This is a genomic window from Rhizobium sp. R339, assembly GCF_002211395.1.
In the GTDB taxonomy this organism is placed as follows: domain Bacteria; phylum Pseudomonadota; class Alphaproteobacteria; order Rhizobiales; family Rhizobiaceae; genus Rhizobium.
Genome location: NZ_LOKV01000004.1, coordinates 57,393 through 113,616 on the forward strand (window position 1 = coordinate 57,393; position 56,224 = coordinate 113,616).

A 56,224-nucleotide genomic window follows, 5' to 3' on the forward strand; every position below is an offset into this window, starting at 1 on the left:
TCGCGGCCGACGACCGATATTCTGGCGGAGCTGTCGCGCTCGACGCCGGCGACATCTCCGGCGCCGGTCGAGGCGAGGGCGAGCCAGCCGGAGATTTCCGCCGAGGAACGGGAAGAGCGGCTTGCCGGCGTGCTTGCCGAAATACTCGACGATCCCACGTCCGCCTTCCGCACCGATTCCGTGCTCTATCAAGACTTCCTCGTGCGGCTGCGCATGCGCCGCGTGCCGGGGCCGCCGATCGCGCTGCCGGATTTCCGCCGGCGCGTGGCGATTTCCCGCTCGGGCGTCGATGCGGCAACCGCCGCGACCGACGCGTGGGCAACGGCGCTGTCGCTGTCGGCAGGTGTGACCGACGATCTGCAGGGCGTCTTCCTGATGCTCGCCAAAGCCGCCGTCTGTGGTGAGCCCTGCCCATCCGACGCCCGCATCGCGCGGGCCTACGGCACCCATTCGGCGCGGCGCGCCCGCCGCCTGCTCGGTTATTTCGAGGAGCAAGGGATTGTCGTCGTGCACACGGATTTCTCGGGCAAGCGCATCGTGGCTTTCCCCGACATGAATTGCCAGACTGCGCCGGGTGACGCGAACGCGCCCGATACGGGCGATCAGCCTTTGGCTGCGGAATAGTGGCGCTTTCGGGCTTTGGCGCAGTTGACATTTTCATGACGGGCCTCTAAAGACCGCGCCAAGCACCGGGCAGCAATGTCCGGTGTTTCATTTGACATGTCCCGTGGATCGTTTCTGTTCGCTAACCGAAACATCCTGTCAGGTCTCCCAAAGAGATCAGAGGAGGGCGTGTTTCCTTCGCACGGTTTGGCAACAAACCGTCATAAACCTTTGAAAGGAAATGCGATGAGCAAGCGCGAATCGTCCAAGTACAAAATCGACCGCCGTATGGGCGAAAACATCTGGGGCCGTCCGAAGTCCCCGGTGAACCGCCGCGAATACGGCCCGGGCCAGCACGGCCAGCGCCGCAAGGGCAAGCTTTCGGACTTCGGTGTGCAGCTGCGCGCCAAGCAGAAGCTCAAGGGCTACTACGGTGACCTGCGCGAAAAGCAGTTCCGCGCGATCTTCGCCGAAGCCGACCGCCGCAAGGGCGACACCTCGGAAAACCTCATCGGTCTTCTGGAATCCCGCCTCGACGCGATCGTCTACCGCGCCAAGTTCGTTCCGACGGTCTTTGCTGCCCGTCAGTTCGTCAACCACGGCCACGTGACCGTCAACGGCGTTCGCGTCAACATCGGTTCCTACCGCTGCAAGGTCGGCGACGTCATCGAAGTTCGCGAAAAGTCGAAGCAGCTCGTGACCGTTCTGGAAGCCGTCAGCCTCGCCGAGCGCGACGTTCCGGATTATATCGAAGTCGATCACAACAAGATGGTTGCTACCTTCGGCCGCGTCCCGACGCTCAGCGACGTTCCCTTCCCGGTTGTCATGGAACCGCATCTGGTCGTCGAATTCTATTCGCGTTAAGAAAAACCAGGCGTTTTCGCTTATGGAAAAGCCGCTCTTTCGGGCGGCTTTTTTGTTATCCGGAGAGAAGCGATGGCGGATTTGCAGGCGACCCTCGACAGCATTTACACCGATATTCTGCCGCGCATCGGCGAGGGCAAGGTCGCCGATTATATTCCCGAACTTGCCAAGGTCGATCCGCGGCAGTTCGGCATGGCGATCGTCACCGTCGACGGCAAGGTCTATCGCGTCGGCGATGCCGATATCTCCTTCTCGATCCAGAGCATCTCCAAGGTTTTCATGCTGACGCTGGCGCTCGGCAAGGTCGGCGAGAGCCTGTGGAAGCGCGTCGGGCGCGAACCTTCCGGGTCGGCCTTCAACTCGATCGTCCAGCTCGAGCATGAGAGCGGAATCCCGCGCAATCCCTTCATCAATGCCGGTGCGATCGCCGTCACCGACGTCGTCATGGCCGGTCACGCGCCGCGTGAGGCGATCGGCGAGCTGCTGCGCTTCGTACGGTATCTCGCAGATGACGAATCGATCACCATCGACGACAAGGTGGCGCGTTCGGAAACGCAGACAGGCTACCGCAATGCCGCGCTCGCCAACTTCATGCGCGCCTACCGCAATCTCGACCATCCCGTCGATCATGTGCTCGGTGTCTATTTCCATCAATGCGCGCTGTCGATGAGCTGCGAGCAGCTGGCTCGCGCCGGGCTGTTCCTGGCGGCGCGCGGCAGCAATCCGATGACCGGCCATTCCGTGGTGTCGCCGAAGCGGGCGCGGCGCATCAATGCGCTGATGCTGACCTGCGGCCATTACGACGGTTCGGGCGATTTCGCCTATCACGTCGGCCTTCCCGGCAAGAGCGGCGTCGGCGGCGGCATCTTCGCCGTGGCGCCTGGTATCGCCTCGATCGCGGTCTGGTCGCCCGGGTTGAACAAGGTCGGCAATTCGCAGCTCGGCGCCGTGGCGCTGGAAATGCTTGCGGCCCGCACCGGCTGGTCGGTTTTCGGCGATTGAGGCTGTGTGGGCGAAGGTCTTTCTGCTAAGGCAAGATGAAGCTTCGATGGGACCAAGCAATGAATATCGCAGCCAACATTGACGACCTGGAAACCGGCGAGGCCGACAGCGCTATCGGCCATGCGCTGTTTGCCGATGCGCCGCGCTCGGTCTCTTTCAACAAGCTGCGCAAGCGGCTGCTGAGACAGGTGCGCCAGGCCTTCGACGATTTCGGCATGCTGAAGGGGCAGAAGCGCTGGCTGGTCGGTCTTTCCGGCGGCAAGGATTCCTACGGATTGCTGGCGCTGCTGCTCGATCTGCAATGGCGCGGGCTGTTGCCGGTGGAGCTCATCGCCTGCAATCTCGATCAGGGCCAGCCGAACTTTCCCAAGCATGTGCTGCCGGATTATCTGACGAAGATCGGCGTGCGGCATCGGATCGAATATCGCGATACCTACTCCATCGTGAAAGAGAAGGTGCAGGAGGGCGCGACCTATTGCTCGCTCTGTTCACGGCTGCGCCGCGGCAATCTTTACCGCATTGCGCGGGAGGAGGGCTGCGATGCGCTGGTTCTCGGCCACCACCGTGAGGACATTCTCGAAACCTTCTTCATGAATTTCTTCCACGGCGGACGCCTCGCCTCGATGCCGGCGAAGCTTCTGAACGACGAAGGCGACCTGATGCTGCTGCGGCCGCTTGCCTATGCCGCCGAGGACGACCTCGCCAAATTCGCCGCCGCCATGCAGTTCCCGATCATTCCCTGCGATCTCTGCGGCTCTCAGGATGGGCTGCAGCGCAATGCGATGAAGGACATGCTCGCCGATATCGAGCGGCGCATGCCAGGCCGCAAGGACACGATGCTGCGCGCGCTTTCGCATGTTAACCCGTCGCACCTGCTCGATCCGAAACTCTTCGACTTTTCCAGCCTTGGCGTCACCGATCCTTCATGAAGGGCCGGCTATGCAGGCTGTTCATTGCATGAAGGACAGATTTCGCATGACCATTTCTGATCAGGATATTCTCTTTCTCGGCGAGTGCGTGAAGGAGGCGGCGCGCGCGGAGATCGTGCCGCGTTTCCGCAATCTCGGCACTGCCGACGTTTCGGAAAAGACCTCGGCAATCGACCTGGTGACGCAGGCGGATCTGCTCGCCGAACACCGGATTACCGCGGCGCTGAAAGAGCGCTTTCCCTCAGCCCTCATCGTCGGTGAGGAAGCTTATGACGCCGACCGGTCCGTCGTGCCGGCGCTTGCCGACGCCGAACTTGCCTTTGTCATCGATCCTGTCGATGGCACCTTCAATTTCGCCGCCGGGTTTCCCGTCTTCGGGACGATACTGGCGGTCACCGTCAGGGGTGAGACGGTCGCCGGCATCATTCACGATCCCGTTCTCGGCGACACCGTCACGGCGATCAAGGGAGCGGGCGCCTTCCTGACGCGGCAGGATGGGCAATCGAGCAAGCTTGCTGTGGCCGAGCCTGCCGCCTTGAACCAGATGGTCGGCGGCATCTCGTGGGGCCATATGGAGGACCCGGATCGCTCGCGCATTTCAGCCAACATGGCGAAGATCAAAATGACCTTCGCTTTCAATTGCTCGGCCTACGAATATTGGATGGTCGCCTCGGGCAAGCTGCATTTCATCGGCCATGCGAAGCTGATGCCTTGGGATCATCTGGCCGGCGTGCTCGCGCATCAGGAGGCGGGCGGTCATACGGCCAAGTTCGACGGCACGCCCTATCGTCCGGGCGAAACGACTGGCGGCATCATTTCCGCGCCCGACAGGGAAAGCTGGCAGCTTATCCAGCGCGAGATCGTCGGCATCTGATTTGAGGCCTTTCCGGAAAGGTCGAACCGAAAGGATTTGGACATGACTGCGACTGTCGACGTGACCGCTCTTGCCGATCTCTTGCGCCGAGCGGCGCAGGCGGAGATCCTGCCGCGCTTTCGCCGGCTCGGCGGTGAGGATGTGCGGGCCAAGAGCGAAGCGACGGATCTCGTCACCGAGGCGGACGAACAGGCCGAGCGCATGATTAAGGCGGAAGCCGCGCAGCTCTGGCCGCAAGCGCTGTTTCTCGGCGAAGAGTCGGTCGCGGCCGAACCGGCTCTGCTCACCGGGCTCGCGGATGTCGATCTTGCAATTGTTATCGACCCTGTCGATGGTACATTCAATTTCGCTTCGGGCATTCCCGCCTTCGGCGTCATGGCCTCCGTCGTTTCCGGCGGCGAGACCGTCGCCGGGATCATCTACGATCCGATGGGCGACGATTGGGTGATGGCGGAGAAGGGCGGCGGTGCGTGGCTGCGGCGCCCGGATGGCGAAGCGCAGCGGCTGCAGACGGCCGAGCCCGTCGCGCTCGATCAGATGGTCGGCATGGCCTCGACCGGATATCTGCCGCAGGAGAAGCGCGCCGAGATCCTCGGCAATCTCGCCAAGGTGCGCTTCCTCACCAACTACCGCTGCGCGGCCCATGAATACCGCGCATTTGCCGGCGGGCATGTGCATTACCTGATGTACAACAAGCTGATGCCCTGGGACCATCTGGCCGGCACCTTGATCTCACAGGAGGCCGGCGCCCATGCGGCGCGGCTCGACGGATCGCCCTACCTGCCGCATCACCTCGACGGCGGGCTGCTCGTCGCGCCCGACAAGGCTTCGTGGGAACTGCTGCGGCGTGAGGTGTTTACGGTCTGACAAACCGATCGTTGCAAGGGCCGGTGGGGGCGGCCGAATTTGCGGCGGGCTCCCGCGCGCTCAAGCGCAGAACTTTTCCATCAGGAAGTTTTCCAAGCTTTGGCCGCGCTTCTCGACGATTTGCCTGGCGACCATCCGGAAGCGATGACGCTCGAAGAATGGCCGGGCGGTTCTGCTGGCTTCCGTATAAATTCGGCCGTACCCCAACCTGAGAGCCTCTTCCTCAACCCTGCGCAACAGGCGGGTTGCCACTCCAACTCCCTGAAATTCGGGGTGAACGAACATCATATCCAGGCATCCATCGCCGGTCAGATCGGAAAATCCTACCGGTTCTCCGCCGATTTCCGCGATCCAGGCAGGCCTGCTCGTCCTTCGTTCCGCCCATAGGCTGCGATCTTCCACCTTTGCCCAGGCATCGATCTGAGCGGCGGAATAGTCTTTCGAGGAGACTTCCCGGATCGAGCGCAGGAAAATCTCGATCGTCGCGTCCACGTCGTCTGGCGCGTAAGGCCTGATCAGCATTCGCTCGTTCATCGAGATACCCTGGATTGATCCGGCGCGCCTACCTCAGAAGTGAGCCGCGCCCGGATCGAGCTGCGGGCTGTCTCCCGGATGCGTGAAGAGCTTGCCGTTCTCCGCCCAGAGGGTGGCGGCGATCGTCACCAGGCCGAACAGCGCGAAGCCGCCGAAGAGAGGCTGCACGGTGCCATTGAACATCTGGCCGACCAGGCCGCCGAGGATCGCGCCGAAGGTGGTCGAGACGAAGCCGGTAACGGCAGTCGCCGTCCCGGCGAGATTGCCCATCGGCTCGAGGCTGATGGCGGTGAAATTGGTGGCGATCACGGCAAACATCATCAGCACGATGGTGAAAATGCCGTAGGCGACGGCGAAATCGGGCTTGCCTGCCAGCGAATAGAAGAAGCCGGCGGCCGAGAGCGCCGTGAAGATCAGCAAAGCCGCGTGTGAGATGCGCCGCATGCCGAATGTGCGCACGAAGAAGCCGTTGGCGAAATTGGCGACCGCTATGCCGCCGGCGGTGGCCGCAAAAGCGATCGGCAGCCAGTCGCCGAGGCCGTAGACCTCGCCGAAGACCTGCTGCACCGAAATGACATAGGCGCTGATGACGCCGGTGAACATGGTGAGGCCGATCATGTAGCCGCAGGTGATGCGGTTGGTGAGTACGGTCTTGAAACCATCCGCGACGGAACCGACCGACAGCGGCAGGCGCTCTTCCGGAGGCAGCGATTCCTTCAGGCGCAAAAGCGCCCAGACGAACAGGATGGAGGCGACGATGCCGAGCAGGATGAAGATCCAATGCCAGTTGGCGTACATGATGATCAGTTGGCCGACGGAGGGAGCAACGATCGGCACGATCATGAAGACGATCATGACATAGGACATGACGCGGGCCATCTCGCGGCCGCCGAAGCAGTCGCGCACGATGGCCATGGTGGTGATGCGCACCGCCGCACCGCCCACGCCCTGGATGAAGCGCATGACCAGCAGCATTTCGAAGCTGCCGGTTGCCGCGGCGGCAAACATGGCGAAGAGGTAGCAGACAAGGCCGCCAAGCAGGATGTTGCGGCGGCCGAACGTATCCGAAAGGCTGCCGAAGAATATCTGCGAGACGCCGAAGCCGAGGAAGAAGACGCCAATGATGAGCTGCGCATCGTTGGTATTGGTGACGCCGAGGGAATGGCCGATATTCGGCAATGCCGGCAGCATGCTATCGATCGCCATGGCGATGCTGGCGGTCATGATGGCAATGGTGACGACGAATTCGCCGAAACCCATGCCGATGCGGCGGGAACCCTGGTTTTCCTGATGGGGTTTATGCGGCGGCGTCATGTGGAGATATCCCGAATGCGAATGGCCCGGTCGTTCAGACGGCCGGGTTCTGCTGGTGGAAGAGGCGGCCTTTCTCGGCGATCAGCACAAAGACCAGCCCGACGACCGACACGGCAAAGTAACCGGCGACCATCGGCAAGGCAGTGCCGTCGAAGGCCTGGCCGATGCCGGCGCCGATCATGGCGCCGCCGACCGTGCTCATGAAACCGAGGACGGAGGAGGCGGTGCCGGCGACGTGGCCGAGAGGCTCCATGGCGAGCGAATTGAAATTCGAGCCGATCCAGCCGAATTGGAACATGGCCAGGCCGAAGAAGGTGATGAACAGCGCGAAAGGCATCGGCTCCGAACTCGCCATCTGGACGATCAGCCAGATGGTGTTGATGGCGATGAAGCCGAGGAGCGAGCCGTGCGACAGCCGGCGCATGCCGATCTTGCCGACGAAGCGCGAATTGAAGAAGGACGACAGCGACATGAAGATCGCGACGCCGGCGAAGGCGACAGGGAAATAGACGCCGAGGCCGTAGATGCCGACATAGATCTGCTGGGCGGAATTGATGAAACCGAACAACGCCCCGAAGATGAAGGTGCTGGCGATGGTGTAACAGAGCGCCACCCTATTGGTCAGCACCAGCTTGAAGGCGCCGAAGATCGAACGGGCGGTGAAGGGCCTGACATTGGCGGGGTGCAGGGTTTCCGGCAGGCGCAGATAGGCCCAGACGGCGATCGCAGTCGCCATGGTGGCGATGAAGAGGAAGATCAGGTGCCAGTTGCCGAAGAACATCACCACTTGGCCGGCGCCCGGCGCAATCACCGGCACAATCATGAAGACCATCATGATCAGCGACATGACCTCGGCCATCTGCCGGCCGCCATAGATATCGCGGACGATGGAGATGGTGATGACGCGGGTGGCAGCCGAACCGACGCCCTGGATGAAGCGTAGCACGAGCAGTCCGGCGAAGGTCGGAACGAAGACGCTGCCGATGGCGGAAAGGATATAGATAGCGAGGCCGATCAACAGCGGCAGGCGGCGGCCGAAACGATCCGAAAGCGGGCCGTAGAAAAGTTGGGCGCAGCCGAAGCCGAGCAGATAGGAAGAGATGACGAACTGGCGGTGATTCTCGCTTTCGACGCTGAGGCTGGCGCCGATCTGTTGCAGGGCCGGGAGCATGATGTCGATCGCGAGCGAGTTGATAGCCATCAGGAAGGCTGCAAGCGCGATGAACTCACGCTTGCCCATGGGCAGGCGGCCCGCGGACACGGCTTGTGATGAATCTGTCACAATGAAATTCCCATAAACAGGCCAAGGCGCTGCTCAGCGCAGCGCCTCGGACTCGAGAAACAGATTTGGAAACCGGACGGACGCCCGGTGACCGGTCAGGCGGCGCCGCGAACGGTGACGCCGTTTTCCTGGAGGTGCTGCTGCAGCTCACCGGCCTGGAACATCTCCCGGACGATGTCGCAGCCGCCGATGAACTCGCCCTTTACGTAAAGCTGGGGGATCGTCGGCCAGTTGGAATAATCCTTGATGCCCTGGCGGATTTCAGAATCGGCGAGCACATTGATGCCCTTGTAATCGACGCCGATGTAATCGAGAATCTGCACGACTTGGCCGGAGAAACCGCACTGCGGAAACTGCGGCGTGCCCTTCATGAAGAGGACGACGTCGTTGCTCTTGATTTCGTTGTCGATGAATTCGTGAATTCCGCTCATGGGATCTGATCCTTTCAACAGGCGAGTTAAAGGCCCGCCGTTTCAATCGTTTCCCTTAGATAGCATGCGACGGCAGGAATTCCAGCCGCCCGAACCAAAAAAAGACCAATCTGGTCAGACCACTTTGGGATTGTTGCCGTCGCGTTACGGTGGGGGAGCGCGGCGAGATTCGCGCGGTCTCAACTGCGGCGCTGACGGCTGCGTCCGGCGGATGTGCGGCGCCTGCTCACCTGTTTGCGGGCGGGTTTGCGTTTGGCTGTGGTCGTCTTGCGCGCTGCGGTGGTCGCGGCGGGGCGTGTTTTCCGTCTGCCGCGCTTCGTCGTGGTGCGGCCGGTGGTTTTCTTGAGGATTTCCTTCAAGACGCTGTCTACGACGCCTGAAATCAATTCTTTGACGAGATCGGCCACAAAACCCTCCGTTCGTGATGGAAACGACATCGCTGCTATTGAATTCCTGATGACTTCGGTTAGCAAGGCGGCTTCGAGACCATCCCTGCTTTTTCGCCGATATCGGCCGCTAAGCAGCCGGATCGCAACAACATGCCAGGCAGCCGCCCGGCCGAAAGAGCGGAATGAAATTCATCGAGAAGCGCGTCGTCCTGCATTTTCCGGGCTTCGAGCCGCTTGACGGCCTTGCCCACAGGGCGCGCTACGAACGCTCTGCCAGGCAGAGTTCCGCGGTCTGGGGCTACTCGATCAAGACGGGAACGCCGGATGACGGCAGCGATCCCCTCAGTTTCGAGGTCACGACGAGCGAAGCGGCACCTGGGAACGCCGACGAGGGGGCAACGGCCGATTCTGCCGGCTGGCAGACGAGGAGCCGGATCCACATGGTCGAGCACGATGCGCTCGTGCGCCGGCTGCGCAGCGGCAATACGCTCAGTCAGATTCTTGCGGGCTTCCGAAGCTTCGCCCAGATCATCCTCGAAGGCGGCATGCGGGGATATTTCCGTCATGCCTGGCGCTTCGGATTGTTCTTTCTCTTCCCCTTCCTGCTGACGGCGCTCGCGCTCGCGCTGACGGTGCAGATCGCTATCCTTCCAAACGAGGTCGGCTTTTCGGCTTGGCACATGCTCTGGAGTGCGCCGCTGGCGCTCTGTTTCTTCATCTTCGCCTTCCTGCCGTTTTCCGAACGTTTCCATACGTTGCATCTCTTCGCCGATTGGGAAATGGCAGTGGCGCTCGGCCGTATGGACCGGGCCGATTTCAACGAATGGCTGGAGAACCGGGCCGATTCCGTGCGCAAGGCGCTCATGGAAGAGGCGGATGAATATGTGATCTCGTCGCACAGCATGGGATCGAGCGTCGCTGCCCATGTGATCGGCATTCTGCTCGAAAGGGAGCCGGAGATATTCAAGGGCAAGCGCGTGGTGTTCGCGACGCTCGGCAGCGCCATCCTGCAATGCGCGCTCTTATCGTCGGCGACGCTGCTTCGCGCCCGCGTCGGGCTGATTGCCCGCTGTCGCGAGATTTCCTGGCTCGACGTGCAGTGCCTGACGGATTCGATCAATTTCTATAAGGTGCCGGTCGTCGCCGTCTGCGGCCATGGCGATGCGCCGCCGGCGAAGATCCTTCGTATCCGCGTCAAGCAGATGCTGACGGGCGAGCATTACCGCAAGATCCGCAAGGACCAGCTGCGGGTGCACCGGCAATATGTGCTCGGGCCCGATCTCCAGGCACCATTCGATTTTACGCTGATGACATCAGGACCGATGCCGGCCTCGGTTTTTGCTGATCCGGACGAAAAGAGAATGCCTGGCTGAGGGGTGTGCTTTCCGGGTAGCAAGATGCTGTTAGGCACGCCGAGCCCTTTAGATAAGAGCAGTTCTCAGTGAAGTGCTCGATTTAGGGTAGGCCGCTACCCCGCACTCCTCATTCCTTTGCTCGTCACAGGAATCCAGTACGCCCAAGTCCTTGGGCGCGAAAGACTTTTTCCTTCGAAACAGGTGAGTCATTCACCGCGCAGACGCGCGGTAGCTGGATGCCTGTGACAAGCAGAGGAATGAGGGAGGTTGGAATTGAGCGCACTGTTAAATCTGGACTTCTTTGGCGATCACCGCGCGTCCACGAAAAACAAAGGGCCCGGCAGGAAAAGTCCTCCTGCCTGGTCGGTTCATCGCAAACTTTGAACCGACCAGGGGCAGCCGGTCAATCCGGTGCCGAGGTCTGCAATGCGAGCGCGTGCAGGACGCCGCCCATGTTGCCCTTCAACGCCTCGTAGACCATCTGGTGCTGCTGCACACGGCTCTTGCCGCGGAAAGCTTCGGCGACGACTTCGGCGGCGTAGTGATCGCCATCGCCTGCCAGATCGCGGATCGTCACCTTGGCACCGGGAATCCCAGCCTTGATCATATCTTCGATATCGCCGGGTTTCATGGCCATGATCGTTACTCCTTGCGCATCATTCCGCAGCCAGTTCGCCGCGGCCTTCCATGTAATCAGGGAACCACGATTCATGGGCATCGCGCAATTGCTGAATCGGCAGCGAGATGAGATCGCCGACGGTGAGCGCCGTGCCCCCGACCGTGCCGAGGCGGCGGAAGGGAACGCCGGCGCCTTCCGCATTCGAGCAGACGAAATTCGCCACATCGGCGGGCACCGTCAGCACGTAGCGGGCCTGGTCCTCGCCGAAGAGCAGCGCATGCGGGGCGCCCTTGCTTTCACTGAGATCGATGGTCAGGCCCTTGTCTGACGCCATGGCCATTTCTGCGAGCGCGACGGCAAGACCGCCGGAGGAAATGTCGTGGCAGGCAGTCGCCTGACCGTTGCGGATGACGGAACGCACGAAATCGCCATTGCGGCGCTCGGCGAACAAATCCACCTCGGGCGCCGGGCCTTCGCGGCTGGAGAGCACGTCCCTGAGATAGACGGACTGGCCGAGATGACTGCCGTCGACGCCGATCATGATCACCTTGTCGCCGTCATTGGCGCTGCCGATGCGGGCCATCTTGCGCCAGTCCGGCAAAAGGCCGACACCTGCGATCGTCGGCGTCGGCAGGATGGCGACGCCGTTGGTCTCGTTGTAGAGCGAGACGTTGCCCGATACGATCGGGAAGTCGAGCGCGCGGCAGGCTTCGCCGATGCCCTTCACCGCCTGAACGAACTGGCCCATGATCTCGGGCTTTTCCGGATTGCCGAAATTGAGATTGTCGGTGGCGGCGAGCGGCTCGGCGCCGGTCGCGGTGATGTTGCGCCAGCATTCGGCGACCGCCTGCTTGCCGCCTTCGAAGGGATCGGCCTCGACATAGCGCGGCGTGACGTCGGAGGAGAAGGCGAGCGCCTTGCTCGGATGGCCATCGACACGCACGACGCCGGCGTCGCCGCCCGGAAGCTGCAGCGAATTGCCCTGGATCAGCGTATCATACTGCTCATAGACCCAGCGGCGGCTCGACTGGTTGGCGGAGCCAACGAGCTGGAGCAGCGCCTGGCCATAATTTTCGGGTGCTGCGACGAGATTGGCGGGCAGGGGCGCCTGCTTGCCGGATTCGCGCCAGGGGCGGTCATATTCCGGCGCCTGATCGCCGAGATCCTTGATCGGCAGGTTGGCGACTTCCTCGCCCTGATGCACGACGCGGAAACGCAGATCGTCTGTCGTCTTGCCGACGATGGCGAAATCGAGGCCCCACTTGACGAAGATCGCCTTGGCTTGCTCTTCCTTATCCGGCTGCAGCACCATGAGCATGCGCTCCTGGCTTTCCGACAGCATCATCTCATAGGCCGTCATCCGCTCTTCGCGCACCGGCACCTTGTCGAGTTCGAGCAGAATGCCGAGATCACCCTTGGCGCCCATTTCGACGGCCGAGCAGGTGAGGCCGGCCGCACCCATGTCCTGGATGGCGATGACGGCGCCGGTCTGCATGAGCTCGAGGCAGGCTTCGAGCAGGCACTTTTCGGTGAAGGGGTCGCCGACCTGCACGGTCGGGCGCTTCTCCTCGATCGATTCGTCGAATTCTGCCGACGCCATGGTGGCGCCGCCGACCCCGTCGCGGCCGGTCTTGGCGCCGAGATAGACGACCGGAAGGCCGACACCCTTGGCTTCGGACAGGAAGATGGCGTTGGATCTCGCGATACCGGCGGCAAAAGCGTTGACCAGGATATTGCCGTTGTAGCGGGCATCGAACTCTACTTCACCGCCGACCGTCGGCACGCCGAAGGAATTGCCGTAGCCGCCGACGCCGGAGACGACGCCGGAGACGAGATGGCGGGTCTTCGGATGATCCGGCTCGCCGAAGCGCAGCGCGTTCATCGCGGCGATCGGGCGCGCGCCCATGGTGAAGACGTCACGCAGGATGCCGCCGACGCCGGTCGCAGCCCCCTGATAGGGTTCGATGTAGGAGGGGTGGTTGTGGCTCTCCATCTTGAAGACGACGCAGTCGCCGTCATCGATATCGACCACGCCGGCATTTTCGCCCGGGCCCTGAATGACGCGCGGTCCTTTGGTCGGCAGCGTGCGCAGCCACTTCTTCGAGGATTTGTAGGAGCAGTGCTCGTTCCACATGGCCGAGAAGATGCCGAGCTCGGTGAAGGTGGGTTCGCGGCCGATCAGATCCAGAATGCGCTGGTACTCGTCCGGCTTCAGGCCGTGGCTTGCGATGAGTTCCGGCGTGATCGGGATGGTGTTTGGAATGGTCATGAGCGGAAAGTCCCTGGCGCGTTTTGCGCTGTCTTTAGCTTATGTAGCGGCGCCGCGCGACAGGAAAATGCCCGCCGTCAACAGAGCGCGGGCAGAGTTTTCCGATAAAAGAGCTGAGCGATCAGAACTTGTAGCCGATCTGCAGGCCGGCGCGCGTCATGCCGTCGTTCGGGCCGTCGCAGAGATTGGCATGGGAGGAGTGGGCGATCTGGGCCATCACGTTCCAATTGCGGGTGAAACGATAACCGGCGCCGACATATTCGTGGAAGAGGACGCGACAGCCGAGTCCCGGGCCGTCATCGTCATCATCGAGATCGCCGGTATGGACGACGCCGCCGAAACCGGCTTCGGCAAACAGTTTCTCGTTGAAATCGACGGTCCAGGTAAAGCCGGTGAAGAATTGCGTGGCTTCTCCCGATGTGCCGATCGAGGTGCCGACGTGGACGCGCGGGCGCAACAATTGCTGCCAGCCGATCGTGTCATCATAGCCGAAGGGATCGAAGAGGGCGGTAACTTCGGGAAAGACGCCGTTTTCCCTGGAGTGCCCCGACTGTACCGAGGCCGAAACGCCGAAGCGCAATTCGTCGAATATTTGCTCGCCTGCACTTGCGGAGCCGGTCATGGCAAGAAAGCCGATTACCGCTGCCGCCGACGCTGTACTCAAGAAGGGCAGAGCGACTTTGCCGAAGTCGATCTTCATCTGCTGTCCTTTGATTCCCCGACTCGCGGGATGACCAAGGGGTAGCATGGCGGTCGGGGCGGCACAGCTTCGCAGTTCCGCCCTGATATTTTTTTGGAACTATGACGTGTATTTGCAACAGGTCATATTTCACCATCATAGGTGGAGCCGCCATTTTCCAGCAGACGGCGCAGGATCATCAGACCCGCGACCAGCTCCTGTCCCGTCTTCGGCGAGGAAAAGCCGACGCGAACGCGGTGATAGGTCTTCTCACCACGCGCCGTCTTGAACTCGTCCTCGTCGTCGACGAGCACGCCGTCGCGGAAGGCGGCGTTCTTGAAGGTGCCGGACATCCAGGGCTCCGGCAGCTTCAACCAGAGGAAGGGCGCGTGCGGATGCGATTCGAAATCGAAACCCTGCAAATGCTCTCTGGCAAGCTGGGTACGACGGGAAAGCTCTTCAACGCTCGCCTTGCGGATATCATGGGCGGCGCCGCTTTCGACGAGCCGCGCGCAGGTCTCCGCCAGAATGAAGGGCAGGCCGCCGGTGATCATCCTGTGCGTTACCTTGATGCGCTGAGCAAAATGCGGCGGGCAGGCGACCCAGCCGCCGCGTACGCCGGCGGCAACCGATTTGGACAGGCCGTTGACCAGGAAGGTGCGGTCGGGCGCCAGTGCGGCAAGCAGCGGCGTATCGTCATCGGCCATACCGCCGTAGAGATCGTCCTCGATCAGCCAGACCCCATGCTTCCTGGCGATGCCGGCGATTGCCGCGCGCCGCTCTTCCGGCATGATGGCGACCGTCGGATTGTGAACGGTAGGCATCAGGAAGGCGAGCTTCGGATGCTGCTGCTGGCAAAGCCGCTCGAAATCATCGGGGATCACGCCGAATTCGTCGGAATCGACCGTCACCGTACGGCGCCCAAGAAGGCGCGCGCTGCGGCTGACCTGCGTATAGCTGAGATTTTCGAAGACGATCTTGTCGCCCGGCGCCGAGACGGCGGCGATCACGGCGACGGCCGCCGCATGGGCACCAAGTGTCGGGGCGATATTTTCGACGTCCGGCGTCCAGCCGCTCCGGGCAAGCCAGCGGCGTCCGGCTTCGAACCAATTCGCCGGGAAACTTCTGGAATAGGAGGAGATTTCCGCGAGATGCTGTTCGCCGATCTCCGCCAGAACGCCGGCGATGATCTTGCCCTGGCCGAGATCGGGCGCGGCAGTGGTATCGAAGCGGATCTTGTTCGCAGGCGCATCCTGGAAACGGGTGCCGCCAAGCGAGACGGTCAAGGGATCGCTCTGTTCGCTGGGCGGCGTCTCTGAGCGGTTCAGCACATAGGTGCCGCGCCCCACTTCGCCTGCGACCAGGCCGCGTTCGTGCACCAGCGCATAGGCGCGGCCGATCGTGCCGATCGTTACGCCGATGTCGTAGGCAAGGTTGCGCTGCGGCGGCAACTTGCTGCCCGCGGGCAGGGCGCCGCTCGCGATGGCGGATTCAATGCTGTCGGCAAGCCGCAGATAGACCGGTCCGGAGCCGCGGGAGAGATCAGGGAGCCAATTTGTCATGGTGACAATTACTTATATTGTCACATTGTCCCTGTCAAGATTAGGAGTCAATTCCAACGGATAACCGAAAGGATTCTTGGAATGTCCGCCTTACCTGAAATCAAAATGCCGATTGTATCGATTGTCTCCCTTGATGATAGGAGACAGGTTGCCTTGCCGGCCGCGCCCACCGAGGCGACGACGCGTCTAGGCCGGATCTGGGCGGCCGTTCTTCTCTGGCATCAGAAGCGGGAAGGCCGCCGGGCGCTACGAGGCCTGACGGCGAGCGAGCTCAAGGATATCGGCGTGTCGCAATCCGACGCGGCGCGCGAAGTCGGCAAGTCGTTTTTCTGGGATTGATCCCCAGAACAGGATAATTTTAGGCCCGTTCGGCCTAACTCTGAATTCTGGTCTTAAAGAGTTAGAGAATGATGTTGTCCGAAAACCGCTCACACTTTTCGGCATCTGCTCTAGCGGATCGGTCACAGCAATCAGCTGCAGGCCTTGTTGCCTGCCGACCAGCGATTGACGTCGCCGGCAATACGCCCGGCCACCGGCTCCTGCATCATCGGCCCGAAGGCCTGGAGACGCGCCGGGCTTCCCTCGGCCTGCACGACGAGCAGCGGCCGGCTTTCCGGGCTGCCCTTGTGAACAAGCAGGATGCGGGGGCGGCCGGTGAAGGAATTGAGTTCCGGTGCGAGCTTGTAGGCAGCAAAAGCGGGATCGCCTGATTTGAACCAGCAGGCGTTGGCGCCGAGCGCCACGCGCTCCATCGTCGGCAGGGCGGCGCGGTTCGGGCTTGTTGCCGGCGCCGTCGATTGGCAGGCCGCCAGCATGGCTGCGAGAACAGTCGACAAGGCAGCGTTTGCGACGGAGAGGCGAGGGCGCATTTGTCTTGCTCCAGGGATGAAGGCTTTGCATGCCGTTGCCCGCGGTAGGCCCGCGGGCGGCATGCGTTCAGGCGGGCTCAGGCGGCGATGACGTCGAGCGCCGAAGCGAAGAGGCCGCGGCCGTCCGAACCGCCATGAGCGGCTTCGATCAGGTTCTCGGGATGCGGCATCATACCGAGCACATTGCCCTTTTCGTTCATCACGCCGGCAATGTCGTTGATCGAGCCGTTCGGATTGCTGCCTTCGGCATAGCGGAACACGACCTGGCCATTGCCTTCGAGCTTTGCCAGCGTCGCTTCGTCGGCGAAATAATTGCCGTCGTGATGGGCGACCGGGCTGCGGATGACCTGGCCCTGCGCGTAAGCGCGGGTGAAATCCGTATCGGCATTGACGACTTCGAGCTTGACTTCGCGGCAGACGAATTTCAGCGAGGCGTTGCGCATCAGCGCGCCGGGCAGCAGGCCGGCCTCGACGAGGATCTGGAAGCCGTTGCAGACGCCGAGCACCTTCACGCCCTTTTCAGCCTTGTCGATGATCGCCTGCATGACCGGCATGCGGGCGGCGATCGCGCCGCAGCGCAGATAATCCCCATAGGAGAAGCCGCCGGGAATGACGATCAGATCGACATCGGGGATCTCGGTTTCCGTCTGCCAGATCGTCACGGGCTTTTGGCCGGAGATCTTGGTCAAGGCGGCGATCATGTCGCGGTCGCGGTTGAGACCCGGAAGTTGAACGACGGCTGATTTCATGGGGTCCCTGCGCTTAGCGAAAGAAATTGAACGGGAACGCTTTCCGCGAGCCATACTCCATTGTCGGAGACAAAGAAAGAATAGCCTTTTGAAAACATGGCGGCTGCGTCGACGCGCAGAATGATATAATCGCCCTTGCGGCGCGTGGCGACGATTTTCGCGGTTTCGATATCTGCCGACAGATGGACGTGATGCCGCTCCATCTTCTTCAGGCCTTCACGCTCGATCGAAGCCCAATTCGCCTGTGACGTACCGTGAAACAGGATTGCCGGCGGTTCAACCGCCTTCAATGCCAGGTCAACCTCGACACTGTGACCCTGATTTGCGCGGATCCTGTTGTCGGCGAGCGTGAAGCGCTTCTTCGGATTGTTGTCGATGATCTCGATGATATCCGCGCGGGAAACGTTATATTTCGACGTCAGCGCCTTTTCGAGCTCATCGAACTCTACCCAACCCTCGGCGTCGAGCGTCAGGCCTGCGGCCTCGGGCGCATGGCGCAGAACATAGCTCATATATTTCGAGACTTCCGTCTCCAGCTTTGTCTTCGTCATGACGCCTAATCCTCAAGGCCTGCCAGCCGGCAGCCTGTGATCGTCAATCGATCGCGATCGCGTAGTTTTCGATCACCGTATTGGCGAGCAGCTTTTCGCACATGGCCTTGAGGTCGGCTTCGGCCTTGGCCTTGTCGGCGCCCTCAAGCTCAAGGTCGAAGACCTTGCCCTGTCTGATATGGCCGACGCCCGAGAAGCCGAGGGTGCCGAGCGCGCCTTCGATGGCCTTGCCCTGCGGATCGAGAACGCCGTTTTTCAGCGTGACGGTGACACGAGCCTTGATCACTTTGTCTTTCCTGCCTTACTTGACGAGAACCGGGCCGGTGCCGCGCACAGGCTCGTTTTCATTGATGATGCCGAGACGGCGCGCGACTTCGGAATAGGCTTCGAGCAAGCCGCCGAGATCGCGGCGGAAGCGGTCCTTGTCCATCTTCTCGCGGGTTTCGATATCCCACAGCCGGCAGCTGTCCGGCGAGATCTCGTCGGCGAGGATGATGCGCATCAGATCGCCTTCGAAGAGGCGGCCGCATTCGATCTTGAAATCGACGAGCTGGATGCCGACACCGAGGAAAAGGCCGGTCATGAAATCGTTGACGCGGATGGCGAGCGCCATGATGTCATCGAGTTCGGCCGGATTGGCCCAGCCGAACGCGGTGATGTGCTCCTCGGAGACCATCGGATCGTCGAGCGCGTCGGACTTGTAATAGAATTCGATGATCGAGCGCGGCAGGACGACGCCTTCCTCGATGCCGAGGCGCTTGGCGAGAGAACCGGCGGCGACATTACGCACGACGATCTCCAGCGGGATCATCTCCACTTCCTTGATCAGCTGCTCGCGCATGTTGAGGCGGCGGATGAAATGGGTGGGGATGCCGATCTTGTTCAGATGGCTGAAGATATATTCGGAAATGCGGTTGTTGAGGACGCCCTTGCCGTCGATGACTTCGTGTTTCTTCTTGTTGAAGGCAGTGGCATCGTCCTTGAAAAACTGAATCAAAGTGCCCGGTTCCGGGCCTTCATACAGAATCTTTGCCTTGCCCTCGTAGATACGGCGGCGACGGTTCATCGTGGTTATTCTCTGTTGTTGGCGCTCTTGGGATAGCGCGAGTGGATCGATCTCGTGGCGTCCCCATAAAGGAAAAGAGAGTGTTTCACAATCCGCCTGTCGCTCCTTCCCCCGTTTCGGGATTTCTGGCCCCGGATTCCGGATTTTACGGAATGCCGCCAAGAGAATCGAATGAATTCGCCGGATTAATTTAGCGCCTTTTCCTCTACGGTGGAATGAAGGCGAAATGGCGGGCTGCTTATGCAGGTTTTTATTTGGCGGTCCTGCCGCCAAGCGCGCGGCCAAACTGCGGCTGCGAAGCCCGAGCGGCGGTTTGCCCGTGGCGCCAGCTTCCGGAGCGGATGAAGGAGGGGATCTGCATGGCCGGCATCGGCCTGGCCAGCGCATAGCCCTGCAGCATGTCGCAATCGAGTTCTTCGAGGATGCGGATATGATCCGCCGTCTCGACACCTTCGGCAATGACGAGGATATCAAGCGAGCGGCCGATATCGATGATCGAGCCCACGAGTTTGCGTTGCTCGGCCGATTGCGGCAGCATGCGGATCAGCTCGCGGTCGATCTTCAGCGTGCCGGGGCTCAGCCGCAGCAGGCTGACGATCGAGGCATGGCCGGTGCCGAAATCATCGATCTGGATGTCGATGCCGAGCTTGCGCAGCTTTTTCAGATTGGCGGTCATCGTCTCATCGCAATCGTCGAGCGAGATCGATTCCAAGAGCTCGAAGCAGACCGTCCCGGGCTCGATCTTGAGCGCGCGGAGCTTCTTGCCGAGATCGGGATCGGCGAGCCGCCTGGCCGATACGTTCACCGATATTTTCGGGACCGGCAGCCCATCCTTGATCCAGGCCTTTCTATCGGCGAGAGCACGCTCGAGGATCAGAGCGTCGATGGTCGAGACGACATCGAGATCCTCGGCGATATCGAGGAAGCGGTCGGGCGCCAGCAGCCCGTGCACCGGATGCTGCCAGCGGGCAAGCGTTTCGATGCCGGTCACATCGAGGGTGCGGGCATCGAATTGCAGCTGATAGAAAGGCACGAATTCATTGCGTTCGAGACCGATCAGGATCTCGTCGGCGAGCTGCTTGGCGGAGACGATGTCGAGGCGGTCGGAGGCCGAGAAGAATTCGAAGCGGTTGCGGCCGAGGCCCTTGGCTCGATAAAGCGCGATATCGGCGTCGAGCAGCATCTGCTTGCCGTCGAGCTCCGGACCGCTGTCGACGGCGATGCCGATGCTGGCGCCGAAACGGCAATCGTGCCCCTCATATCTGACCGGCTTGCGCAATTCGCGGATGACGCGTTCGGCAAGGCCGACGACCTTCTTCGACGCGGCATCGACGGCGCAGAGGATGACGAATTCGTCACCCCCGATGCGGGCGACGAAATCGGCGGCGCGGACGCAATTCCGCAAGACGCCCGCGGCATGTTTCAGCATGGCGTCGCCGGCGCGGTGGCCGAGCGTATCGTTGATCTGCTTGAAACGGTCGAGATCGATATGCAGGATTGCCAGCGCCTGGCCCTTGGCACGGCATTCGGCCGCGCGCTTTTCCAGCATCTTGTCGAGATAGCGGCGGTTCGGCAGGCCGGTGAGGTAATCGTGCAAGGCGAGGTGCTCGATGCTTTCTTTGGCGGCCTCGAGTTCGCCGTTGCGGGCTTCGGCCAGATCCTTGGCACGCCGCAGCTCGTCGCGAAGCTTGACCTCCTCGGTAACATCCCAATTGGCGCCGATCACCTTGCGCTTGCCGACGCCGTCGACGAAATAGGCCGCACGCGAGCGGATGACGCGCTCCGTGCCGTCGCCGCGAATGATACGGTATTCCTGCTGGAAATCACTGCCGCTTGCGACGCTGCGGTCGACCAGGCCGAGCACACGGTCGCGATCGTCAGGGTGCAGGCTTCTCGCCCAGACCTCGCCGGCGTTCTGACGCGAAATGCCCTGCAGCCCATAAATGGCCATGAGGCGGTCGTCCCACTCGACCATGTCCTGCTCGATATCGGCCTCGAAGACGCCGATGCGGGAGATTTCCAGAGCAAGATCGAGCCGGCGCGACAGACGCGACAGCGTCTCCTCGGCCTCCTTGCGGGCGGTTATATCGGTATCGGTGCCGACGATGCGCGTTGGAACGCCGGCCTCGTCCCATTCCACGCAGGCGCCGCGGCATTCGATCCAGATCCAGCGGCCGTCCCGGTGGCGCTCGCGATATTCGAAGATCTGATAGTCGGGATCGCCGGCATTCTGACGATCGATGGCGTGGACGACGAAATCGCGATCATCGGGATGGACGAGCTGCAGCCAGGCATCGTAATCGCCGGCGGCTTCCTCGTCCGGCGCCATGCCGCGCATGGTCTTCCATGTCTCCGAGTAATATTTCCGGCCGAGACGGTAATTGTGATCCCACACGCCGAGGTTCGAACCGACGAGCGCATAGTTCCAGCGGCTCTCCCTTTCGGCGAGGTCGGAATCGTCGGCCGCCGTCCCGTTGCCGAGGCCTGCCTCAGCCGCTGCGGCATCGCCATGCGGATCTTCGGCCTCTGGATGGGCTTTCTTCACGGGCATTCTCGCTTATTTCGTCCGACTCAGTCTGCGGTCTTTCCATTAAGAAAGACTTAGAAAGTAATCGCTCAATTAGCGATATGGCAAGTTTTACTCAATCAGGTGGAGAGCCGGCTGAGGAACTGGGCAAAGACCATGGTGCCTTCGGGCCAGGGGCCATGACCGGAATCAGCGTTGATATGACCGGCCTCGCCGGCATCGACGAGGAAAGACCCCCACGTGTTGGCGATATCGTCGGCATGGTCGTAGCTGCCGAACGGATCGTTGCGGCTTGCCACCGTGATCGACGGGAAGGGCAGCGGATCGCGCGGATAAGGGCCGAAGGTCATCAGGTGCTTCGGGCGAATGTCGGGATTGGCGACATCGGGCGGGGCGACGAGGAAGGCGCCCGCCACGCGCTTGCGGAAATGCGGGATGGCATGGATCGCCGAGGGAACGCCGAGCGAATGGGCGACGAGGACGACAGGGCGTGTGGAAGCATTCACTTCCTCGGCGATGCGGGCGATCCAATCCTCGCGGACCGGCTTCGTCCATTCGGCCTGTTCGACGCGCCGCGCCGTGCTGAGCTTTGCCTCCCAACGGCTCTGCCAATGGCCGGGGCCTGAATTGGTATAGCCGGGGATGATTAGAATATCTGCGTCTGAGGCTTTCATAGTGCCGCCGATGTGAGAAGGCGTGGCGGAGATGTCAAGAGGCGGTGCAAGGGAGAGAGCGACACGGGCGCTAAAACTTGCTATATAAGTCGAGTGCCGGTTGCGGGTTTCGTATCGGCTTATCGCCGATGCTTTCCCCGTCGACCAATCTCGGCTGAGGAGGAGAAAGCCATGGCGGCATTTCATGTCATGACGGGTGCCAGCGAAAACATCGCGCGGCCCGTGGTCAATCGCATCAGCATCGCCGACGTCTTCGATGCGCTTAAGCGCGGGCTGGATGATTTCAGCGAGAAGCCTTCCCATTACGTGTTCCTGTGCCTGATGTATCCGATCGCCGGTGTCTTCCTGACGCTGTGGACCTCCGGCGCCAACCTTCTGCCGATGGTCTTTCCGCTGATGTCCGGTTTCGTGCTGATCGGCCCGATCGCGGCGATTGGCCTCTATGAGATCAGCCGCCGGCGCGAAGAGGGTCTCGACACATCCTGGACGCATGCGCTGGAGGTGCGCCATTCGCCGGCTTTGCCGTCGATCGCCGCAGTCGGATTGATGCTCTTTGGCCTCTTCGTCGTCTGGCTGGTAACGGCGCAGACGCTCTATACCGGCCTGCTTGGCGATGTCTTCCCGCGCACCATGACGGATTTCACCCGCCAGGTCTTCGGCACGCCTCAGGGCGTGCAGTTGATCATCTGGGGCAATCTCATCGGCTTCGTCTTCGCGCTTGTCGTGCTGGCAATATCGGTCATCACCTTTCCGATTCTGCTCGACCGCGACGTCGGGGCGGTTGCCGCCGTCGTGACCTCGATCCGGGCGACGATCGCCAATCCGGTGCCGGTGCTGCTCTGGGGTCTCATCGTCGCAGCACTCCTCGTCATCGGCACGATCCCGGTCTTTGCCGGCCTTGCGGTCGTCATCCCGATCCTCGGCCACGCGACCTGGCATCTCTATCGCAAGCTGATTGCGCGCGAAGCCATGTAATCGCAGCCGGCCTCCCGGACTTCCGTCCGATCTGACTTCCTCAACGGGAACCTTCGAACCTTCCTCGGCGTTTTTGAACAGACTCCGAGGAAGGATTTCAGAGGTGACGATGAAGCATTTGTTCGCCCGCTTCGCGACCAAAATATCGGAATGGGCGGGCAAGCCCATCATATTCATACTGGCGCTGACGGTCGTCATCATTTGGGCTCTGCTCGGCCCCGTCTTCGGCTATTCCGAAACCTGGCAGCTGATCATCAATACCGGCACAACGATCATCACCTTCCTGATGGTCTTCGTGCTGCAGAACGCGCAAACGCGCGACACCAGGGCGATCCAGGCGAAGCTCAACGAAATCATCCTGACGAGCCACGCCGAAAACCGCTTTATCGGCATCGAACATCTCGACGAAGAGGAGCTGAAACGTCTCGACCAGCTGGTGGCCAAGGCGGCCGAGGGCAGGGCGGGGACGGAGGCTTGCAGGACGAGGAAGGTGGAGAAAATGGAGACGCCGAAAAAGAAGGAGGCGAGGAAACGGCCAGCTGCTGCCAAAGCGGCAAGGCAGACATAAACGGTCCGTGTTGCGCCGCCAAGAATGACGGCGCCCACGGGCGGCGATTTTGTCGGCTCACGCCGCCCCAAACACCCGCCGGAAAATCGTATCAACGTGCTTGGTATGATAGCCGAGGTCGAACTTCTCGCGAATATCCTCCTCGGATAGCGCAGCGCGGACCTCCGCATCCGCCAACAGCTCTTCCAAAAAGTCCTTGCCCTGTTCCCAGACCTTCATGGCGTTGCGCTGTACCAGGCGGTAGGCATCCTCGCGGGAGGTGCCGGCTTGGGTCAGCGCCAGCAGGACGCGCTGGGAGTGCACGAGGCCGCGGAACTTGTTGAGGTTCTTCTCCATGTTCTCGGGGTAGACCAAGAGCTTTTCGATGACGCCCGCCAGCCGCGAGAGGGCGAAGTCGAGGGTGACGGTGGCGTCGGGGCCGATCATGCGTTCGACGGAGGAGTGGGAGATATCGCGCTCGTGCCAGAGGGCGACGTTTTCCATGGCCGGCAGGGCGTAGGAGCGGACCATGCGGGCGAGGCCGGTGAGGTTTTCGGTCAGCACCGGGTTGCGCTTGTGGGGCATGGCCGAGGAGCCCTTCTGGCCGGGGGAGAAATATTCCTCCGCTTCCAGAACTTCGGTGCGCTGCAGGTGGCGGATCTCGGTCGCCAGCCGTTCGATCGACGAGGCGACGACGCCGAGGGTGGCGAAATACATGGCGTGGCGGTCGCGCGGGATGACCTGGGTCGAGACCGGCTCGGCCTTCAGGCCGAGGGCTTCGGCGACATGTTCCTCGACGCGGGGATCGATGTTGGCGAAGGTGCCGACGGCGCCCGAGATGGCGCAGGTCGCGACTTCCTCGCGGGCGGCGACGAGGCGCTGGCGGCAGCGCTCGAATTCGGCATAGGCGAGCGCCAGCTTGACGCCGAAGGTTGTGGGCTCGGCATGGATGCCGTGCGAGCGGCCGATGGTGACCGTGTCCTTGTGTTCGAAGGCGCGGGTTTTCAGCGCCGCCAGCAGCCGGTCGAGATCGGCGATAAGGATATCGGTGGCGCGCACCAGCTGGACGTTGAAGCAGGTGTCGAGCACGTCCGATGAGGTCATGCCCTGATGGACGAAGCGCGCATCCGGGCCGACGATTTCGGCGAGATGGGTGAGGAAGGCGATCACGTCATGCTTGGTGACGGCCTCGATCTCGTCGATGCGGGCAACGTCGAAGGTGGCGGCTCCGCCCTTTTCCCAGATGGTCTTGGCCGCCGATTTCGGGATGACGCCGAGCTCGGCCAGCGCGTCGCAGGCATGCGCCTCGATCTCGAACCAGATGCGGAACTTGGTTTCGGGAGACCAGATGGCGACCATTTCGGGCCGGGAGTAACGCGGGATCATGGGCGGCTGCCTTCACTTCAAGAGATTTGAGCGTTTCGTTTTCACGCAATTCAGGACGGAATACCGGTGGGCACTTTTTCCGAGAACTGCTTCAGCGCCCCTGTAGCAAAGACGGGCGGCAATCTCAACGCATGCGTTTGGCAAGATGATAGCTGCTGGCGACAAGACAGACCAGGCCGAGCGGCAGGAAGAGGCGAAGGCCGATCACCAGGAACTGGTAGACGGCGCTGATGCTGGTGAATACGAACTGGAAGGCCCAGACGATGCTGCCGAAGGGGGCGTGCCAGCGCGAATAGAAGAGCCGGTATTCCATGGCGAAGAGGAAGGCGGTCATCAGGACCGTTGCCGCCGTCAGCGTCACGAAGAAAGCTGCGAACCGGGCTTCCGGCGGCCTGTCATAGGCAAAGAACCGGGCGACCGGCAGTGCGAAGGGCCAGGAGAGCAGGCCGCCGAGGAAATAGAGTGCGGCGACCTCGGCAAGCCGGCTCGTCTGCAGGCCGTTGCGGAGGTAGAGGCCGAGCATGGATGAAGCCAGCATCTGCGTGCCCCACAGCAATGCGCCGGCTATCAGATCGGGGTAGGGCGGCTTTGCGGCCCGCAGGCGGTTCCCCCGGCTATCCATCCCTCCATCCGCGCTCAGGGATGAACCGGGACGGCGATCCAGCGTCCGTTCCTCTCCGCATCGAAGGCCAGGACGAGGGCGACGTGAACCTGGTTTCCGCCTTCCGGCTGATAAACCATCGCGCCGCCGATCCGGTATTCCACCGAACATGCGCGCTCGGCCGGAACTGCCGTTGCCTGGCGCGCTGCCTGGCGGTTCGGAGCGCCCTCCTTTTCGATCATCTGCAGGCTGAAACCGATGACGCGCTTGTCGATCGCGGCGCAATCCTTCGGCGTCGGCACCGGCATTTCGCCGAGCGAAAGCGTGTAGGGCGATTTCGGCGGGCCGTCGGCCGCGAGCGTGGTGTAGCGCAGCGTCTTCGAGGGAGAGCCGAGCTCGGTCGGCGGATTGAAGGCGGCAATCAGGCCGGGATTGGTCAGCAGATCGTACTTATCCATCTGGCTGCGCGCCGCCGTGAGATTCTGCCGCCGCGCCTTGGAAAGATTGGCGTCCTTTTCGGTAAGCTCAGTGCGGAAGGGCGTGCCCTCAAGATACCGACCGTTTTCGGTATCGATGAAGTAGGTGTTGGAGTAGGGGGTGTTGGCACCCTCCTCGATGCCGAATTCCTGAAATGCGAAGACCTTGCCGTCGGCCGAAAAGCCGATCGGCTGGATGCTGGCGATGTCTCCGGCAAGTGATGTGCCGGGCAGGCCGGCAAGCGCGGCGGCAATTATGCCGCCGAAGATCAGACCCTTCTTCATGCTCGTGCCCCTTCGGCTGCCTGACGCAGACCGGCGACGGTGTTGCGATAATCCTCAACCGTATCGCCCTTGAAAATCGCCGAGCCGGCAACGAGGACGTTGGCGCCGGCCCGTGCGATTGCCGGCGCCGTTTCCACCGTGACGCCGCCATCGACCTCGAGTTCGATCGGACGATCACCGATCAGTGACTTTGCCGCGGCGATCTTGGCCGTCATCGCCGGAATGAATTTCTGTCCACCGAAGCCGGGATTGACCGACATGATGAGGATGAGGTCGACATCGTCGAGCACGTTTTCGATGGCGCTGAGCGGGGTAGCCGGATTGATCGTTACCCCGACCTTCTTGCCAAGATTGCGGATGGTCTGCAGCGAACGGTGCAGATGCGGTCCGGATTCGGCATGAACGGTGATGCGGTCGCAGCCTGCCTTGGCGAAAGCTTCGAGATAGTCGTCGACCGGCGCAATCATCAGATGGCAGTCGAAAGTAGCTGATGTATAGGAGCGCAGCGACTTGATGACATCGGGGCCGAAAGAGATGTTCGGCACGAAATGGCCGTCCATGACGTCGAGATGGATCCAGTCGGCGCCGGCGGCCGTCACGTCGCGCACCTCCTCGCCGAGCCTGGCGAAATCCGCCGCGAGGATCGAGGGGGCAATACGAATGGGCAGCGTCATCAGGTCTCACTCCGTAGGAGGGCGCCAGAACCGCGGCGCCCGAATTCAGGGCTCGCGGCGCGCTTATTGCGTCGGCGCGGCAGGTGGAAAAAAGCCGCTGCCTCGCCATTCGAGCAGTCGGTAGGGATTGTGCGAAAGCTCATGCGTGCCGGTGAAGCCGATGGCGCCGACCGGCGTCTGGAATGTCGTGCCGATAAGCGTCTCCTGCAGCGGCTTGCCGGCGGCAGCGGCTGCTTCCGCCGCCTGCCCGGCGATGAGGGCGGCCGCCAGCGACGGCAGGACGTAACCTTCGGGTTCGACGCCCTTGGCACGCAGAGCCTCGGCCGCGGCCGCGCCTTCCGGCAGTGCCGCATATTCCGGCAGCGTGACGGCGCGCACGCCGTCCGCAAGGGGCAGCGGCTGGTTGGCGGCGCGCATGGCGTCACCACCGAGAATGGAGAGCGGGATGTTCTCGGCCTTGGCGTCCCGAGCGATGACGGAGATGTCGTTGCGGTCGCCGCCGACGAAGACCCTGGTGGCGCCGGCCCGTTTCAGGCGGCGGACAAGAGCGATCTGCTGCTCCTGGCCCGGGCGATATGTATCGGTGAAGACAGGCTTCAGGCCGTTCTGCTCCAGCGCGTTGCGCACTGCTTCCGTCAACTCGCGGCCATGGATGGTGCCGTCCTCGATGAGCGCGATCGGATCGGCCGCCCAGTCCTTCAGAATCACCTCAATGATCTTCTCAGCTTCTGCGCCGTCGGCGGGCGCAAGACGGAAGAGCGGCCAGCCGTTTTTCAGCGCATCCTCCATCAGGATGCGGGAGCGCAGGGAGACGGTGATCGCCGGAATATTGGCGTCCTTCAGCTTCGGCAGCGCGCCTTCCAGCGTTTCGCTGCAGAGAAAGCCGACAGCAACCTGCACCTTGGCATTGACCAGCGCATCGGCAACCGCTGCACCGCTATTGTCCTCGCAGGGTTCGTTGATGGCGACGAGGGTATTTCCGGATTGCTGGATCTCGAAACCGGCGCCGGCGGCGATCTGTGCGCCGAGCAGAGCAAGCGGTCCGCCCTGAGGCGCGACGACACCAATCGTTACGCCGGCCGCATGGCCTTGCGCCGCCGCTACCAGCAGCGTCAGAAAGGCTGCTATGCCACGCAGGTTGATCATGAAAGGCGGAGATCCCTAGCCATCGTCCATGCCCTTTTATCCGCAAGGCCGCGATCGTCAAAGAAAAACAAGCGTAACTCCATGCTTTTCACCGGTCCTATTGTAGAAAAGGTAACCCATGCTCGCCATATTGGCGCGATGGAAAGTCGAACTGCAGCGCAGGGCGTCCTTTCGGTGACGCAAAGGACGCTGCAGCACTTTGCACTGCTGTGTAATTGTATGCAGTCGGCAGAAGAGCGCACGGAGAAGCAGGTGTTGAACAGGCAGCATATCGACCCCGGCCTTTATCGGGATGCCATGAGCCGTTATGCCGGCCATGTGCAGCTCGTGACGACGGCGATGGAAGGCATGCGCCGGGGCGTCACCATCACCGCCGCCTGCTCGGTCTCGGACAATCCGGCCTCCGTGCTGATCTGCCTCAATAATACCAATCCGAAGAACGAGATCTTTTTTCGCAGCGGCATTTTCGTGCTGAACACGCTCGGCGCCCATCACCAGGGCGTCGCCGATGCGTTTTCCGGACGCACGGCGCTTGCCGAAGACGACCGTTTCACCAGTGCCCGTTTCGACACGCTCGTCACCGGCGCACCAGTCCTTGCGGATGCGCTTGCCGCCTTCGACTGCCGGGTGACCGACATCAAGGAAATGCCGACGCACAATGTCATCTTCGGCGAAGTCGCGGCCGTCCGCTTCAGCGAGAAGCATCCGGCGCTCATTTACATGAACCGGGACTATCACACGCTGTGATCGGCGTAGACTGATTTTCGAGAGGGTAGAGAATGGACAGTGCCGGGATCGAGGAAATGTTTCAGGGGCTCGGGCCGGTCACGATCAAGCGCATGTTCGGCGGCAAGGGCATCTATCATCTCGGGCGCATCATCGCGCTCGAAGTGCGCGATGAGATGCTGCTGAAGGCGGACGAGAAGAGTGCCCCGGAATTTGCCGCCGCCGGCGCCACGCAATGGACCTACGAGGGCAAGAAGGGTAAGCCAGTGAAAATGCCCTACTGGTCGATCCCCGAAGAGGCCTATGACGATCCCGATCTGATGGCGAAATGGGTGCGGCTGGCCTACGAGGCGTCGCTTCGCGCCGATAGCTAGGCGCGTTCAGCTGAGGGCAGGGCCGATATCGCCGCCTTGGTGAAGGCGGACAGCGGCTCGGGCAAATCGCTCAGCGGAAACCAGCCGAAATCCGAAAGCTTCTCCGGCTCGGTCAATTGCGGCTCGCCTTCGATGTCGCGAGCGAGATAAAGGATGGAAACCCAGTGCTGGCGGTCGGCATCGATGATCTGTTCGGTCATGCCGATGCGCTCGATCCGGCCGATCGTCAGGCCGGTTTCTTCTTCCGCCTCGCGACGAGCGGCCTTTTCAGCCGGCTCCATGTGATCGACCTTGCCGCCGACGATGTTCCAATAGCCGGCTTCAGGCGCGTTCACGCGTTTGTAGAGAAGTATCCTGTCGTCTCTGATAATCACCAGACCGACGCCGAGGCCCGGGAAATCGACACCGGGCCTGCCCATGGCTGTTGTCAGACCTTGGCGCTGCCGGCAATCAGCATGAAGGCGGGGATATCGTCGCCGAATCCGACCGGGGTCGGGCCGTCGTCGTGATCGCGATGACGGCGGCGGTCGCGGCTGTCGTCGTTTGCCGGATAGGGCCGATTGTTGCGCGCATTGTTTTGCGGCTTCTGCTCTGCTTTGCGCTCGTTTTTCACGACTTCGGCCTTTGCTGGTGCTGCTGCGATCACTTGGATGTCATTATCCTGTATGTCGTTGTCAGATTTATGACTCGCAGCACCGTGCTTGCCGCGCCCGCGTCCGCGATCCCTGTCGCCGCGTTCGCGTCCGTTGCGGCGCGGACGGTCGCTGTCCTTGCCTTCTTCCACCGGCGGCAGCGCGCTCAGGTCGCCATTCAGCCATTCGACATTTTCGCCGATCAGCTTCTCGATCGCGTCGACGAATTTCGTGTCGCGCTTGGTGACGAGGGTGAAGGCGGCACCCGACCGGCCGGCGCGGCCGGTGCGGCCGATACGGTGGACGTAATCTTCGGAGTGGATCGGCACGTCGAAATTGAAGACGTGGCTGACGTCGGGAATGTCGAGGCCGCGGGCGGCGACATCGGAGGCGACCAGAAGCTGCAGATTGCCGTCGCGGAAGTTCTGCAGCATCGTGGTGCGCGAACGCTGGTCCATGTCGCCGTGCAGGGCGCCGACCGAGAAGCCGTGGCGCTCGAGCGACCGGAACAGATCGGCGACATCCTTCTTGCGGTTGCAGAAGATGATGGCGTTCTTGAGTTCGGTCTGGGCGCGGACGAGTTCACGCAGAACGGCGCGCTTCTCATAATCCTTGCTGTGCGAGGCGACGAAGCGCTGTGTCACGGTCTTTGCGGCCGAAGCGGGCTTTGCCACTTCGATGCGCTCCGGGTTCTGCAGGAAGCGATCGGCAAGCTTCTGGATTTCCGGCGGCATGGTGGCCGAGAAAAACAGCGTCTGGCGGGTGAAGGGGATGAGCTTGGCGATGCGCTCGATATCGGGAATGAAGCCCATGTCGAGCATGCGGTCGGCCTCGTCGATGACGAGGATCTCGACGCCGCTCATCAGGAGCTTGCCGCGCTCGAAATGATCGAGCAGGCGGCCCGGCGTGCAGATCAGCACGTCGGCGCCGCGCTCGAGCTTGCGATCCTGGTCCTCGAAGGAAACGCCGCCGATCAGCAGGGCAACGTTGAGGCGGTGGTTCTTGCCGTATTTCTCGAAATTCTCGGCGACCTGGGCGGCGAGTTCGCGCGTCGGCTCGAGAATCAGCGTACGGGGCATGCGCGCGCGGGCGCGGCCCTTCTCCAGAAGCGACAGCATCGGCAGAACGAAGGATGCCGTCTTGCCGGTGCCGGTCTGCGCGATGCCGCAAATATCACGGCGCTCGAGCGCAAAAGGAATGGCGCCCGCCTGAATAGGCGTGGGGATCGAATAGCCCGCGTCGGCAACAGCCGATAGCACTTTTTGGCTCAAGCCAAGGTCAGCAAATGTCGTCAAAGGGAAAACTGTTTCCGTTCCGGTTCGGCCGAACTCTGAACGAGTCGGCGGGATTGCATGCCGCAATGCAGCGCGACATAGCCCCGAATGGCCGGCAAGTCAAGAAATAGAGAGGCCGCACCCCGTGCAGAGTGAAGCTTTGGTTACCAGGCGGGTATTACTTGATATAGGTGGCGAGTTTGAGGCCGGCATTCATGAAATATACTGGATCGACAGCACGGCCATTCTGGCGCACTTCATAATGCAAATGCGTGCCGGTCGAACGGCCGGTGCTGCCGGCAAGGCCGATGACGTCGCTGCGATCGACCGTCTCGCCGACCCTGACCAGCACCTCGGACATATGCCCATAGCGCGTCGATATGCCGTTGCCGTGGTCGATCTCAACCATGTTGCCGTAACCGCCGGTCCAGCCGGCGGAGATCACCTTGCCGGGTGCCGTCGGACGGATCTTTTCGCCCGGGGAAAAGCGGAAATCGACGCCGGAATGGAGCGCCAGCCGGCCGAGGAAGGGATCGCGCCGGTTGCCGAAGGGGCTGGTCACTTCCTTGCCGATGGCGGGATTGCGGAAGGGCAGGGATTCGGCCGTACTGCGCACGGCTTCGAGCCTTGTCAAGGCGCCATCGAGAGCGGCCAGCGAATTGTTGAAGTCGTCATTGCTCTCCGGCTCGATATAGGGGCCGCCGACAGCGCTGTCGTCGTCGTCCCGCTTGGCGGCGGCTTCTTCCGGAACCGGGATCTTGAAGCGGGTCAGCACGCCCTCGATGGCATTTGCGGCAGTGCCGGCGTCGCTCGTCAGCTGCTCGACGCGGTTGCGCTGATCCTGTTCGACATCCTTCAGCGACAGCGTCACTTTGGAGAAGACGCGGTCGGCGCGATCCCCCACAGTCTCGGTGGCCGGCACGTAGGCAAGCGTCGTATTGTCGGGCGTGGCGTCGGCCGGTGCGCCGCTTGCCAGTTGCTTCTCGATCGCCTCGATGCCGCCGCGGTCAAGCGAAGCGCGTTTGTCCTTGATGGCGGGGGCATAGGACTGGACGGGCGAAGACGGCGCGGATGGGGCGACGTCCTTATCCGTCAGGCCCGAGCTTTCAGCGCGGTCGAGCAGGTTGTCGAGCTTGCCGTGGCGCGAGGTGAGCGCCATCTGCTGCTCCATCAGTTTGTCCACCTTGTCTTCCACCACCTGCTGGTCGAGAAGCTGGCGGGAGGTGATGCGGTCGACCTGGGCGCGAAGGGCGGCGATGCGGTCTTCATAATCGTGCTGCATACGGGCCTGGCGGGCCATGGTTGCGCCGATCAGGTCGTCGCGCAGCACGAGATAGGAGGTCGCCAGGAGATAGCCGATCGAAAAGACCCCGACGAAGCAGAAGGCCAGCGCGCCCATCCAGGGCTTGACCGTCATGTGGCGGACCTTGTCGCCGCTCGCCAGGATGAGAATGTGCTCCTGCGCCCGCTTGCCGAATACCCGGTGCTGATGTCCGCTGTTCACGCAGGCTCTCCCGATTGATGCTCTACGCCTCTTTCGGAAATTAGACACGCTTATGGTTAATGAATGCTTTCTTTCTCGCGTTCCGTGTCGAAAATGGCAATGGTTTCAGGCGTGGCTGATCGATGCCAGCGAGCGGTAGAAGGATGGTGTCAATCCGGCTTCGGCGCGGGCGAGATCGTTGAAAGGCGGCTTCAGAGGGCCGCGAAAATTGGCGCGCACCAACTCCTGGAAGGCCTTTGCCGGATCGCGCTTTTCGCGCGCACAGAGGAAGCGGAACCATTTGGCGCCGACGGCGACATGGCCTTTCTCGTCGTTGTAGATGACGTCGAGGACCGCGGCACTTTCGAGATCGCCGGTCTCGCGCATCTTGGCCTGCAGCGACGGCGTCACATCGAGGCCGCGGGCTTCGAGAATCAGCGGCACGACGGCAAGCCTTGCCGTCAGATCATTGCGGGTGGAGTGGGCGGCCTGCCAAAGCCCGTCATGGGCGGGAAGATCGCCGTAATCGGCGCCGAGGTCGTTGAGGCGGGCGCGCACCATGCGGAAATGCTTCGCCTCCTCGAAGGCAACCTGCATCCAGCCGTCGAAAAAGGAATTGGGCACCTGTTCGCTGGCGAATCGCGCGACGATATCGAGCGCCAGATCGACGGCGTTGAGCTCGATATGAGCGATGGCGTGGAGCAGGGCGATCCGCCCTTTCAGCGTATGCAGCGAGCGCTTCTCTACCTGGGTCGGCGGGGTCAGCACCGGTTTTTCCGGCCGGCCCGGCCGTTCCGGCAAGGCGGCGTCGAGCGGCGAGCGCAGCGACACCCGGCGGGCGAACCAGCGGGTGGCGCTTTCCTGCGCAAGCGCCGTCTTGCGGTCGAGATCGGCGGCGCGGATGGCATCGATCGCACCGCCGCGCAGCGAGGTTATCGCAAGGTCTCCGGTCACGCGGCGAGGTTCCTCACCGCCTCGAGCACGGTCTCGGCATGGCCCTGCACCTTCACCTTCTGCCAGATGGTGGCGATCGTGCCGTCCTGGCGGATGAGGAAGGTGGTGCGCTCGACGCCCATGAAATTACGGCCGTACATGCTCTTTTCCTTCCAGACGCCATAGGCCTGCAGCGTGGTCTTTTCCTCGTCCGAGGCGAGCGCCACCGAAAGACGGTGTTTCTTGATGAACCTGTCATGGCAGGCGGCCGAATCGGGCGACATGCCGATGACGGCAGCTCCCACCGCCTCGAATTCGGGCGCGAGTGCCGTGAAAGCCAGTGATTCGGCCGTGCAGCCCGTGGTGTCGTCCTTGGGATAGAAGAACAACACGAGCGGCTTGCCGTGGAAATCGGCAAGCGAAACGCGACCGCCGCCGTCGCGGGGGAGGTTGAAATCAGGGGCCAGGGCACCGATGCCGGGAACCGCCATTATGAAAACCTTTCTTTTGCCGGGTTTGTGGATGACACACTCTCTCCCCGAATTATATATTGGACGGAAACCCGTCCAGCATGGCCGGGTTCAATTCTTCAATTCAAGGGAGAGCCCGAGGGCGCATGTCAGCCATCCGCGGCGAAAAGGTCACGTTTCGCAAGAAGGATATCGTTGCGCTGGACCGCTTGCCGTCCGCCCAGGCCGAGGATCCGATCATCGTCCATTGCCCGCCGCCGCGCTCGCCGATGCGGCGCACGGTAAAGCTGACGTCAATATTTCTCGGACTGATTCTCCTCATTCTCGCGGCCATCGTCTTTACCGTTGAAAGCGGCATGTTCGACAAACCGCTGTCGCAGCAGGCGCAGGCGGCGCTGAACGGCGCGGCCGGGCCGCGCTACCGCGCCGAGGTCGGCTCCACCGTCATCCGCTTCACCTCGGGCCTTCGGCTGGCGCTCGAAGCGCGCGACGTCAACATGATCGACCAGCAGAGCGGCCAGCACGTATCGACGACGGGTTCCGTGCGCCTGGGGCTCGATCCGCTGCAGCTTTTCCGGGGCCGCATCGCCATCACGGATATCGAGGCCGAGGATATCGCCCTCGATACCGCGCTTTTGCCCTCCGGCAACCCCGTCAAGCTCGATGATCTGCGCATCGACGCCATGCCGGCGGCGATGGAGAGGATCTTCTCGCAATTCGACATGTTCGACAGCATCGTGACGCGCGGTTCGACGAGTTCCGTGCGCATCTCGGGCATCGACATCAAGCTCGCCGATACCGCCAACGGCCCGCTCTCGCTCGTCGTCGACAATGTCGTCTTTGCCCATGCCGGCCCGTCCTCGCTGCAATTGACGGGAGAGGTTGCGCTCAACGGCGAGGTAGCGGAACTCGACGTGCTGGCCGAGAAAGAGGACGGCCATGTGTCGAAGGTGGTGGCGACGCTGAAACATGCCGACCTCACGCCCTTTACGCTCAAACGCAACGATCAGGGAGCGATACGGCAAGGGCTCAACAGCTTTGCCGATCTGACCGTGTCGGCCAGCAGGGCGCGCGATGGCGTGCAGCCGGCGCTCGCGGCGACGATCGACATCGATCCCGGCCTGATCTATGCGGACGGCGATGCCCAGGAACTGTCGGGCGGGCAAATCAACCTCGTCTATGACTTCACCAAGCAGACGATCGAGATCGCCAAGTCGAACGCGCGGTTCGGCGCGACCACCCTTCCCATCAACGGCGCACTCATCGATCTCGACAAGCTCGATCCGCAGGCCGGCAAAGGCTTCGGCATCGACCTGCTCATCAGCGGCGGCACGGCAGCACCCGGCGGATCCGGCGAACAGCCGCTCTCCTTCGACATCCAGGCGACCGGGCGCTACATGGTCGCCGCCCGGGAATTCCAGTTTGCGAACATGACCGTCTCCAGCCCGCTCGGAGCGCTTTACGGATCGCTTGATATAAAGCTTGGCGACAAGTCCCCGCAGATCAGCTTCGCCGGCCAGTCGTCACAATTGCAGACGACGGCTATCAAGCAGCTGTGGCCATTCTGGATGGCGCCGAAGGTACGCACCTGGGTACACGGCAATCTCTTCGGCGGCACCGTCACCGACGCGTCCATCTCGGTCTTCATTCCCTTCGGCAGGCTGGACGAGGCAGCCGGCGGGAAGGGGCTGAAGCTCGACGCCAACCAGATCCGCATCGGTTTCGACATTGCGGGGACGCGCATGAATGTCGCCGGCGACATTCCGCCGGTGCGCGACACGGCGGCGCATTTCGACCTGACGGGCCCCGTCGCGACGGTCTCTATCAAAAGCGGCAAGTCCTATTTTCCTTCCGGCCGGTCCGTCGGTCTCGGGCAAGGGACCTTCGTCATACCTTCGGCCTACGACAAGCCGCTGATGGCCGATATCGATCTGGCGGTATCGGGCGCGGCGGACGCCATCGGCGAACTCCTGACCTACAAGCCGATCCGGGTTCTGCAGCGCGCCGGTTTTACGCCCGACGATTTCAAGGGGCATATCGATGCCGACGTGAAGGCGCATTTCGGGCTGCTGTCCTCGCAGAACCCGCCGCCGGCCGAATGGAAGGCCGTCATGAAGCTCGCCGACGTCGATCTTGCCAAGCCGTTTTCCGGCCGCACGATCAGCAATGTCAGCGGCGTGCTGAACGGCGATCCGAAGGCGATCACACTTGACGCCAAAGGCGAGATCGACGGCATCCCTGCCAATATCGAGCTGACCGAGCCGGTCGAGGCGTCCTCCGGCGTCGAGCGGCAGCGCGTGATCACGGCGACGCTTTCCGACGACCAGCGCAGCAAGGTGATGCCCGGACTTTCCGATATCGTCAGGGGCAATCTGAAGATGGTGCTGACGCGTGTTGACGACGACCGGCAGAACGTTCAGCTCGACCTCACCAAATCGATGCTCGATCTGCCCTGGATCGGCTGGTCGAAAGGCGGCGGCATTTCCGCCTCCGCCGAATTCGAGATGTCCGGCCCGGCCGAGAACACCGAGATCAAGAATTTCCGGCTGAAGGGTGACGGTTTCGGCGCCAGCGGATCGCTGAACGTCGGCAAGACCGGCTTGATCTCCGCGGATTTCGACAGCGTCAGGCTTTCCTCGCTCGACGATTTCGCGCTGTCGGTCAAACGCAGCAAGGGCAATTTCGATGTCTCCGTATCCGGCGACAGCGCCGATGCGCGCCCGGTCATTGCACGATTGAAATCGGGCTCGGACAGTGAGGAGGATGGCGATGGCGACAACACTGCCGTATCGGTGCGCGCCAAGCTGAAGAATGTCATCGGCTTCAACGACGAGAAGGTCGGCAATTTCCAGGCGCAGGTGTCACTGCGCGGCGACAAGCTGCAGGCCCTGAATTTTTCCGCCATCACGGACAGCGGCGAGGCCGTGGTTAGCCAGATGAAGGACGGCGGCGTCATCAACATCACCAGCGGCGATGCGGGCGCAGTCTCGCGTTTTGCCGATCTCTACCAGCACATGCAGGGCGGCCTTCTCAATCTCGCGATCCGGCTCGGAGCGCAGGGAGGCTGGGACGGCTCGCTCGACGTACGCCGTTTCTCGATCGTCAACGAACAACGCCTGCGTTCGATCGTCTCGACGCCCGTCGGGAATGAGCAGCGAAGCCTCAACGAAGCGGTGAAACGCGATATCGATACGTCATCGCAGCGCTTCCAGCGCGCCTTTGCCCGCATCGTCTCGCGCGGCGGGATGATCGGCATCGAAAACGGTGTGCTGCGCGGCGACCAGATCGGCGCAACATTCCAGGGTATCGTGCGCGACCGCAAGGGCAACATGGACATGACCGGCACCTTCATGCCGGCCTACGGCCTCAATCGCCTGTTCGCCGAACTGCCGCTGATCGGCGTCATCCTCGGCAACGGCAGCGACCGCGGCCTGATCGGCATCACTTTCAAGCTCACCGGAAAGTTCGACCAGCCGAACCTGCAGATCAACCCGCTGTCGATCATCGCGCCGGGCGTGTTCCGTCAGATCTTCGAATTCCAATGAGGCAGGACGCGATCTAAAGCACGTCACGATCTTTCAGATTCGCTCGCTGTGCTTCAAGTCTTTGTTTTTACGCGTGTCGTATCGCAAAACCACACTTTTGCGCGACACGCTTTAGATATCCTTCCGCCTGAGGAGATAGTCGAGGCCGCCGACCCGATACCAGCGGTAGCCATAGGCGTCGAGCACGACGGTATGACGCCCTTTCTCGTCCGCCTCGCTGCTCGCGCTGTCGGCGATATCGATCAGAAGCTGTCCATGTTCACCGATATCGGGATCGAAGGTCACTTCCGTCGGATGCGGATGCAGGTTGTGCAAAATAAGCACCGAATTGCCGCGCCAGTCATAACGCAGCGCCAGCACGCCGTCGTTGCCCGTGTCGATCGCTGAGAAATCGCCCCAGCCGATCTCGGGAGCCTCCTTGCGCATCCGGATCATCCGCTCCGTCCAGTTCAGCAGCGAGTTCGGGTCGCGCCGCTGGACGGCGACGTTGACATGTTCGAAGCCGTAGGGACCATCCTTGATGACCGGTGAAATGGGTTTTTTACTCTTGGTGAAGCCGCCTTCCGGTTCCGTCGACCATTGCATCGGGGTGCGGGCACAGTTGCGCTCCGGCAGGCATAGATCATCGCCCATACCGATTTCGTCGCCATAGCGAATGACGGGCGTTCCGGGCAGCGAAAAAAGCAGGCTGTAGGCCATTTCGATCTTGCGGCGGTCGCCGCCGAGCATGGGCGCCAGGCGCCGTCGAATGCCCCTGTCATAAAGCTGCATGTCCTTCTCGGGGCCGAATGCGGCAAAGACTGCATTGCGCTGCTTATCTGTGAGGCGGCCGAGATCCAGTTCATCGTGGTTGCGAAGGAAGAGGCCCCACTGCGCTGTCGCCGGGCGCGGCTTGGTGGCCTCCATCGCCTTCTTCAAGGGCCGGGTGTCAGCCGTCGCGAGAGCATAGAACAGCGTCTGATTGACCTGGAAGTTGAACATCATCTGCATGCGGTCGCCATCGTCTCCGAAATATTCGAAATTATCCTTCGGCAGGATATTGGCCTCCGCCAGGATGATGGAATCGCCCAGGCGCCATTGCAGGAATTCGCGGAATTTCCTCAGCATGTCGAACTGCTCGACCGGTTTGGTCACATCGGCGCCTTTGGTCGCAATGATGAAGGGCGCGGCATCCATGCGGAAGCCCGAAACGCCGAGCTGGATCCAGAAGCCCATGATTTTCAGGATTTCCGCCTGCACCTCGGGATTGGAGGTGTTGAGATCCGGTTGGTGATCGTAGAAGCGATGGAAATAATAGACTTTGGCCTTCTCGTCATAGGTCCAGGTGGTCTTCTGCACGCCGGGGAAGACCATGCCCTGATCCGCATTGGCAGGTTTTTTCTCCGACCAGACATACCAGTCGCGATAGCGCGAGTGCGGGTCGCTTCTGGCGTCCTGAAACCATGGATGGTCCTTCGATGTGTGGTTGATGACCAGATCGATCAACACCCGGATCCCGCGCTGCTTGGCACCATGGGTAAATTCGACGAAATCGCCGAGCGTGCCGTAACGCGGGTCGACGTTGTAATAATCGGAGACGTCGTAACCGTCGTCGCGACCGGGTGAAGCCTGGAACGGCATCAGCCAGATCGCCGTGATACCAAGACCGGAGAGATAGTCGAGACGGCGCATCAGACCCTGGAAATCACCGACGCCGTCGCCGTTGGCGTCCATGAAGGTCTCCACCGACAGGCAGTAGATGACGGCGTTCTTATACCAGAGGTCATTGATCATGCCGGCGCTCCAGATCCATCTGGTCGCAAATCCCAATAGGCGGAAAAGGTTCCGAGAAGGCGGCACGCGTCTGACAACCACGTCGACAATTTCGTCATCGACGCCGGAACGTTTTAGCGTATCCTGATGTAAGGTAGAGTTTCGGCCTGAGTTAAAGGCCGGCGGAGAATGCCATGCTGTGCGCCCGGACAGTCTCTTTCGCATCGGCCACCGTGATCGCCGTCGCAATCGGTCACCAGACTTCCTATTCGGCTGACAAGGTTGGTCGGCTGAAACCGCCCGAGGTCATCCGCTCCGACCACATGCTGATGGTTCCCCTCGACGCGACGGTTACCGCGCCGATCTTCTCAATCAGCTGGTGGTCACGGGTAACACCCGCGCCGGGCATCGATCCCCCGAGCCGCCTGCTGCGCGAAGACCAGCGAAACGATCTGACATATCAGCGGGGAGCGCAGTGATTGCTTGGCTGGTCGCGCCAACGCGCCACCCCGGGTGGGAGCGGCGCGTTGGTGAGTTCCGGCTTGCTGCGGCGTTCTTAGGCCGCGCGGCGGATCAGGATGTGTTTCTTCTTGCCGAGCGAGAGCTTGATGACGCCATCGGCGGTAATTTCGCCGCTGCCGATCAGGCGGCGCTCATCGCTGACCGCCTGGTCGTTGATGCGCACGGCGCCGCCCTGGACATGGCGGCGGGCTTCGCCGTTCGAACCGGCAAGACCGGCGCGGACCATCAGCGAGAGCAGGCCGATGCCGCCATCCAGTTCCGTGGCCGGAATATCGACCGAAGGCAGGTTCTCGGAGAGCCCACCTTCCTCGAAGGTCTTGCGCGCCGTTTCCGCGGCCTGCTCGGCGGCCGGGCGGCCGTGCAGGATCGCGGTGACTTCGGTCGCCAGGATTTTCTTGACTTCGTTCAGCTCCGAGCCGCCGATTGCCGAAAGCCGGGCGATTTCGTCCATCGGCAGCGTGGTGAAGAGCTTGAGGAAGCGCGGCACATCGGCGTCCTCGGTGTTACGCCAATATTGCCAGAAGTCATAGACGGGCAGCAGATCGGCATTCAGCCAGACGGCGCCGGAGGCCGACTTGCCCATCTTGGCGCCGGACGAGGTCGTCAGCAGGGGCGAGGTGAGCGCATAAAGCTGCGGCGTCCCCATGCGGTGACCGAGATCGATGCCGTTGACGATATTGCCCCATTGGTCCGAACCGCCCATCTGCAAGCGGCAATCGTAGCGCTTGGCCAGTTCGACGAAATCGTAGGCCTGGAGGATCATGTAGTTGAATTCCAGGAAAGACAGCGACTGTTCACGGTCAAGGCGCGTCTTCACGCTATCGAAGGACAGCATGCGGTTGACCGAGAAATGGCGGCCGACGTCGCGCAGGAACTCCAGATAGTTCAACGAACGCAGCCATTCGGCATTGTTAATCATCAGCGCGGCATTGCCTGGCTTGTCGTAATCGAGATAGTTCGAGAAGCAGCTCTTGATCGAGGCGATATTCTGCTCGATCGTCTCGACCGTCATCAGCTTGCGCGCTTCCTCTTTGAAAGAGGGGTCGCCGACCATGCCGGTGCCGCCGCCCATCAGCGAAATCGGGCGGTGGCCCGTCGCCTGCAGCCAGTGCAGCATCATGATCTGGGTGAGATGACCGACGTGGAGGCTTGATGCCGTCGGGTCGTAGCCGATATAGGCCGTCACGGTTTCCTTGGCGAAGAGGTCGTCGAGGCCGTTTTCATCAGAGATCTGATGAATGAAGCCGCGCTCTTTCAGCGTGCGGAGGAAATCGGACTTGAACTCGGACATGGCTTTCGTCTCTTGGTGTCTGCGCGGCCCCGTGGGTTGGCGCAACTTCGTTGTTGTTGATCTGTCGCGGCGCGTTTAGCACTGTTTTTACGAAAGTGCATCCGGGAATCGCATGGGAGGCAAGCCTCATGGATGTCATCAGGACTGCGATCGGGCTGATGAGCGGCACGTCGATGGACGGAATCGACGTCGCGCTGATCAGAACCGACGGCCGCGGCTTCATCGAACGCGGCCCATTCATGGGCGTGCCCTATGAGGCCGATTTCCGTGGGCGGCTCAAGCGGGCGCTGGAACTGGCTCGTCCGCTGACCGATCGAAACGAACGGCCGGCCGAGCTGCGCGAGATCGAACTTGAACTGACTTTACGTCATGCAGATGCCGTTACGGCATTTCTGAAGCATTTCGGGCTCTCCGCCGATGCCGTCGATGTTCTGGGCTTCCATGGCCAGACCGTGCTTCACCGGCCCGACGAGGGGCTGACGATCCAGATCGGCGACGGCCAGGAACTGGCGCGCCGAACCGGCATATCGGTGGTCTACGACATGCGCGCCAACGACATGGTGCATGGCGGGCAGGGCGCGCCGCTGGTGCCGGCATATCACGCAGCGCTTGCAGGAAAACTCCAGCAGGCCGGACAAGCGGTGTGCTTCGTCAATATCGGCGGCATTTCCAATCTGACCTTCATCGGCGCGGACGGCCGCATATCGGCCTTCGACAGCGGACCGGGCAATACGCTGATCGACCAGTGGGTGGAGATGCAGACCGGCAAGCCATTCGATCCCGGCGGCGAAATCGGCGGTCGCGGCAAGGTCGTCGCCGCGATCGCGGAGCGCTATCTGGAAAGCCCGTTCTTCCGCGGCAATGTTCGCCGGTCGCTCGACCGCGGCGATTTCGCACCGCTTCGTCAGGGCGAAGCGAGCATTGAAGACGGCGCCCGGACGCTCGCGCATGTCGCTGCCGCCTCGATCATCAAATCCGCCGGTTTCCTGCCCGAGAGCCCATCGATCTATATCGTCTGCGGCGGCGGGCGGTTGAACCGCACGCTGATGGCGGAGTTCTCGGCCATGGCCGAAGAGCTGGGATCGCGCGTGCTGACCGCCGAGGAGGCAGGCTTCGACGGCGATGCGATGGAGGCCGAGGCCTGGGCTTATCTCGCCGTGCGCTCGCTGGACAGGCTGCCGCTGACGTTTCCCGGTACGACAGGAGTTGCTGCACCTGTCAGCGGCGGAGTACTGGCAAAGCCATGACGGCTACCCTGACACGCGGCGGCTGAGATGCCGCCGGAAAAACCCTAACTCTTGACCGCGATCGGCCGGACTCTTCCGCCCTGATTGCCGTCCTCGACGCCCCTGACCTGGGCGATGAACGAGAATTTCTTGCGAAGCCCGAGGATCGGTTTCTCGATGAAGTGCCAGGACAGAACGGCAACGGCGAGCGCCGATGGCAGGCCGACGGCATAGAGCGCCAGCGCACCATATTTCGGAAACAGGAAGACCGACGGGAAGGCGCTGATCCAGATCTGCAGGAACGGGTCATGGTAAAGATAGACGCCGTAGGAATAATCGCCTTTCCTGAAGAAGGCGGGGATCGGAACCTCGGACAGGCCGATGAAGACAGTCATATAGACAAGAGCGCTGATGACGATGGGCCGGTTGATCACCGACTCCGTCGCGCGGCTGTCGAGAGCGAAGATGGCGACGAGGCAGACGAGGCAGGCGGCGGCGAATAGCCAGCGGGAATGCGGAATGACCGCCCTGAACTGAAAGACGGCGATGCCCATCAGGAATGCCGTTATCAGCTGCGAGCCGCGGCTCATGAAGAGTAAGCGGGCGACCGGCTTGATCGAGCCCGGAAACAGATATGGCATCTTCTGCACGACAAGGCCGATGAAAATATACCCGATCAGCACGGCGAGCAGCTTATAGCGCGTCTTGACGATCGCGGTGATCATCAAAAACGACATGATGATGTAGCAGAAGATCTCCCAAGGGACCGTCCACAGAGCGCCGTTGACGCGCTGGCTCGGATTATCCTGGAAGACGCCCGGCAGCTCGTAATGGATCCAGCCGACGATGTTCAGGAAATATTTGAAAAACCGCGGATCGGTAAAATAGTCGGCGTGGTAGACGACCGTGACGATCGGCCCGATGATCAGCGAACAGACGACGATATCGACGGCAAGGGCCGGGACGATGCGCAATCCGCGATTGATCAGGAAGTTTCGCAGGCTGAGGCGCTGGGCGCTGCCGGCGATCAGGAATCCGCTCAATGCGAAGAACATCGGAACAAGAGCGTATTCGGTGAACCAGAATACCGACCCTCTGATGAAGTCATCATTCCCGGTCAGCAAAAACGAATGGGTCAATACGATAGAAAAGGCGAGCCCTATTCGAAGAAAATCAAACCCCGGACCGATTCCCTTATACTTATCCAGGACTTCCCCGAACGACTTGGTCATTTGCGGACCTCGCTTCTGTTTGGATCGCGAGGAACCTACCGCACTGCAATATATATTGCAACACGGTAAGTGATCTGTTTCGGCACAAGAGGCCCGTTGGGCTGGAACGCTCTGCAGGAGGCGCTGCGTTCGCCTTGTGGTTTAGCGGATTCGCTTGGCCGCCGGTTCCGGCACCAGCTCGCCGTTGAGGCGGCGGTCGAGATAGTCCTCGCATTCGCCCATCAGCGTCTCCACCTGACCGTTAAAGAAGTGGTTGGCGTTGGAGACGGTGCGATGGGTGATGAGGATGCCCTTCTGGGTCTTCAGTTTCTCGACCAGGCCGTTGACATCCTTTTCCGGCGCCACCTTGTCGGCCTCGCCGTTGATGATCAGGCCGGAGGAGGGGCAGGGTGCCAGGAAGGAGAAGTCGTAGGTGTTCGGCTGCGGTGCGATCGACATGAAGCCTTCGATCTCCGGCCGGCGCATCAGAAGCTGCATGCCGATCCAGGCGCCGAAGGAATAACCGGCGACCCAGCAGGTCTTGGAATCGGGATGCAGGCTCTGCACCCAGTCGAGCGCGGAGGCAGCATCCGACAGTTCGCCGGCGCCATGATCGAATTCGCCCTGGCTGCGGCCGATGCCCCGGAAGTTGAAGCGCAAAGTCGTGAACCCGCGCTTCTGGAACATATAGAAGAGCTGGTAGACGATCTGATTGTTCATCGTGCCGCCGAACTGCGGATGCGGATGCAGGATGAGCGCTATCGGCGCGCTTTTTTCCTTGGAGGGCTGGTAGCGGCCTTCAAGACGGCCGGCAGGGCCGTTGAAAATAACTTCGGGCATTGGTACTCCGGGTTTTATTTCGCGTTCGCGCTGCGTAGGACGACAACATGACTTGACTCGTGTTGTCAGCTTTTCTAAAACGCAGTTTAGAACAATTCGAAACTTGCATGGCGATCCACGGCTTCGTGGAACGTGTCATAAGGCAAGCCCGGCGGAAATTTCAAGAAAAATGAACCGCGGCCGCTGAAGCAAGCTCGTCAAGCGCAGGACTGAAGATCATGGCGCCGCCACGCCTTTATCTCGACTGGAATGCCACAGCGCCGCTGCACCCCGCAGCGCGCGAGGCGATCATGCGCGCCATCGACGTGTTTGGCAATCCGAACAGCGTGCATGGAGAGGGGCGCGCCGCGCGCGCCGCCATCGAGGGTGCGCGACGCAAGGTGGCGGCACTGGCCGGCACGGATGCCGGCAATGTCATTTTCACCAGCGGTGCGACGGAAGCCGCCAATCTGGTGCTGACGCCGGATTTCCGCATGGGCCGTACGCCGCTTCAGCTTGGCCGTCTTTATTTTTCGGCGATCGAACATCCCGCCGTGCGCGAGGGCGGCCGCTTTCCCAAGGAAAAGATGACCGAGATTCCGGTCACGGAAGCCGGCATCGTCGATCTCGACGCGCTTGACCGCCTGCTTGCGGCCCATGACAAGGTCGCCGGCCTGCCGATGGTCGCCGTCATGCTCGTCAACAACGAAACGGGCATCGTCCAGCCGGTCGAGGCGGCGGCAAAGATCGTGCATGCCCATGGCGGGCTCTTCGTGGTCGACGCCGTGCAGGCAGCAGGCCGGATCGCGCTCGACATCAACAGGATCGGCGCCGATTTCATGATCGTCTCCTCGCACAAGATCGGCGGGCCGAAGGGCGCCGGCGCGCTGATAGCGCGAGGCGAGGCGCTGATGCCGCGGCCGCTGATACAGGGCGGCGGGCAGGAGCGCGGTCACCGCTCGGGGACACAGAATTCGCTGGCGCTGATCGGCTTCGGCGCGGCGGCGGAGACAGCCGCGAGCGAACTGGTAATGCGCAACGCGGCAATCGGCGCGCTGCGCGAGCGGCTGGAAACCGGCATGCGGGGGCATGCTAGCGACGTGATCATCCATGGCGAGGGTGGCGAGCGTGTCGCCAATACGATCTTCTTTACCCTGCCGGGATTGAAGGCGGAAACCGGACAGATCGCTTTCGATCTCGAAGGTGTGGCGCTTTCGGCCGGTTCGGCCTGCTCGTCGGGACGGCTCGGCGAAAGCCATGTGCTGACGGCGATGGGACGCGACGCCAAGCTCGGCGCACTGCGCATCTCGCTCGGCTTCTCGACCACGGAAGAGGATATAGACAGGGCCATTGCCGCTTTTGCGAAGATCGCCTGCCGGCGCAGGTCCGCGGGCGAGGCGGCCTGACCGCATCATAAACTTGCGGAAATGCAAATTTCCGCTTGCCAATCGGGCTGAAAAGTCCCTTTTGGCCACCTACATCAGGGCAAAGGAATTTGCCCGTCCGCTACAAGCTGCCGGACCTTGTATCCGGCGAGATTGGAGAACGAAATGGCTGCCGTGCAGGAAACGATCGACCAGGTCCGCCTGATCGATGTGGACCAGTACAAATACGGTTTCGAGACCGTCATCGAAATGGACAAGGCGCCGAAGGGCCTGTCCGAGGATATCATCCGCTTCATTTCGGCCAAGAAGCAGGAGCCGGAATGGATGCTGGAATGGCGTCTGGAGGCCTATCGGCGTTGGCTGACGCTGGAAGAGCCGACCTGGGCGCGCGTCAATTATCCGAAGATCGATTTCAACGACATCCATTACTACGCCGCGCCGAAGAGCACGCCGGGTCCGAAGTCGCTCGACGAGGTCGATCCGGAACTGCTGAAGGTCTATGAGAAGCTCGGCATTCCGCTGCGCGAACAGGAAATCCTGGCCGGCGTCGAGAAGCCGAAGATTGCCGTCGATGCTGTTTTCGACAGCGTCTCGGTCGTCACTACCTTCAAGGCGGAGCTGAAGAAGGCCGGCGTGATCTTCATGTCGATTTCGGAAGCCATCCGCGAGTACCCCGATCTCGTCCGGAAATATCTCGGTTCGGTCGTACCGACCTCGGACAATTATTATGCCACGCTGAATTCGGCTGTCTTCACCGACGGCTCCTTCGTCTTTGTGCCGAAGGGCGTGCGTTGCCCGATGGAGCTTTCCACCTATTTCCGCATTAATGAGAAGAACACGGGCCAGTTCGAGCGCACGCTGATCATCGCGGAAGAGGGCGCCTACGTCTCCTATCTCGAAGGCTGCACGGCGCCGCAGCGCGACGAAAACCAGCTTCATGCCGCCGTGGTCGAGTTGGTTGCGCTCGATGATGCCGAGATCAAGTATTCCACCGTCCAGAACTGGTATCCGGGCGACAAGGAAGGCAAGGGCGGCATCTACAACTTCGTCACCAAGCGCGGCGATTGCCGCGGCAACCGCTCGAAGATCTCCTGGACGCAGGTCGAAACCGGCTCGGCGATCACCTGGAAGTACCCGTCCTGCATTCTGCGCGGCGACGACTCCAGAGGCGAGTTCTATTCGATCGCCGTGTCCAACGGCCATCAGCAGATCGACAGCGGCACCAAGATGATCCATCTCGGCAAGAACACGTCGAGCCGCATCGTCTCCAAGGGTATCGCTGCCGGTGTTTCCAACAACACCTATCGCGGCCAGGTCTCGGCTCACCGCAAGGCGTCGAACGCACGCAACTTCACCCAGTGCGATTCGCTCTTGATCGGCGACAAGTGCGGCGCTCACACCGTGCCCTATATCGAGGCGAAGAACTCGACGGCGCAGTTCGAGCACGAAGCGACGACCTCGAAGATTTCCGAGGACCAGCTGTTCTACTGCCTGCAGCGCGGTATACCGACCGAGGCGGCGATCGCGCTGATCGTCAACGGATTCGTCAAGGAAGTGCTGCAGGAACTGCCGATGGAATTTGCCGTCGAGGCGCAGAAGCTGATCAGCATTTCGCTGGAAGGGAGTGTCGGCTAAACACGGCCTCCGTCATCCTCGGGCTTGTCCCGAGGATCTGCTGCGGTCAAAGGACAAGGATGACTGGTTTCGTCTATATGATGTCCGATAAACCGCGGGGTGTGATCTACACAGGCGTCACGAGTGACCTGCACGGTCGCATATGGGAACACCGGAAGGGTTTCACGCAAAAATACAGAGCAAAAAATCTCGTTTGGTTTGAGAACCATCCGAATATCGTGTTGGCGATCCAGCGGGAGAAATCTCTGAAGCGCTATATGCGCGAGTGGAAAATCAAGCTCATAGAGGAGCTCAATCCGACCTGGATAGACCTCTACGAGCGGATTGATGAAATTGAGAATGTCTATCGGCCGCATCCGAATACGCGGGAGTGGAGCGATTACAACTGAGGGCTTAGATCCTCGGGACAAGCCCGAGGATGACGGATCGAGACCGCTGCGAACGGTCAATTGGGCGGCCTTGTGCCAGCTGTATGATAGGAAGAATGGTATGCTTGAAATCCGAAGCTACATACCCTTGGCGACGTCATCCTCGGGCTTGTCCCGAGGATCTGCGGACGTAAATGGAAAGTCTCATCGGAGCAGTAGAGCGATACAATTGAAGGCTTAGATCCTCGGGACAAGCCCGAGGATGACGGATCGAGACCGGTGCGAACGGTCGATTGGGCGGCACTTGAAGCCGTTGTATGAACAGGAAGAACGAAATGCTTGAAATCAGAAACCTTCATGCCCGCATCGCCGAAGACGGTACCGAGATTATCCGTGGTCTGAACTTGACGGTGAAGGCCGGGGAAGTGGCCGCGATCATGGGGCCGAACGGCTCCGGCAAGTCGACGCTCTCCTATGTGCTGTCCGGCCGCAGCGACTACGAAGTCACCGAGGGCGACATTCTCTACAATGGCGAGAGCATTCTCGAACTCGATCCGGCCGAACGCGCCGCCAAGGGCGTCTTCCTCGCCTTCCAGTATCCGGTCGAGATCCCGGGTGTCGCCACCATGCAGTTTCTCAAGGTGGCGATGAACGAGCAGCGCAAGGCGCGCGGCGAGGACGAGCTGACGACGCCGGACTTCATGCGCCGCGTCAAGGATGCCGCCGGCAAGCTGCAGATCAACACCGAGATGCTGAAGCGTCCGCTCAACGTCGGCTTCTCCGGCGGCGAGAAGAAGCGCGCCGAGATCCTGCAGATGGCGCTGCTCGAGCCGAAGCTCTGCGTGCTCGACGAAACCGATTCCGGTCTCGATATCGACGCGCTGAAGATCGTTGCCGATGGCGTCAATGCACTGCGTTCGCCCGACCGCGCCGTCGTCGTCATCACCCACTATCAGCGCCTGCTCGACTATATCGTGCCTGACACCGTCCACGTTCTCTATAAGGGGCAGGTGATCAAGTCGGGCGACAAGACGCTGGCCCATGAACTGGAAGCCAATGGCTACGCCGATATCATCGGCGCGGCGGCCTGAGTTTCGGGTGGAAAGGACGACGTCCATGAACATGCAGACGACGAGCCGCCTGACCGCGGCCGAAGCGGCGCTGATCGAGGCCTTCAACCATCAGATCGGTGACCTGCCAGGCAATGGCGCGGTGACCGCACTGCGCGACCGGCTTCTCGACGACCTGAAGCAGGCCGGCCTGCCGACGCGGCGCATCGAAGCCTGGCACTATACCGACCTGAAGAACCTGCTGCGCAGCCTGCCGGCGCAGGCCGGTGATGCCGGCTCCAGCGCGCTCGAGCCGCTTGTTGCCGGTTCCACGGTTCTGGCCGTCATCCAGGGCCGTTCCGATGAGAAGGCAATCGCCGGCGATCTCGGCGTTTCGGCCTATTCCGAACATCTGCTCAACGGCTCTGCCGCAGAAAGCCTCGATGCGCTCGGCAGCGACGATGCCATCGGCCGCATCAACGGCAGCTTCGTGCGTGACGGCTATGTCGTCGACGTGCCTGCCGATACCGAGCTCGAAGCCCCGCTTGAAATCCAGTTCGTCCATGCCGGCGGCCAGACGCATACGCGCCTCCCGGTTTCCTTCGGGGCCGGTGTCAAGGCCACCGCCATCGAGCGTCACCGTGCGGTGACCGGCGATGCCGCTTTCGTGTCCCATGTCAGTGACATCACCATTGGCGAGGGCGCAGAGCTGACCTGGATCATCCTGCAGCAGCAGGGAGCGGACGATACGCATCTTGGCCAGATCCGCGTCGATCTCGGCGCCAATGCCAAGCTTCGCCTGTTCGTGATCAATGCCGGCGGCAAGCTGGTGCGCCAGGAACTGCACATCAAGGTGACGGGCGAGGGCGCCGATCTGACGCTGCGCGGTATCAACCTGCTCGGAGCAGAGAGCCATACCGACGTGACGATGGTGCTCGGCCACGATGTACCGCACACCGGCTCGACCGAGGTGATCCGCAACGTCGTCTTCGATCGTGCCAAGGGTGTTTTCCAGGGCATGATCCGGGTCGCGCCCGATGCGCAGAAGACCGATGCCAAGATGGCCTGCAACACGCTGCTGATGTCCGATGATGCCGAGTTTTCGGTCAAGCCCGAGCTCGAGATCTTCGCCGACGACGTCCAGTGCGGCCATGGCGCGACCGTGACCGATATCGACGCCAACCATCTCTATTACCTAATGGCGCGCGGCATTCCGGAGAACAAGGCGCGGGCGATGCTCGTCAATGCCTTCGTCGCCGAGATCGTCGAGGAACTGGAAGACGAGGCCCTGGTCGAAGCGCTGGAAAGCGTGATCTCGGCCTGGCTCGAAAAGCACGCCTGATCGGATATCCGCCATGGACAAGATAGCACCGGCCACACAATACGACGTCGAAGCCATCCGCAGGGATTTTCCGATCCTTGCGGAAAAGGTGCATGGCAAGCCGCTGGTCTATCTCGACAACGGCGCATCGGCGCAGAAGCCACAGGTGGTGATCGACGCCATCTCGCATGCCTACAGCCACGAATATGCCAATGTGCATCGCGGGCTGCACTATCTCTCCAACGCCGCAACGGATGCCTACGAGGCGGCGCGCGAGAAGGTGCGCCGCTTCCTGAACGCGCCTTCGGTCAACGACATCGTCTTCACCAAGAATTCGACGGAAGCGATCAACACAGTCGCCTACGGCTGGGGTATGCCGAAGATTGGCGAGGGCGACGAGATCGTACTGACGATCATGGAGCACCACTCCAACATTGTGCCCTGGCATTTCATTCGCGAGCGGCAGGGCGCCAAGCTGGTCTGGGTTCCCGTCGACGACGAGGGCGCCTTCCATATCGAGGATTTCGAGAAGAGCCTGACGGAGCGCACCAAGCTCGTCGCCATCACCCATATGTCGAATGCGCTCGGCACGATCGTTCCCGTCAAGGAGGTCTGCCGCATCGCCCATGAGCGCGGCATCCCCGTGCTGATCGACGGCAGCCAGGGCGCCGTGCACCTGCCGGTCGACGTGCAGGACATCGATTGCGACTGGTATGTGATGACCGGCCACAAGCTCTACGGCCCGTCGGGTATCGGCGTGCTCTACGGCAAGAATGAACGCCTCTCCCAGATGCGTCCCTTCCAGGGCGGCGGCGAGATGATTTTCGAGGTTGCCGAGGACGTCGTCACTTATAATGATCCGCCGCATCGCTTCGAAGCCGGCACACCGCCAATCGTGCAGGCGATCGGCCTGGGCTACGCGCTCGACTACATGGAGAAGATCGGCCGGGAAGCGATCGCCCGCCATGAGGCCGATCTTGCGGCCTATGCCGCCGAGCGCCTCAGATCGGTGAACTCGCTGCGGATGTTCGGTACGGCACCCGACAAGGGAAGCATCTTTTCCTTCGAACTCGCAGGCATTCATGCCCATGACGTCTCGATGGTGATCGACCGGCAGGGTGTGGCTGTGCGCGCCGGCACGCATTGCGCCATGCCGCTCTTGAAACGCTTCGGCGTCACCTCCACATGCCGTGCATCCTTCGGCATGTACAATACCCGCGCCGAGGTCGATGCGCTGGCCGATGCGCTGGAATATGCGCGCAAGTTCTTTGCCTGAGGAGTGTCCTTAATGAGCCTGGACGAAAGCGAACAAAAGATCGACGTGCGCGAAGGCATCGTGCATTCCAGCATCCCGGCCGATGAACTGGCGCGGCTGAGCGACGACGTCATCGGCGCGCTGAAAACCGTCTACGATCCGGAAATCCCGGCCGACATCTTCGAACTCGGTCTGATCTACAAGATCGACATCGAGGACGACCGGATGGTGAAGATCATGATGACGCTGACAGCCCCGGGGTGCCCGGTGGCCGGCGAGATGCCCGGCTGGGTCGAAAATGCCGTCGGCGCCGTCGAAGGCGTGTCCGGTGTCGAAGTCGAAATGACCTTCGATCCGCCGTGGACGCCGGATCGTATGTCGGAAGAGGCTCAAGTCGCGGTCGGATGGTACTGACATCCCAAGGTATTGATCCGTTTACCCAGCGCGACTACATTTTGAATCACGAAGCGCCGGATCTTGACCCCGGTTGCGGAAGGAGAAAAAGCCGATGGGCTTTGCAGTGATGAGCATGACGGACGGTGCCGCGGCCCGCGTCAAGGCGATCGTCGAAAATTCCGGCCCGGAGGCCAAGGGCGTTCGCGTCGGCATCAAGAAGGGTGGCTGCGCCGGGATGGAATATACCATCGACCTGGTGACCGAACCCAATGCCAAGGACGATCTGATCGAGCGCGACGGCGCCAAGGTCTGGGTCGAACCATCGGCCGTGCTCTATCTGCTCGGCACCGAGATGGGCTTCGAGCAGACGACGCTCCGTTCAGGCTTCACTTTCACCAACCCGAACCAGACATCGGCTTGTGGCTGCGGCGAATCCGTCGAACTGAAGCCCGCCGACCTTGCGGCCCTTGCCGCACAGCGCCAGAGCGAACCGGCGCATTCCTGAAGAATCACGCCGGTGGGGAATTTCTGCCGAGCGAGAGCGCGGCCTATCTTAGGAGAGAGCGCTCAGTCGCGCTTGATGCTCATTAGCATTTCCCACAAGTCGGCGCCGGTTTCGAAGACGACGGCGTTCGCCTTGTAGCTTTGCTCGGCCTGGAGCATATCGGTCAGCTCGGTGGCGAGGTCGACGTCCGATGGCGTCGCCTCAACGGTGGCGCGAACGCCGGGCTCGGTGGAGGTGAGGCTGGTGTTCAGTCTGCTATAGTCGGGCGTGCTGCTGTTTGCAACATTGCTGGCGATTGCGCCGATCCGAGTCGTCTGCGCCCGCATTCCCGAAAGAGCAATGTTGGTAATGCCCGATATGCTCATCAGCCGTTCCCCAGATCTGAATGGAATGCTTGTACCTGCAATGGCTTAGGGAATGCTGAAGGCATTGCGTTAGCAAAGATCTACGGGCACGGAGATAACACCGCCCACCTGTTCCGGACTGAGACAGGAAGGCGGGGCCGTGACCTGCCTGCTATCGCGACGCAACCCAGTCGTGCCAATCGCTTTCGCTGCCGTTGAAGACGTTGAGATCGATCTTGCCGTCGACGCCGTCGGAAAGACCCGAACCGGAATATTGCCAGAAGACCCACTTGCGGCCGGGATAGACCTTGGAGGGGTGGGCTGCGACCGAGCGCAGCCAGAAGGGATAATCGAGCATCTGGCCCTTCAAATTGTCGCGGTAGAAATCCGGCGCAGTGTAGATGATCGGGCGCTGGCCGTAATGGCGCTCCAGCTTGTCCATGAAGACCTGCATCTTTTCCCGGACGCGGGCGGGCGAAATACGCCGCTTGCAGCTCGATTCGCCGTTCCATTCGACATCGATGACGGGCGGAAGCGCGTTTGCTTCCCTCGGCACGTTGCGGATGAACCAGTCAGCCTGTTCGCCGGCTGTCCGGCACCAGTAGAAGAAGTGATAGGCGCCATGTTTCAGGCCGGCTTCCTTGGCGCGACGCCAGTTCTTCCTGAACATGGGGTCGAGGTGATCACCACCGTCCGTCGCCTTGATGTAGACGAAATTCGCGCCTTGCTTTCGCAGCGTTTCCCAGTCGATCTCGCCCTGCCAGCGCGATACGTCGACGCCGTGCACGGCCAGATTTCTCGGCGAGGTTCTGCCGAAGTTGATCGGCTTGGCGTCGCGGAAACGGTGGCCATAGATCCGCCCGCGCGACGGCGATTTCATCCCGGCACCGGGATCGATTGCCGGATTGTCGGGCATGAGCATCGCGACGGGTCTTTCCGTCGGCATGGGCATGCCGACCGGCCGTTCCGCGGGCACCAGCGCCTGCGGCTCCGGAACAGGCCCTGTCCAGCTCAGCGCCTGCTGCGGCGCGCTTGCCTGTGGGGCGGTATTACCCACGGCAGCAGCCGGGATCGGGCCGCTCGGCTTCGTGATGGCATTGGTGGTTTCCGTCGACGCCACAGGCGTGAGCACATCTTCGGCGCCGGAACTGGCGGCGCATCCCGAGAGGATCAGGGTGGCGAGGAGAATTGCTGGCACAGCCGATGGACGCATAAGAACCCGCACGCAAAACAGAGATCAGCGGCAACATCCATGATGAATGGAAACCGCCCATTTCGAATTGCTAACAGAGACTTGCTAAGAAAGGTTAAATTTGAACCCTATGCCCCGAAACGGGCTTCGCCGGAGTTCGTGCCGCGCCTGAAAGGCTTGACGCACAAGCAGCCCCTCTCAGCGCGAGAGGGGCTTGCCGAATTTACGTTATTCCGCCGCCTCGGCGTAGCTTTCGACCGGCGGGCAGGTGCAGATGAGGTTGCGGTCGCCGTAGACGTTGTCGACGCGGTTGACCGGGGACCAGTATTTGTCGACCCGGAAGGCGCCGGGCGGGAAGCAGGCCTGTTCTCTGCTGTAGGGCCGGTTCCATTCGCCGACGAGGTCTTCGACGGTGTGCGGCGCGTTCTTCAGCGGGTTGTCGAGCTTGTCCATGCGGCCTTCTTCGATGGCGCGAGCTTCCTCGCGGATCGCCAGCATCGCCTCGCAGAAACGGTCGAGCTCGGCCTTGGTCTCGCTTTCGGTCGGCTCGATCATCAATGTGCCGGCAACCGGCCAGCTCATGGTCGGGGCATGGAAACCGCAGTCGATCAGGCGCTTAGCGACATCGTCGACGGTGACGCCTGATCTGTCGACCAGCGGGCGGGTGTCGATGATGCATTCATGCGCGACGCGGCCGGTCTTCGACTTGTAGAGCACGTCATAGGCGCCCTTCAGCCGGGCGGCGATGTAGTTGGCGTTCAAGATCGCGACCTTGGTCGCCTGCGTCAGGCCTTCGCCGCCCATCATCAGGCAGTAGCTCCACGAAATCGGCAGGATCGATGCCGAACCGAAAGCCGCCGCCGAAACCGCGCCAGAGCGGCCGTCGGTCTCGGGATGGCCGGGCAGGTGGGGCGCCAGATGTGCCTTGACGCCGATCGGCCCCATGCCCGGGCCGCCTCCGCCATGCGGGATGCAGAAGGTCTTGTGCAGGTTGAGATGAGACACGTCGGAGCCGATGTCACCGGGGCGGGACAGGCCGACCATGGCGTTCATATTGGCGCCGTCGAGATAGACCTGGCCGCCATTGATATGCACGAGATCGCAGATTTCCTTGACGGTTTCCTCGAAGACACCGTGCGTCGAGGGGTAGGTGATCATGCAGCAGGAGAGGTTTGCCGCATGATCCTGAGCCTTGGCGCGGAAATCGTCGAGATCGATGTCGCCGTTCTCGCGCACCTTGACGACGACCACCTTCATGCCGACCATCTGGGCCGAAGCCGGGTTGGTGCCGTGCGCCGAGGTCGGGATCAGGCAGACGTCGCGATGGCCCTCGCCATTGGCGATGTGGTAGTTGCGGATCGTCAGCAGGCCGGCATATTCGCCTTGCGCACCGGAATTCGGCTGCATCGAGAAGGCGTCGTAGCCGGTGACGGCGCAGAGCTTTTCCGTGAGGTCGTCGAGCATCTCGCCATAGCCCAGCGCCTGGTCTGATGGCACGAAGGGATGGATATCGGAAAATTCCGGCCAGGTGATCGGCAGCATTTCCGCCGTCGCATTGAGCTTCATCGTGCAGGAGCCGAGCGGGATCATCGAGCGGTCGAGCGCCAGATCGCGGTCGGAGAGCCGGCGGATATAACGCGTCATCTCGCTTTCGGCGCGGTTCATATGGAAGATCGGATGCGAGAGGTAGTCGCTGGTGCGCAGCAAATCCTTCGGCAGGCGGTAGGACGGCTCGAAATCGGCGATGGCGAAATTGCCGCCGAAGGCACGCCAGACGGCCTCCAGCGTGGCCGGCCGCGTGCGCTCGTCGAGGCTCATGCCGATCTTCGTCTCGCCCACCTTGCGCAGATTGACGCCTTCGGCGACGGCTGCGCGCAGGATGAGGCCTTGCATATGACCGACATCGACGGTGATCGTGTCGAAGAAGCTCTCCGGCTCGACCTTATAGCCGAGTTTTTCCAGGCCCTTGGCCATCAGCACGGCCTTCTGGTGGACCTGCTGGGCGATCGCCTTGATACCCTTCGGGCCATGGAAGACCGCGTACATGGAGGCCATGACGGCGAGCAGAACCTGGGCGGTGCAGATGTTCGAGGTCGCCTTTTCGCGGCGGATATGCTGTTCGCGGGTCTGCAGAGACAGGCGGTAGGCGCGGTTGCCGCGGGCATCGACGGAGACGCCGACGAGGCGGCCGGGCATGGAGCGCTTGATGGCATCCTTGACCGACATATAAGCCGCATGCGGGCCGCCGTAGCCGACGGGAACGCCGAAGCGCTGCGACGAGCCGACGGCAATATCGGCGCCCATTTCGCCGGGCGATTTCAACAGCGTCAGGGCGAGAATATCAGCAGCAACGACGGCAATGGCGCCTGTCTGATGCAGGCGGGAGATCAGGCCGGTGAAGTCCCTGACATGGCCGT

The 56,224-nt window shown here is 61.7% G+C and carries 56 protein-coding genes (2 of these 56 only partly in view); 23 read left to right on the top strand and 33 right to left on the bottom strand.

Going from position 1 to position 56,224, the window contains the following annotated elements:
- The 6 genes from ATY76_RS08010 to ATY76_RS08035 form a co-directional block, all read left to right on the top strand.
- A protein-coding gene (locus tag ATY76_RS08010) for an ATP-binding protein (RefSeq protein ID WP_088674235.1) crosses the window boundary here: on the top strand, positions 1-624 show its final stretch. It extends 888 nt beyond the left edge of the window; only the last 624 of its 1,512 coding nucleotides appear in the window; its start codon lies beyond the left edge, outside the window; the stop codon is at positions 622-624.
- A 225-nt stretch (positions 625-849) separates the two neighbouring features.
- Complete coding sequence (gene rpsD / locus ATY76_RS08015) at positions 850-1,467, top strand: 30S ribosomal protein S4 (RefSeq protein ID WP_088674236.1); 618 nt, start codon at positions 850-852, stop codon at positions 1,465-1,467.
- 72 nt (positions 1,468-1,539) lie between these two features.
- Positions 1,540-2,469 carry a glutaminase gene (locus ATY76_RS08020; protein ID WP_088674237.1) on the top strand — a complete coding sequence of 310 codons (930 nt, stop codon included), beginning with the start codon at positions 1,540-1,542 and terminating at the stop codon, positions 2,467-2,469.
- 59 nt (positions 2,470-2,528) lie between these two features.
- Complete coding sequence (ttcA, locus tag ATY76_RS08025; protein WP_088674238.1) at positions 2,529-3,398, top strand: tRNA 2-thiocytidine(32) synthetase TtcA; 870 nt, start codon at positions 2,529-2,531, stop codon at positions 3,396-3,398.
- A 46-nt stretch (positions 3,399-3,444) separates the two neighbouring features.
- Positions 3,445-4,272, top strand: a complete 828-nt coding sequence (locus ATY76_RS08030; RefSeq protein ID WP_088674367.1) for an inositol monophosphatase family protein — start codon at positions 3,445-3,447, stop codon at positions 4,270-4,272.
- 42 nt (positions 4,273-4,314) lie between these two features.
- A complete protein-coding gene (locus tag ATY76_RS08035; protein WP_088674239.1) occupies positions 4,315-5,139 on the top strand; it encodes an inositol monophosphatase family protein in 825 nt (274 codons plus the stop codon).
- Between the two features lie 60 nt (positions 5,140-5,199).
- Here ATY76_RS08035 and ATY76_RS08040 read toward each other — a convergent pair whose 3' ends face one another.
- From ATY76_RS08040 to ATY76_RS08060, 5 genes are all read right to left on the bottom strand, one after another.
- Entirely contained in the window at positions 5,200-5,673 is a 474-nt protein-coding gene (locus ATY76_RS08040) for a GNAT family N-acetyltransferase (RefSeq protein ID WP_088674240.1), read from the bottom strand.
- Positions 5,674-5,706: 33 nt separating this feature from the next.
- On the bottom strand, positions 5,707-6,987 hold the full coding sequence (locus ATY76_RS08045; RefSeq protein WP_088674241.1) for a multidrug effflux MFS transporter: 1,281 nt from the start codon (positions 6,985-6,987) through the stop codon (positions 5,707-5,709).
- A gap of 34 nt (positions 6,988-7,021) precedes the next feature.
- The gene (locus ATY76_RS08050) at positions 7,022-8,227 is read right to left on the bottom strand and encodes a multidrug effflux MFS transporter (RefSeq protein WP_088674242.1); all 1,206 of its coding nucleotides are present in this window, start codon (positions 8,225-8,227) and stop codon (positions 7,022-7,024) included.
- Between the two features lie 137 nt (positions 8,228-8,364).
- Positions 8,365-8,700: a Grx4 family monothiol glutaredoxin gene (grxD, locus tag ATY76_RS08055; RefSeq protein ID WP_009994514.1), complete on the bottom strand. Its 336-nt coding sequence runs from the start codon at positions 8,698-8,700 to the stop codon at positions 8,365-8,367.
- 179 nt (positions 8,701-8,879) lie between these two features.
- Positions 8,880-9,107: a hypothetical protein gene (locus tag ATY76_RS08060; RefSeq protein ID WP_088674243.1), complete on the bottom strand. Its 228-nt coding sequence runs from the start codon at positions 9,105-9,107 to the stop codon at positions 8,880-8,882.
- A gap of 164 nt (positions 9,108-9,271) precedes the next feature.
- Here ATY76_RS08060 and ATY76_RS08065 point away from each other — a divergent pair, with 164 nt between their 5' ends.
- Complete coding sequence (locus ATY76_RS08065; protein ID WP_088674244.1) at positions 9,272-10,462, top strand: hypothetical protein; 1,191 nt, start codon at positions 9,272-9,274, stop codon at positions 10,460-10,462.
- Positions 10,463-10,847: 385 nt separating this feature from the next.
- On the opposite strand, the gene ATY76_RS08070 is transcribed toward ATY76_RS08065, so the two are convergent.
- From ATY76_RS08070 to ATY76_RS08085, 4 genes are all read right to left on the bottom strand, one after another.
- On the bottom strand, positions 10,848-11,081 hold the full coding sequence (locus tag ATY76_RS08070; RefSeq protein ID WP_004676237.1) for a BolA family transcriptional regulator: 234 nt from the start codon (positions 11,079-11,081) through the stop codon (positions 10,848-10,850).
- A gap of 19 nt (positions 11,082-11,100) precedes the next feature.
- The gene (gene purL, locus ATY76_RS08075; protein WP_088674245.1) at positions 11,101-13,332 is read right to left on the bottom strand and encodes a phosphoribosylformylglycinamidine synthase subunit PurL; all 2,232 of its coding nucleotides are present in this window, start codon (positions 13,330-13,332) and stop codon (positions 11,101-11,103) included.
- Positions 13,333-13,453: 121 nt separating this feature from the next.
- Entirely contained in the window at positions 13,454-14,032 is a 579-nt protein-coding gene (locus ATY76_RS08080) for an acyloxyacyl hydrolase (RefSeq protein WP_088674246.1), read from the bottom strand.
- Positions 14,033-14,154: 122 nt separating this feature from the next.
- Complete coding sequence (locus tag ATY76_RS08085; protein ID WP_088674247.1) at positions 14,155-15,573, bottom strand: PLP-dependent aminotransferase family protein; 1,419 nt, start codon at positions 15,571-15,573, stop codon at positions 14,155-14,157.
- Positions 15,574-15,654: 81 nt separating this feature from the next.
- On the opposite strand from ATY76_RS08085, the gene ATY76_RS08090 reads away from it, so the two are divergent.
- Complete coding sequence (locus ATY76_RS08090; RefSeq protein ID WP_088674248.1) at positions 15,655-15,912, top strand: DUF1127 domain-containing protein; 258 nt, start codon at positions 15,655-15,657, stop codon at positions 15,910-15,912.
- Positions 15,913-16,043: 131 nt separating this feature from the next.
- On the opposite strand, the gene ATY76_RS08095 is transcribed toward ATY76_RS08090, so the two are convergent.
- The 7 genes from ATY76_RS08095 to ATY76_RS08125 all read right to left on the bottom strand — a co-directional run bounded on the left by ATY76_RS08095 (position 16,044) and on the right by ATY76_RS08125 (position 22,009).
- The gene (locus tag ATY76_RS08095; protein ID WP_088674249.1) at positions 16,044-16,442 is read right to left on the bottom strand and encodes a hypothetical protein; all 399 of its coding nucleotides are present in this window, start codon (positions 16,440-16,442) and stop codon (positions 16,044-16,046) included.
- Between the two features lie 77 nt (positions 16,443-16,519).
- A complete protein-coding gene (gene purQ / locus ATY76_RS08100) occupies positions 16,520-17,191 on the bottom strand; it encodes a phosphoribosylformylglycinamidine synthase subunit PurQ (RefSeq protein ID WP_088674250.1) in 672 nt (223 codons plus the stop codon).
- A complete protein-coding gene (locus tag ATY76_RS08105) occupies positions 17,188-17,742 on the bottom strand; it encodes an RNA 2'-phosphotransferase (protein WP_088674251.1) in 555 nt (184 codons plus the stop codon). Before ATY76_RS08105 ends, purQ begins: the two co-directional genes overlap by 4 nt.
- A gap of 43 nt (positions 17,743-17,785) precedes the next feature.
- Positions 17,786-18,028 carry a phosphoribosylformylglycinamidine synthase subunit PurS gene (purS, locus tag ATY76_RS08110; protein WP_088674252.1) on the bottom strand — a complete coding sequence of 81 codons (243 nt, stop codon included), beginning with the start codon at positions 18,026-18,028 and terminating at the stop codon, positions 17,786-17,788.
- A gap of 15 nt (positions 18,029-18,043) precedes the next feature.
- Positions 18,044-18,808 (bottom strand): phosphoribosylaminoimidazolesuccinocarboxamide synthase, encoded by a 765-nt coding sequence (gene purC, locus ATY76_RS08115; RefSeq protein ID WP_008526002.1) that lies wholly within the window; start codon positions 18,806-18,808, stop codon positions 18,044-18,046.
- A 250-nt stretch (positions 18,809-19,058) separates the two neighbouring features.
- Complete coding sequence (locus ATY76_RS08120) at positions 19,059-21,359, bottom strand: EAL domain-containing protein (RefSeq protein WP_088674253.1); 2,301 nt, start codon at positions 21,357-21,359, stop codon at positions 19,059-19,061.
- A 95-nt stretch (positions 21,360-21,454) separates the two neighbouring features.
- Positions 21,455-22,009: an alpha/beta hydrolase gene (locus ATY76_RS08125; RefSeq protein WP_088674254.1), complete on the bottom strand. Its 555-nt coding sequence runs from the start codon at positions 22,007-22,009 to the stop codon at positions 21,455-21,457.
- Between the two features lie 171 nt (positions 22,010-22,180).
- Between ATY76_RS08125 and ATY76_RS08130 the strand changes: the two genes are divergently transcribed.
- Positions 22,181-22,984: a DUF2189 domain-containing protein gene (locus ATY76_RS08130; RefSeq protein ID WP_088674255.1), complete on the top strand. Its 804-nt coding sequence runs from the start codon at positions 22,181-22,183 to the stop codon at positions 22,982-22,984.
- Positions 22,985-23,093: 109 nt separating this feature from the next.
- Positions 23,094-23,552 carry a low affinity iron permease family protein gene (locus ATY76_RS08135; RefSeq protein ID WP_088674256.1) on the top strand — a complete coding sequence of 153 codons (459 nt, stop codon included), beginning with the start codon at positions 23,094-23,096 and terminating at the stop codon, positions 23,550-23,552.
- A gap of 57 nt (positions 23,553-23,609) precedes the next feature.
- On the opposite strand, the gene purB is transcribed toward ATY76_RS08135, so the two are convergent.
- From purB to ATY76_RS08160, 5 genes are all read right to left on the bottom strand, one after another.
- Positions 23,610-24,917 carry an adenylosuccinate lyase gene (purB, locus tag ATY76_RS08140; RefSeq protein WP_004676261.1) on the bottom strand — a complete coding sequence of 436 codons (1,308 nt, stop codon included), beginning with the start codon at positions 24,915-24,917 and terminating at the stop codon, positions 23,610-23,612.
- Positions 24,918-25,041: 124 nt separating this feature from the next.
- The gene (locus ATY76_RS08145; protein ID WP_088674257.1) at positions 25,042-25,539 is read right to left on the bottom strand and encodes a hypothetical protein; all 498 of its coding nucleotides are present in this window, start codon (positions 25,537-25,539) and stop codon (positions 25,042-25,044) included.
- A gap of 14 nt (positions 25,540-25,553) precedes the next feature.
- Complete coding sequence (locus tag ATY76_RS08150) at positions 25,554-26,279, bottom strand: DUF2259 domain-containing protein (RefSeq protein WP_088674258.1); 726 nt, start codon at positions 26,277-26,279, stop codon at positions 25,554-25,556.
- Positions 26,276-26,953 carry a ribulose-phosphate 3-epimerase gene (gene rpe, locus ATY76_RS08155; RefSeq protein WP_088674259.1) on the bottom strand — a complete coding sequence of 226 codons (678 nt, stop codon included), beginning with the start codon at positions 26,951-26,953 and terminating at the stop codon, positions 26,276-26,278. The genes ATY76_RS08150 and rpe overlap by 4 nt, the downstream gene beginning before the upstream one ends.
- Before the next feature lie 63 nt (positions 26,954-27,016).
- On the bottom strand, positions 27,017-28,099 hold the full coding sequence (locus tag ATY76_RS08160) for an ABC transporter substrate-binding protein (RefSeq protein ID WP_088674260.1): 1,083 nt from the start codon (positions 28,097-28,099) through the stop codon (positions 27,017-27,019).
- Between the two features lie 252 nt (positions 28,100-28,351).
- Between ATY76_RS08160 and ATY76_RS08165 the strand changes: the two genes are divergently transcribed.
- A complete protein-coding gene (locus tag ATY76_RS08165; RefSeq protein WP_088674261.1) occupies positions 28,352-28,846 on the top strand; it encodes a flavin reductase in 495 nt (164 codons plus the stop codon).
- 32 nt (positions 28,847-28,878) lie between these two features.
- Positions 28,879-29,199: a TfoX/Sxy family protein gene (locus ATY76_RS08170; RefSeq protein ID WP_088674262.1), complete on the top strand. Its 321-nt coding sequence runs from the start codon at positions 28,879-28,881 to the stop codon at positions 29,197-29,199.
- Here the strand turns inward: ATY76_RS08170 and ATY76_RS08175 are convergent.
- The 5 genes from ATY76_RS08175 to ATY76_RS08195 all read right to left on the bottom strand — a co-directional run bounded on the left by ATY76_RS08175 (position 29,196) and on the right by ATY76_RS08195 (position 34,012).
- Positions 29,196-29,618 carry an NUDIX domain-containing protein gene (locus ATY76_RS08175; RefSeq protein ID WP_088674263.1) on the bottom strand — a complete coding sequence of 141 codons (423 nt, stop codon included), beginning with the start codon at positions 29,616-29,618 and terminating at the stop codon, positions 29,196-29,198. The two genes, ATY76_RS08170 and ATY76_RS08175, sit on opposite strands and share 4 nt — an antisense overlap.
- 8 nt (positions 29,619-29,626) lie before the next feature.
- On the bottom strand, positions 29,627-31,126 hold the full coding sequence (locus tag ATY76_RS08180) for a DEAD/DEAH box helicase (RefSeq protein WP_088674264.1): 1,500 nt from the start codon (positions 31,124-31,126) through the stop codon (positions 29,627-29,629).
- A gap of 157 nt (positions 31,127-31,283) precedes the next feature.
- A complete protein-coding gene (locus tag ATY76_RS08185; protein WP_088674265.1) occupies positions 31,284-32,609 on the bottom strand; it encodes a M23 family metallopeptidase in 1,326 nt (441 codons plus the stop codon).
- 105 nt (positions 32,610-32,714) lie between these two features.
- Complete coding sequence (locus ATY76_RS08190; RefSeq protein WP_088674266.1) at positions 32,715-33,542, bottom strand: ferritin-like domain-containing protein; 828 nt, start codon at positions 33,540-33,542, stop codon at positions 32,715-32,717.
- Complete coding sequence (locus ATY76_RS08195) at positions 33,539-34,012, bottom strand: peroxiredoxin (RefSeq protein WP_088674267.1); 474 nt, start codon at positions 34,010-34,012, stop codon at positions 33,539-33,541. Before ATY76_RS08195 ends, ATY76_RS08190 begins: the two co-directional genes overlap by 4 nt.
- A 125-nt stretch (positions 34,013-34,137) precedes the next feature.
- On the opposite strand from ATY76_RS08195, the gene ATY76_RS08200 reads away from it, so the two are divergent.
- The gene (locus tag ATY76_RS08200; protein ID WP_088674268.1) at positions 34,138-37,536 is read left to right on the top strand and encodes a DUF3971 domain-containing protein; all 3,399 of its coding nucleotides are present in this window, start codon (positions 34,138-34,140) and stop codon (positions 37,534-37,536) included.
- A gap of 111 nt (positions 37,537-37,647) precedes the next feature.
- On the opposite strand, the gene ATY76_RS08205 is transcribed toward ATY76_RS08200, so the two are convergent.
- The gene (locus ATY76_RS08205; RefSeq protein ID WP_088674269.1) at positions 37,648-39,309 is read right to left on the bottom strand and encodes an alpha-amylase family protein; all 1,662 of its coding nucleotides are present in this window, start codon (positions 39,307-39,309) and stop codon (positions 37,648-37,650) included.
- A gap of 173 nt (positions 39,310-39,482) precedes the next feature.
- On the opposite strand from ATY76_RS08205, the gene ATY76_RS08210 reads away from it, so the two are divergent.
- Positions 39,483-39,767 (top strand): hypothetical protein, encoded by a 285-nt coding sequence (locus tag ATY76_RS08210; protein ID WP_088674270.1) that lies wholly within the window; start codon positions 39,483-39,485, stop codon positions 39,765-39,767.
- Between the two features lie 77 nt (positions 39,768-39,844).
- Here the strand turns inward: ATY76_RS08210 and tyrS are convergent, their stop codons facing one another.
- Positions 39,845-41,101, bottom strand: a complete 1,257-nt coding sequence (tyrS, locus tag ATY76_RS08215) for a tyrosine--tRNA ligase (RefSeq protein WP_088674271.1) — start codon at positions 41,099-41,101, stop codon at positions 39,845-39,847.
- 128 nt (positions 41,102-41,229) lie between these two features.
- Here tyrS and ATY76_RS08220 point away from each other — a divergent pair, with 128 nt between their 5' ends.
- On the top strand, positions 41,230-42,348 hold the full coding sequence (locus ATY76_RS08220) for an anhydro-N-acetylmuramic acid kinase (RefSeq protein ID WP_088674272.1): 1,119 nt from the start codon (positions 41,230-41,232) through the stop codon (positions 42,346-42,348).
- 44 nt (positions 42,349-42,392) lie between these two features.
- Here ATY76_RS08220 and ATY76_RS08225 read toward each other — a convergent pair whose 3' ends face one another.
- Positions 42,393-43,559 (bottom strand): acyltransferase, encoded by a 1,167-nt coding sequence (locus ATY76_RS08225; RefSeq protein ID WP_088674273.1) that lies wholly within the window; start codon positions 43,557-43,559, stop codon positions 42,393-42,395.
- 141 nt (positions 43,560-43,700) lie between these two features.
- On the bottom strand, positions 43,701-44,378 hold the full coding sequence (locus ATY76_RS08230) for an alpha/beta hydrolase (RefSeq protein ID WP_088674274.1): 678 nt from the start codon (positions 44,376-44,378) through the stop codon (positions 43,701-43,703).
- 218 nt (positions 44,379-44,596) lie between these two features.
- On the opposite strand from ATY76_RS08230, the gene ATY76_RS08235 reads away from it, so the two are divergent.
- From ATY76_RS08235 to sufA, 8 genes are all read left to right on the top strand, one after another.
- The gene (locus ATY76_RS08235; RefSeq protein WP_088674275.1) at positions 44,597-45,763 is read left to right on the top strand and encodes a cysteine desulfurase family protein; all 1,167 of its coding nucleotides are present in this window, start codon (positions 44,597-44,599) and stop codon (positions 45,761-45,763) included.
- 144 nt (positions 45,764-45,907) lie between these two features.
- Positions 45,908-47,377 (top strand): Fe-S cluster assembly protein SufB, encoded by a 1,470-nt coding sequence (sufB, locus tag ATY76_RS08240; protein ID WP_088674276.1) that lies wholly within the window; start codon positions 45,908-45,910, stop codon positions 47,375-47,377.
- A 59-nt stretch (positions 47,378-47,436) separates the two neighbouring features.
- Positions 47,437-47,766 (top strand): GIY-YIG nuclease family protein, encoded by a 330-nt coding sequence (locus tag ATY76_RS08245; RefSeq protein WP_088674277.1) that lies wholly within the window; start codon positions 47,437-47,439, stop codon positions 47,764-47,766.
- Positions 47,767-48,080: 314 nt separating this feature from the next.
- Positions 48,081-48,836, top strand: a complete 756-nt coding sequence (gene sufC, locus ATY76_RS08250) for a Fe-S cluster assembly ATPase SufC (RefSeq protein ID WP_037073856.1) — start codon at positions 48,081-48,083, stop codon at positions 48,834-48,836.
- A gap of 25 nt (positions 48,837-48,861) precedes the next feature.
- Positions 48,862-50,136: a Fe-S cluster assembly protein SufD gene (sufD, locus tag ATY76_RS08255; protein ID WP_088674278.1), complete on the top strand. Its 1,275-nt coding sequence runs from the start codon at positions 48,862-48,864 to the stop codon at positions 50,134-50,136.
- 13 nt (positions 50,137-50,149) lie between these two features.
- Positions 50,150-51,391: a cysteine desulfurase gene (locus tag ATY76_RS08260; protein ID WP_088674279.1), complete on the top strand. Its 1,242-nt coding sequence runs from the start codon at positions 50,150-50,152 to the stop codon at positions 51,389-51,391.
- A 12-nt stretch (positions 51,392-51,403) separates the two neighbouring features.
- Complete coding sequence (locus ATY76_RS08265; protein WP_004675587.1) at positions 51,404-51,784, top strand: SUF system Fe-S cluster assembly protein; 381 nt, start codon at positions 51,404-51,406, stop codon at positions 51,782-51,784.
- Between the two features lie 94 nt (positions 51,785-51,878).
- The gene (gene sufA / locus ATY76_RS08270) at positions 51,879-52,271 is read left to right on the top strand and encodes a Fe-S cluster assembly scaffold SufA (RefSeq protein ID WP_064685465.1); all 393 of its coding nucleotides are present in this window, start codon (positions 51,879-51,881) and stop codon (positions 52,269-52,271) included.
- 62 nt (positions 52,272-52,333) lie between these two features.
- Here the strand turns inward: sufA and ATY76_RS08275 are convergent, their stop codons facing one another.
- From ATY76_RS08275 to gcvP, 3 genes are all read right to left on the bottom strand, one after another.
- Entirely contained in the window at positions 52,334-52,636 is a 303-nt protein-coding gene (locus ATY76_RS08275) for a flagellar basal body rod C-terminal domain-containing protein (RefSeq protein WP_088674280.1), read from the bottom strand.
- 151 nt (positions 52,637-52,787) lie between these two features.
- Complete coding sequence (locus ATY76_RS08280; RefSeq protein WP_088674281.1) at positions 52,788-53,828, bottom strand: GH25 family lysozyme; 1,041 nt, start codon at positions 53,826-53,828, stop codon at positions 52,788-52,790.
- A 207-nt stretch (positions 53,829-54,035) separates the two neighbouring features.
- A protein-coding gene (gene gcvP, locus ATY76_RS08285) for an aminomethyl-transferring glycine dehydrogenase (RefSeq protein WP_088674282.1) crosses the window boundary here: on the bottom strand, positions 54,036-56,224 show its 3' portion. The gene runs 676 nt beyond the window's last position; the window shows 2,189 of its 2,865 coding nt (coding positions 677-2,865); its start codon lies beyond the right edge, outside the window; the stop codon is at positions 54,036-54,038.

Bases quoted from the DNA above. Each gene is read 5' to 3' on its own strand.
- ATY76_RS08125 (WP_088674254.1), bottom strand. From the start codon at position 22,009: ATGAAAGCCTCAGACGCAGATATTCTAATCATCCCCGGCTATACCAAT.
- ATY76_RS08150 (WP_088674258.1), bottom strand. From the start codon at position 26,279: ATGAAGAAGGGTCTGATCTTCGGCGGCATAATTGCCGCCGCGCTTGCC.
- ATY76_RS08230 (WP_088674274.1), bottom strand. From the start codon at position 44,378: ATGCCCGAAGTTATTTTCAACGGCCCTGCCGGCCGTCTTGAAGGCCGC.
- sufA (WP_064685465.1), top strand. From the start codon at position 51,879: ATGGGCTTTGCAGTGATGAGCATGACGGACGGTGCCGCGGCCCGCGTC.
- ATY76_RS08275 (WP_088674280.1), bottom strand. From the start codon at position 52,636: ATGAGCATATCGGGCATTACCAACATTGCTCTTTCGGGAATGCGGGCG.
- ATY76_RS08035 (WP_088674239.1), top strand. From the start codon at position 4,315: ATGACTGCGACTGTCGACGTGACCGCTCTTGCCGATCTCTTGCGCCGA.
- sufB (WP_088674276.1), top strand. From the start codon at position 45,908: ATGGCTGCCGTGCAGGAAACGATCGACCAGGTCCGCCTGATCGATGTG.
- ATY76_RS08145 (WP_088674257.1), bottom strand. From the start codon at position 25,539: ATGGATAGCCGGGGGAACCGCCTGCGGGCCGCAAAGCCGCCCTACCCC.
- ATY76_RS08245 (WP_088674277.1), top strand. From the start codon at position 47,437: ATGACTGGTTTCGTCTATATGATGTCCGATAAACCGCGGGGTGTGATC.
- ATY76_RS08040 (WP_088674240.1), bottom strand. From the start codon at position 5,673: ATGAACGAGCGAATGCTGATCAGGCCTTACGCGCCAGACGACGTGGAC.
- ATY76_RS08065 (WP_088674244.1), top strand. From the start codon at position 9,272: ATGAAATTCATCGAGAAGCGCGTCGTCCTGCATTTTCCGGGCTTCGAG.
- grxD (WP_009994514.1), bottom strand. From the start codon at position 8,700: ATGAGCGGAATTCACGAATTCATCGACAACGAAATCAAGAGCAACGAC.
- purC (WP_008526002.1), bottom strand. From the start codon at position 18,808: ATGAACCGTCGCCGCCGTATCTACGAGGGCAAGGCAAAGATTCTGTAT.
- ATY76_RS08220 (WP_088674272.1), top strand. From the start codon at position 41,230: ATGGATGTCATCAGGACTGCGATCGGGCTGATGAGCGGCACGTCGATG.
- ATY76_RS08225 (WP_088674273.1), bottom strand. From the start codon at position 43,559: ATGACCAAGTCGTTCGGGGAAGTCCTGGATAAGTATAAGGGAATCGGT.
- ATY76_RS08195 (WP_088674267.1), bottom strand. From the start codon at position 34,012: ATGGCGGTTCCCGGCATCGGTGCCCTGGCCCCTGATTTCAACCTCCCC.
- ATY76_RS08260 (WP_088674279.1), top strand. From the start codon at position 50,150: ATGGACAAGATAGCACCGGCCACACAATACGACGTCGAAGCCATCCGC.
- ATY76_RS08235 (WP_088674275.1), top strand. From the start codon at position 44,597: ATGGCGCCGCCACGCCTTTATCTCGACTGGAATGCCACAGCGCCGCTG.
- ATY76_RS08095 (WP_088674249.1), bottom strand. From the start codon at position 16,442: ATGCGCCCTCGCCTCTCCGTCGCAAACGCTGCCTTGTCGACTGTTCTC.
- ATY76_RS08170 (WP_088674262.1), top strand. From the start codon at position 28,879: ATGGACAGTGCCGGGATCGAGGAAATGTTTCAGGGGCTCGGGCCGGTC.
- ATY76_RS08130 (WP_088674255.1), top strand. From the start codon at position 22,181: ATGGCGGCATTTCATGTCATGACGGGTGCCAGCGAAAACATCGCGCGG.
- purB (WP_004676261.1), bottom strand. From the start codon at position 24,917: ATGATCCCGCGTTACTCCCGGCCCGAAATGGTCGCCATCTGGTCTCCC.
- ATY76_RS08105 (WP_088674251.1), bottom strand. From the start codon at position 17,742: ATGACGAAGACAAAGCTGGAGACGGAAGTCTCGAAATATATGAGCTAT.
- ATY76_RS08090 (WP_088674248.1), top strand. From the start codon at position 15,655: ATGTCCGCCTTACCTGAAATCAAAATGCCGATTGTATCGATTGTCTCC.
- ATY76_RS08030 (WP_088674367.1), top strand. From the start codon at position 3,445: ATGACCATTTCTGATCAGGATATTCTCTTTCTCGGCGAGTGCGTGAAG.
- tyrS (WP_088674271.1), bottom strand. From the start codon at position 41,101: ATGTCCGAGTTCAAGTCCGATTTCCTCCGCACGCTGAAAGAGCGCGGC.
- rpe (WP_088674259.1), bottom strand. From the start codon at position 26,953: ATGACGCTGCCCATTCGTATTGCCCCCTCGATCCTCGCGGCGGATTTC.
- ATY76_RS08135 (WP_088674256.1), top strand. From the start codon at position 23,094: ATGAAGCATTTGTTCGCCCGCTTCGCGACCAAAATATCGGAATGGGCG.
- ATY76_RS08020 (WP_088674237.1), top strand. From the start codon at position 1,540: ATGGCGGATTTGCAGGCGACCCTCGACAGCATTTACACCGATATTCTG.
- sufC (WP_037073856.1), top strand. From the start codon at position 48,081: ATGCTTGAAATCAGAAACCTTCATGCCCGCATCGCCGAAGACGGTACC.
- ATY76_RS08175 (WP_088674263.1), bottom strand. From the start codon at position 29,618: ATGGGCAGGCCCGGTGTCGATTTCCCGGGCCTCGGCGTCGGTCTGGTG.
- ATY76_RS08070 (WP_004676237.1), bottom strand. From the start codon at position 11,081: ATGGCCATGAAACCCGGCGATATCGAAGATATGATCAAGGCTGGGATT.
- ATY76_RS08080 (WP_088674246.1), bottom strand. From the start codon at position 14,032: ATGAAGATCGACTTCGGCAAAGTCGCTCTGCCCTTCTTGAGTACAGCG.
- ttcA (WP_088674238.1), top strand. From the start codon at position 2,529: ATGAATATCGCAGCCAACATTGACGACCTGGAAACCGGCGAGGCCGAC.
- ATY76_RS08280 (WP_088674281.1), bottom strand. From the start codon at position 53,828: ATGCGTCCATCGGCTGTGCCAGCAATTCTCCTCGCCACCCTGATCCTC.
- ATY76_RS08210 (WP_088674270.1), top strand. From the start codon at position 39,483: ATGCTGTGCGCCCGGACAGTCTCTTTCGCATCGGCCACCGTGATCGCC.
- ATY76_RS08045 (WP_088674241.1), bottom strand. From the start codon at position 6,987: ATGACGCCGCCGCATAAACCCCATCAGGAAAACCAGGGTTCCCGCCGC.
- purL (WP_088674245.1), bottom strand. From the start codon at position 13,332: ATGACCATTCCAAACACCATCCCGATCACGCCGGAACTCATCGCAAGC.
- ATY76_RS08265 (WP_004675587.1), top strand. From the start codon at position 51,404: ATGAGCCTGGACGAAAGCGAACAAAAGATCGACGTGCGCGAAGGCATC.
- rpsD (WP_088674236.1), top strand. From the start codon at position 850: ATGAGCAAGCGCGAATCGTCCAAGTACAAAATCGACCGCCGTATGGGC.
- purQ (WP_088674250.1), bottom strand. From the start codon at position 17,191: ATGAAATCAGCCGTCGTTCAACTTCCGGGTCTCAACCGCGACCGCGAC.
- ATY76_RS08050 (WP_088674242.1), bottom strand. From the start codon at position 8,227: ATGGGCAAGCGTGAGTTCATCGCGCTTGCAGCCTTCCTGATGGCTATC.
- ATY76_RS08205 (WP_088674269.1), bottom strand. From the start codon at position 39,309: ATGATCAATGACCTCTGGTATAAGAACGCCGTCATCTACTGCCTGTCG.
- ATY76_RS08160 (WP_088674260.1), bottom strand. From the start codon at position 28,099: ATGATCAACCTGCGTGGCATAGCAGCCTTTCTGACGCTGCTGGTAGCG.
- ATY76_RS08085 (WP_088674247.1), bottom strand. From the start codon at position 15,573: ATGACAAATTGGCTCCCTGATCTCTCCCGCGGCTCCGGACCGGTCTAT.
- sufD (WP_088674278.1), top strand. From the start codon at position 48,862: ATGAACATGCAGACGACGAGCCGCCTGACCGCGGCCGAAGCGGCGCTG.
- ATY76_RS08120 (WP_088674253.1), bottom strand. From the start codon at position 21,359: ATGCCCGTGAAGAAAGCCCATCCAGAGGCCGAAGATCCGCATGGCGAT.
- ATY76_RS08200 (WP_088674268.1), top strand. From the start codon at position 34,138: ATGTCAGCCATCCGCGGCGAAAAGGTCACGTTTCGCAAGAAGGATATC.